This window comes from Pedobacter cryoconitis (genome assembly GCF_014200595.1).
GTDB classification, from domain to species: Bacteria; Bacteroidota; Bacteroidia; order Sphingobacteriales; family Sphingobacteriaceae; genus Pedobacter; species Pedobacter cryoconitis_C.
Genome location: NZ_JACHCG010000004.1, coordinates 461,372 through 519,042, shown reverse-complemented (window position 1 = coordinate 519,042; position 57,671 = coordinate 461,372). Strand labels below are relative to the sequence as shown.

The window sequence follows — 57,671 nt, the reverse complement described above, 5'->3', positions numbered from 1 at the left end:
CTGCTTCCCGCCAGTCATCAGTCCTATTTAAAACAGCACATTTATCAGCAGACCTTCTGGTTAGGTACTGATGGCTACGGAAGAGACTTACTGAGCCGCCTGATTCTGGGAATCCGTGTTTCTTTATCGGTAGGTTTATTGGCCGTACTGATCTCCATGAGTATCGGTTTAAGTTTAGGTGCAATGGCAGGTTATTTTGGAGGAATGACAGATTCAGTAATCAGCTGGCTGATGAATGTCATCTGGTCTTTACCTTCACTGTTACTGGTGATCGCGATTTCTTTTGCTTTAGGAAAGGGTTTCTGGCAGATATTTATCGCAGTTGGCTTATCTACGTGGGTAGATGTATCCAGGTTAGTCCGCGGGCAGGTGATGGCGCTGAAAGAAGCCGAGTTTGTAGAAGCAGCCAGAGCATTGGGTTTTCCAACTTTTCGTATCCTTACCCGTCATATTTTACCCAACATTGCCGGCCCTGTATTGGTTATCGCCTCCGCTAATTTTGCTTCAGCGATCTTACTGGAAACCGGTTTGAGTTTTCTAGGTTTTGGCGCACAGCCACCCATGGCTAGCTGGGGAGGAATGATCAAAGAAAACTATGGTTATATCGTAATGGATGCTGCTTACCTCGCAATTTTACCCGGAATGGCAATTATGCTTACCGTTTATGCCTTTAATCTGATGGCTATCGGATTAAGTGACGCTTTTAAAGTGAAATCTCCAGGTACACTGGTTTAAAAAATCCCTTAACTTTACGGGATGTTATTAAACTGTTTTCAACAAGAATTTTTAGAAGCAGGTTGCGATGAAGCCGGCAGAGGCTGTTTAGCCGGGCCTGTTTATGCAGCCGCTGTAATTTTACCACTGGATTTTGTTGCCGGAGAACTGAACGACTCGAAAAAGCTAACACATAAACAGCGCGTCGCTTTAAGAGCAATTATAGAAAAAGAAGCAATTGCATGGGCTGTCGGCGCTGTAGATAACCACGAAATTGACGAAATAAATATCCTGAATGCTTCATTTCTGGCCATGCACAGGGCAATTGAAAAGCTTACTGTTCAGCCTGGTTTTTTAAGTATCGACGGGAACCGTTTTAAAATTTATCCCGGTATCGCACATAGCTGTGTCATCAAAGGAGATGGTAAATATTTAAATATTGCTGCTGCCTCTATCCTGGCAAAAACACACCGGGACGAATACATGGATAATCTGGCAGATCAGTTTCCTGTTTATCAATGGAAGAAAAATAAAGGTTATCCGACTAAAGTTCACCGTTCTGCTGCCTTAATGCACGGACTAACTCCTTATCACCGTAAAACTTTTGCAATAAGTGATCCTGAAAGAATTCTCGTTATAGATAACGCGGGATAATTCGTATTTTCACTTATTGAAAACACTTATACTTAGCAACAGAGTCCCGTTTCCTCCAAACAGTGGTTATCCGATTGTAGTCTATAATACGATGAAAGGATTGCTCAATTTGGGGGTGGATATTACTTTGTTCAGTATCAACACCAATAAACACCGGGTAGATGTGGATGATATTTACGATCCGGTTTATGACCGGATCAAATTTCATTCTTTTGATCTCGATACAGAAGTTAATTTGTGGGGTGCGTTTTTCAACATCTTCTCCAACGAGTCTTACAACGTTTCCAGATTTTATGATGATGATGCGGCAAAGTTGCTGGAGAACATCCTCCGGGAAAATGAATTCGATATTATCCAGTTCGAGGGGTTATTTGTCGTGCCTTATCTGGAGGTGGTTAAAAGCTACAGTAAGGCTAAGCTGATTTACCGGGCACACAATATTGTCTTTGATGTATGGGAACGCCTGGCAACCTCCGAACGGTTTACCCCAAGACGTAAATACCTTCAGTTTTTAGCGCGCAGGCTGAAGATCTATGAGACCGAACAAATTAACCGCTTTCACCAGATCTTTGCGATCAGTAATCCGGACAGGCAGAGCATTCTTTCTTTTGGCTGCGAAATAGGGATTGAAGTATTCCCCGTAGCCCTGGATTTTGAGAAATATACCATTGACCTTTCCAAAACGAGTTTCCCTACTTTATTTCACCTGGGGGCAATGGACTGGCGGCCCAATAAAGAAGGGCTGGAATGGTTTATAGAAGAGATCTGGCCGGATATAGAAAAACTCAGCTCTGAACTCCGGTTTTATGTAGCAGGTAAAAGTATGCCACAGCATTTTTATGAGTATGACTCAGATAACCTGGTCGTAGAAGGGGAAGTTTTCGACGCTATTGAGTTTATGAATTCCAAAGCGATCATGATCGTACCTTTACTTTCAGGTAGCGGGATGCGGGTAAAGATTATCGAAGGGATGGCGATGAAGAAATGTATTATTGCCACCACCTACGCAGCAGAAGGACTGAACTGTGAAAACGGGAAGGATATCCTGATTGCGGACACTGCTGATGAGTTTTACCGCTGCATCCTGCAATGTATTACTCATCCGAACCGGTGGCGCGAAATCGGCGAGAATGCCCGCAGAACAGCCGAAAGAGATCATAACCTGGCTACTATTTCACAAAGGATGCTGAATGTCTATCAGCGGTTAGTAAATGCATAATTTTTATGTACTTTTGCCCTCAATTTTAAGAGCAATATCGCATGAATAATACCGCGTTAACAGAAAAACATATTTCATTAGGGGCCAAGATGGTTCCATTTGCAGGATACAATATGCCCGTTCAATACGAAGGCATTAATGCAGAACATGCTACAGTTAGAAAAGCCGTAGGCGTTTTTGACGTAAGCCACATGGGTGAATTCATCCTGAAGGGTGAAAATGCATTAGACCTGATTCAACGTGTAAGCAGCAATGATGCTTCAAAATTATATGATGGTAAAGTTCAGTATGCTTATCTTCCAAATGAAGATGGCGGTATTGTAGACGATTTATTGATCTACAGAATTGATGAAAAAACTTATATGCTGGTGGTTAACGCCTCGAACATAGAAAAAGACTGGAACTGGATTCAGAAATTCAATACACAAGGTGTAGAAATGCACAATATCTCTGATAAAACTTCTTTATTAGCAGTTCAGGGGCCTAAAGCAGCAGAAGCTTTACAAAGCTTAACTGATATTGACCTGGCTTCTATGGAATACTATACTTTCACTAAAGGCATGTTTGCTGGTGTAGATAACGTGATTGTTTCTGCAACTGGTTATACAGGTGCTGGTGGTTTTGAGTTGTATTGCGATAATGAGCATGCAGAGACTGTTTGGAATGCTGTTTTTGAAGCCGGTGCTGCTTTTAACATTAAGCCAATTGGTTTAGGTGCACGTGATACTTTACGTTTGGAAATGGGTTTCTGTTTATATGGAAACGACATCGATGATACAACTTCTCCAATTGAAGCTGGTTTAGGATGGGTGACTAAATTCACTAAAGCCTTCACCAACTCTGAAGCTTTACTTGCAGAGAAAGAAGCTGGTGTTAAACGTCGCCTGATAGGTTTTGAAATGATTGACCGTGGTATTCCCCGTCATGACTATGAAATCGTTGATGTAGAAGGAAACGTAATCGGAAAAGTAACTTCAGGTACACAGTCTCCATCGTTGCAAAAAGCAATCGGAATTGGTTATGTGGCTAAAGAACATGCTAAAGAAGGTAACGAGATCTATATCAGCATCCGTAATACTTCCATTAAAGCAAAAGTAGTAAAGTTCCCATTTTATAAATAAACTGCCGCCCTCCTTTACCATGCAAAGAAAGATAGAAGTCTGTTTGACACCTGCCCTTATTGATTTATACGCTATTGAAAATAGTATTGTCGTAGTCATTGATATTTTAAGAGCAACCTCTTCCATGGTTTATGGAATTGACAACGGTGCACAGGCAATTATCCCGGTAGCGCAGGTAGAAGAATGCATGAGTTATGCAGGTAAAGATTATTTGCTGGCAGCAGAGCGAAACGGGGAAGTAGTTGAAGGCTATGACTTCGGTAATTCCCCGTTTTCCTATACCGCTGAAAAAGTTGCGGGTAAAACTATTGTCCTGACGACCACCAATGGTACTAAGGCGCTTCATCTGGCCAGAAAACGTGCAAGTCAGGTGGTGATTGGTTCTTTTCTGAATTTAGAGGCATTATGTGAATGGCTTAAGACTCAGGAAAAAGATGTATTACTGCTGTGCGCAGGGTGGAAAGACCAGTTTAACCTGGAAGACACTATTTTTGCGGGCGCGGTAGTGAACCAGCTCCGCAGTGGATTTACGCATTATGACGATGCAAGTGTAGCCGCAGAAGATCTTTATCTGCTGGCTAAGGATGATTTAAGGGCTTATATCCATAAATCTTCTCACAGTCACCGAATGGTTGCACTGAATATTGAAGAAGATGTGAAATTCTGTTTGCAGACCAATATTTGCCAGGCAATTCCTGTACTGGAAGGTGACCAGCTGGTTGCTTTAAAAGCAGGTTTATAAGTCTTCGTCCGGCGTATTAATTTCTTTGATTAACTCTTTAAAAGCTTCATTGTGCTGAATGGTTTTTAGTGTTTCTTCATAAGCCAGCCAATAAATGGTTTCAGCTTTCTTCATGTCGAACGTACCGATTTCACCCATTCCTTTAGGCTCTATCAAGAGGTTACAGAAGGCAGATTTCTGTTCCATATCCTTATTGACAGACATTAATCCTGCTCTGGACATTAAAGCGGTAATATTGGTCATCACATTTACCGGCTTCAGGTGATTACAAGAAGACCCGATAATAAAATCGCAATTATTCAGCAAAGGCTCAATCGGAAAGTTATTCAGAATTCCACCATCTACATACATCTTTCCATCAATCATAATGGGTTTGAAGATTCCCGGAATACAAGAGGAAGCTTGTACAGCTTTAATTAAATGTCCTGCTGTAAAATAGACCAGTTTACCTTCACTAAAGTTCGTCGCGGCAATAGTTAGCGGGATATTCAGGTTCTCAATTTTATTATCCGGAAAATATTCCATCAGTAACTGCTCGGTATGTTCAATACTCACCAGCCCCAATGCACCTAGAGACGGTCTTACAAAACGCAGCAGCCTGGTTTTGATAAACAGGTCCAATGCATGTTCCGGATCAATTCCTGCGGCATAAAAAGCACCCACTATCGCACCTGCACTTGTTCCGCTGATATGACTAAAGGTCACTCCTGCATTCTTTAATGCTTTTAAAACACCAAGGTGAGCAATGCCCCTAATTCCGCCTCCCGATAAAACAAGTCCTACTTTCTTCCTCATAATCTTACATTTTGGGTTTATATTTTGCCCCATTTAATATCTTTTGCGGATCTGGCTCTTTCATCAGCTCCTGCAAAGTAACCTTTGGATTTTCAGCCATATATTTCCTGACCATCTGCCAGCCTATCCATACACCCAGTTTAGGAGCAGATTCATTTTTTACCCCTAAACCCGGAGTAAAAGGCGCTTCACTCACATACATCTGTATTTTCTGATTGTCTGTTTCAAACAATAGCTTATTTTCAATCAGGTATGCCCAGATATTTCCTTCAAAAGTTTTACACCATTCCAGCTGTTTTGCGGTATAGCCTATCTTAAGTGTATCCGGAGTTTTGTCATCCAGTACTTTATCCATAAAATAAAGAATCTTTCCGTTTTCGACCATTTTGGCCAACAGGGAATGGTCCTCATCTTTTTCAGGGAAGAGTTCTTCTCTGGCAAAAGTCTCCGTGATGCGGGGTACCACATAGTCAGGGGTGAACCGCCTTGATAAATATAAGGGTACACTTTTTACAATTGCCCTGTAAAATTTACTGTCTTTACCTAAAAACATATCCAGGCCTATGCCCATATATCCATCTCCAATGGGAGTTTGAACGGCGAAACCGGAAACGAAAGAAATGAACCGGGGGATCCTGGTTTTAGGATAGTAATATTTAATGTATTTGAAAGTCTGTGTCAAATCCTTCTCTATAGGTTTCATATCCCTGAACACGCTGTCTGCTTCCTGATTCAGGTCTGTATAAGCCTGATCTTTATACAACGTACTTAAGATTTCAGCATCGCTGTAACTTCTGTCACCGACCATTCTGTGGATATAATCGTCATAAAAGTAATTGTACTTTTTACGCAGTATTAAATCTGCTTCTGCCAGTTTTTTACTCTTTCCCGCATACAAATCCTGATCGAACCTTTCGACCTTAATATCAAGCTTTATATCATCCACATTAGGCTTCTCTGCCTGTTTACAGGAAAAAAATGTGACGACACACAGAAAAATTAGATAGATTTGGAGATGTTTAACGTTATAGTTCATTGGTAACAAATATAAACAGATCGGGGAGGAAACCAGCATAGGCCTGCTTCAAAAAAAGATTGAAACTACCTTTGCACTGCTCCAACACTTATTACAAACAAATATGATACAAATGAAACAAATATTGACTGGACTTTTACTGACATTTTTAACGACTACTGCTTTTGCACAACAAGGAGCTGATCCTTATTATGGTTTCAGACTAGGCTTAACAGCACATCCTACTTTTGGCTGGGCTAAACCTGAAAATGGTAAGGGCAATGGTTTCAGTATGGGTTTTTCTTATGGTTTACTGGCTGATCTGAATTTCGCAGAGAACTATAGTCTTTCCACAGGGTTGACGATTACAACCATCAATGGTAAAACGACCGAGATTAATCCAAGTCCTTATTATGATGCTGCGGCTTATCCGAATGCGACAGCTTACGATCTGAAGTACAAAATGCAGTACCTGGAGGTCCCTTTGACTTTAAAGTTGAAAACTGAAAAGATAGGAGATGTACGCTGGTATGGGCAATTCGGTCTTTCTAATGGTTTTAATATTGGTGCGAGACAGGATGTATCAGTTGCCGGAAAAACTATTGTACAGGATGATCACATCAAGAAGAATACAAACTTTTACCGTGCGGGGCTGATTGTTGGCGCCGGACTGGAATATGATGTTGCAAAAAATACAAGTGTAACTACAGGGTTAACATTAAATAATGGGTTTACCGATATTTCTTCTGCTGCGGGCAGAAGTGTACGTAACCATTATATGAGTTTAAATTTCGGGGTATTCTTTTAGCAGATTATGAAGATAGCATTGGCGCAGCTGAATTACCATATTGGTAATTTTGAGCTGAACACAAAAAAAATAATTGAACATATTCAATTGGCAAAGGCTGATGGGGCTGATCTGGTTGTATTCGCAGAGCTTGCTGTTTGTGGTTATCCTCCACGTGATTTCCTGGAATTTGAAGAGTTTATTTCTCTTTGCGAGGAAGCGGGGAAAGAGATTGCGGAACATTGTACAGGGATTGCTTGTATTGTCGGATTGCCGGTTAGAAATGAAGAAGTAGCAGGTAAAGATTTATACAATGCGGCTTATTTTATAGAAGAAAAACAAATTAAGTCTATTGCACGTAAGGCATTGTTGCCTAATTACGATGTTTTTGATGAATACCGTTATTTTGAGCCCGCTACCTCTTTTGAGTGTATTGATTTTAAAGGGGTTAAAATTGCATTAACGATTTGTGAAGATCTGTGGAATATCAATAATAATCCGCTGTATGTTTTTAATCCGATGGATGAACTGATTAAAGAGAATCCTGATGTGATGATTAATATTGCAGCTTCTCCGTTTTCTTATCAGCATGATGATGAACGCAGGGTTGTATTGGCAGACAATGCGAAGAAGTATAATTTGCCTTTGTTGTATGTGAACCAGGTTGGGGCGCAGACTGAGCTTATTTTTGATGGTGGTTCTATGGTCTTTGACCAGGATGGGAAGATGCTGGATGAAATGGATTATTTCAAGGAGCAGCTGAAGAGCTATACTTTTGCCGACGGAAAGATTGAAGGCAGTGTTATGGAGCATCAGCCAATGTCTGATATTGCCCAGATTCATGACGCGCTTGTGTTAGGGATCAAGGATTATTTTGTGAAGTCCGGGTTTTCTAAAGCGGTGTTAGGTTTATCTGGCGGAATTGATTCTGCTATTGTTTGTGCGCTGGCTTGCCGGGCGTTGGGTGCGGAGAATGTGATGGCGGTTTTGATGCCGAGCAAGTATTCTTCGGATCATTCTATTAAGGATGCGATGGATTTAGTAGATAATTTTGGGTGTATGCATGAGGTTATTTCTATTGCAGAGGCTGCGGATGCTTTTGACAGTATGATGGCGGGTGCTTTTAAAGGTTTGCCTTTTAATTTAACGGAAGAGAATATCCAGGCGAGAAGCAGGGGTATTGTAGTGATGGCGATGTCTAATAAGTTTGGCTATATTTTACTGAATACTTCGAATAAGAGTGAGTGTGCGGTAGGGTATGGTACTTTGTATGGCGATATGTGTGGTGCGATTGGGGTAATTGGTGATGTTTATAAGACTCAGATTTATGAGCTGGCTCATTATATCAATAAGGATGGGGAAGTGATTCCTGAAAATACGATCGTTAAGCCGCCTTCTGCGGAGTTAAGACCGGGTCAGAAGGATTCTGATTCATTGCCTGATTATGATACGCTGGATACGATCCTTTTTCAGTTTATTGAGTTGAAGAAGAGTTCGAAGGATATTATTGCGATGGGTTATGAGGAGGGGTTAGTGAGAAGGATTATTAAAATGGTCAATGGCGCGGAGTTCAAGAGATATCAGACGCCGCCGATTCTGAGGGTTTCTCCAAAGGCTTTTGGAAGCGGCCGCAGGATGCCAATTGTCGGGAAGTATTTAGCTTAGGGTTTTTTTGCTTAATTAGTGGCGGGTCATTTTAATGTTTTGTGATGAATAAATTATCCGGTGTTATTGTTGTTTTGTCCTTTTTGTGTGCAAAATCTATGGCTTTTGAGCCTAAAGATTCTGTACAAAGTATTGTTAGTCCGGTGAGGATTAATTTAATGCCGGGACAAAACAGGAAAACGCTTGGACGCAGGTTGTATCTTCCGATACGCTATATTGGTACAAATAAGGTAAAGCTTAAGGTTGTGTTTGATACAGGCTCTCAGGGGCTTATTCTGGATGCTAAGCGATTACTACCGGCTGCATTGGTGGCGGATACTGGAATTGTGATGGGGAATAAGGATTCTTTGGTTTTGAATGGAATCACTGTGACCCGGACTAAAACAAAATCCCGCTACGGTGGTACACGCTCTTATGCTGGTAATATCGCTTATGCCTCTATAGTGATAGGCGATAAGATGGGGCAGGTGAGGACAAAAAGAATGCCTTTTATTTTAGTTTATAATGGGGTTTATGACCTTACCGGAAAGCCCGCTCAGGTGGATCAGCATTGTGATGGAATTGCAGGAGTAAGTTCTGGTGGTGAAATGAAGGCGGGTTTAGTCATGAAACGGGAGAATGTAGTGAGCCCTTTCAATTATCTGAGTTTTGGAAACCGTGTAGAAGCGGGATTTATCCTTGCGCCACTTGACCGGGTAAAATGGGAGCGGGTTTCTTCTATGGAAGGAACATCAATAGTGCCTTTATTGACTATAGGAATAACTGAACAGGAAAAGGAAGGGTTTGTATTACATCGGCAGCAGACAATGAATGGCCGTTTTTATCCTTACGTAAAAGGGATTATTAGTTATAGTGGCCTGGTTATTTCGCCGTCTTACGTTTTATTTGATTCCGGGAATCCTGCTGGTGGGGTAATTTATGAGCCGGATGCGGCTAAAAAGGGAAAAATGAATGCTGGTATCGCTATCCGGTTTGTGAGTGATGAAGGTACTATTTATGACTATGCTGCTAACAATAGCAATTATAAAACGACACTCGATTCACGTAAAAGTAAATCGGTGTCTATTCTGGGGATAAGCTTCTTTTTAGAGAATTCGTTTATGCTGAATTATACCAGTCACACCATCGGTATCAAACCTGTTCCGCCTTTGTAACTATTGTGCTTTTTTCTTTCTGAAGTAAGTTTTGTACGGAATGAACAAGGCCAGTACAATACCAATCAGACTCAGGATCTGAGGGATGATATCTCCGCTTTTTACATAGAAGGTAAGCTGATCATTCAGGTTTACGTCCATTTTCAAGGCATCACGTGTCCACCATTTGGATTGTTTGACAATGTCTCCGCGTTGGTTGATAAAACCAGAGATTCCTGTATTGGCAGAGCGTACTACCCATCTGCGGGTTTCTATGGCACGAAGTTTAGCGTAAAGGAAATGCTGGTCTTTACCCGAAGTATTTCCCCACCAGCCATCGTTAGTGATGATGGCAATCAACTGGGCCCCATTTTTAACAGATTCTCCAATCCAGCTTCCCCATAACGATTCATAACAGATTACCGGAGCAACACCTACACCATTCTGAGAGTAAAAGACACCAGGGTTTTCCTGCCATCCCCAGCCGGAAACTGTTCCTCCAAGACCAGCAAATACCGGTGCAAGAAAGGATAGGGCTTTTGGGAAAGGCATTTTTTCTACGCCGGGTACCAGTTTGGATTTATGATAGAACTGAACATTTGCAGAGTTCTCCACCTGCATTGCAGAGTTAAAATTATCGTAATATTGATTGTCGTTCGGATCGAATTTAGCAGAAAGCGTGCTTTTATCATTGTAGAATTTAAGACTCTCTATACCTGTAATCAGCGTTCCGTTTTTGTATTTATTCAGGAAAGATTGTGCAGCCATGTACTCTGTAGTGCTGCGGATACGGTCTTCGTTCGCATAACTCGGGATAGCCGTTTCAGGCCATATAAAATACTCAGTATTGACCTGTGCTACAGAATCTGAAAGATGAACAAGGGTCTTTAATTGTTCGGCAGGGGTGATGCCCCCCATCTTTTCGTAAGGATCAATGTTTGGCTGTACCACAACGACATTGATAGGCAGGTTCTTTTCTTTATAACCGTAATATTTGATCAGGGAAATCCCGGCAGGTACGATCAGAAAGATCAGCCAGCCAAGTGCGGGTCTGATTTTAAGATAGCCAGTATTTGTTTTAAAGGCTTTGTAAGCTTCAAAAGCAAGGATATTACTAACCAGTATCCAGATTGATCCGCCGTATACGCCGGTAGTTTCATACCATTGTGCAAGCTGATGCATTCCGGCAAGGCCGTTACCCAATGTCATCCACGGGAAAGCAAGATCCCAGGTGGCATGTAAATATTCCATACCCACCCAAAAGCTGACCAAAGCCAGGTAGGCGATCCGCTGATTGCTCACCACGGTTCTGAAGCGGTAGTAAAGCCAAAAGGCAAAAGTCATCAGTAAAGCACCAAGTCCATAAGGGATCAGCGAGATCACTAAGGCGACTGCCGGATTGTTATAGGCAGTGATTGCGTTATATACCCAATAAATGCAAGCTGTATTCCAGACCAGGAAAGTTAAACCCGCAGTCAGGAAAACCTTTTTGCCTGTTTTTAGCGCTCTTTTGACAATGATCTGGTCGAGTGCGATAAAAAGAGGCACAAGACCCACAAATAATAAAGGAGCAGCAAAAGTATGCGGCGGCCATGCCAGCCATAATAAAAATGCGCTTAAAAGGGCAAGCAGGTAGGTTTGTATCGCTTTCATGGATTGGGTATGCGCTTAAAAAGTATCTAGTATATCGGCTTTTTTAGCCTCGTATTCAGCCTGGGTAATCAGTTGTTTGTCGTAAAGCGTCTTTAATTTTCTTAATTTCAAAGTCGTTTCATCTTCTGGTTCTTCTGCAATTACAGGGGCTACATAAACGTCCACGGGCTCTTCGGCAGGGATGTTTTCCTGAACAGGCAGGTCTGCAACCGGAGTAACAGGAGCTGCCGGAGCTGGCTGCTGTGCTCTTTTCTCTTCCAGTTCACTTTGTCTTTGTTGTTCTTTGAAAGCTTCCAGTTGCTCGTAAGCGGCCTGATATAATTTTCTGGCCTGTACTTTAGGGATGTATTCTGTAATGATGTTTTCTCCATGCTGCGGTACACAGATGAATTTAGAACCAAAGATTTCTTCTTTGAAAGAGATCTCTTTAATGCTTTTCCAGGAGATATCCTTGAAGTTCATCGTGATACCAAAGTTTGCCGGCTCACAATAAAAGATACGTTTATTGCTGACTACGATACAATCAGGAAGAAGATTTACTGCTGGTCTTTTTTGTACCGCAAGGTAAATCAATTCCTCATTAGTCGTTAGCATATCGTTCAGCTTGCCTAAAACTTTTTCAACAGCTTTAGGATCCTGCTCATCGCTCAAAAATCTATCTATTAAAATCATATTATTTTATTTTAAGCTCTTCAGGTTTAATCCTTTTCGTAAGAGCGCTTTTCCTTTTTAGTTTCTTCTTTACCAGCCACACAAATTACGAACTCACCTTTTAAAATATTGTTTTCAAAGTGTGATTTTATTTCTAACAGTGTACCTCTAACGGTTTCTTCATACATTTTAGTCAGCTCCCTGCTTACTGAGGCTTGTCTTTCTTCCCCAAAAAACTGGGCGAATTCCTCCAGTGTTTTTAATAAACGGTGCGGACTTTCATAAAGAACAATAGTTCGCTCTTCGTCAGCCAGCTTCTTTAAACGGGTTTGTCTGCCTTTTTTAACAGGTAGAAATCCTTCAAAGACAAATGAATCTGTAGGTAAACCAGAGTTGACCAGCGCAGGCACAAAAGCAGTTGCACCCGGTAAACATTCTACCGGTAAATCATTTTTTAACACTTCTCTGACCAGAAAGAACCCCGGATCGGAGATTGCAGGTGTTCCGGCATCCGAAATCAGCGCTACATTTTTACCTTCCTTCAGAAACTTAATAATTTCTGAAGTAGCCTTATGCTCATTGTGCTGGTGATGCGAATAAGCTTTTTTATCAATGCCGAAATGCTTCAATAAAGGTGCACTTGTACGGGTATCCTCAGCCAGGATAACATCTGCTTCCTTTAAAACGCGGACAGCCCTGAAAGTCATATCTTCCAGATTACCGATTGGTGTAGGAACCAGAAATAGTTTACCGCCCATAGTATTCTCCAAACTCTTGTTATATTTGTTAAAAAAATTAAATAATGCTGCAAGTTAACTATATCCGCGAAAATAGAGAGAAAGTTTTAGAACGCTTAGGCGTCCGTAATTTCAAACAACCTGAACTGGTTGATGAAATTATCAAATTAGATGAAGAACGCAGACAGACTCAAACTTCGCTGGATAACTTATCCGCAATCGCAAATGCCAATGCTAAACAGGTTGGTGAACTGATGCGAAGTGGTAAAAAAGAGGAAGCTGAAGCAATTAAAGCAGAGACTACTTCTAATAAAGAACATATCAAAACCCTTTCAGATCAATTGAATGTGGTAGAACAGCATTTATACAATGCATTAGTACAATTGCCTAACTTACCTGGTGAACTGGTTCCTGCGGGCGCTACACCAGAGGAGAATGAAGTGGTACTGACGCATGGTGCTCCTGCTGAACTGCATGGAAAAGCTTTGCCACACTGGGAGCTGACTACCAAATATGATATTATAGATTTTGAGCTGGGTACTAAAATTACCGGTGCAGGTTTTCCTGTATACAAAGGTAAAGGAGCCCGTTTACAACGTGCACTGATTAATTTCTTTCTGGACCGTGCTACAGAACAGGGGTATAGAGAAATGCAGGTGCCATTGATGATCAACGAAGCTTCGGGTTTCGGAACAGGCCAGTTGCCGGATAAAGAAGGACAAATGTATCATTCTACAGTAGATAACCTTTTTCTGATCCCTACTGCTGAAGTCCCTGTTACCAACCTTTATCGTGATGTGATTTTAAAAGAAGAAGAATTGCCAGTTAAAAATACAGCATATACGCCTTGTTTCCGTCGGGAGGCAGGATCATATGGCGCGCATGTACGTGGTTTAAACAGATTGCACCAATTTGATAAAGTAGAATTGGTACAGGTGGTACACCCGGATAAATCTTACGAAGTACTGGAAGAGATGAGCGCTTATGTACAGTCTTTACTGAAAGATTTAGGCTTACACTTCCGCGTATTGCGTTTATGCGGTGGCGATATGGGCTTTACCGCAGCTATGACCTATGACATGGAAGTATGGAGCGCTGCACAACAACGCTGGCTTGAAGTTTCTTCTGTTTCTAACTTTGAATCTTTCCAGACTAACCGTTTGAAATTAAGATTCAAAGGAAACGGTGGAAAAACGCAATTAGCGCATACGTTAAATGGTAGTGCTTTAGCTTTACCACGTATTGTAGCTGCTATCCTGGAAAACTATCAAACAGAAGATGGTATTATCATTCCAGAAGTTTTAGTGAAATACACAGGATTCGATCGTATAGATTAATCCTTTTAAAATCTGCCTATAAAAAAGCCGGTCAATCGGTTTTTTTATAGGCAGATTTTAAATTAGGTTGTCTTTTTATTAACTTAAGGGTTGTGAGAAAAAAAAATATTTGTATAATAATTTGACTATTAAGTATGTAATTTCAATATTTGAATTATTATACAGTAAATTATAGTTAAAAAACAAATCTGTTGACGCCTCTTAACTTCTTTGATAACCATCATCTCATTCCAGGATTCCCATTGCAAATTAATTTATTACCTGTTTATGGGCATTATCAAAATTAAACTAACTGTAATTTTGTGCTGACGTTTAAATGGCAGTCAATATCAGGATAATCTCCTTTCTCTTAACATACAATATATAGCTATTCCTTGATTCATGGTATACTTATACTGTTGCAGTTAAAGAAATATCATTTAATTACAACACAATTTTTTACGAAAAATAAATGAAAATTCTTTCTATATATACTTTATTGGTATTCTCCTTTATAAGTATAGTCAAGTCACAAGAAAAAAGTTATTTAGAGGAATCTAAACCTTTATCTCCGACAGCTTACCAATTTTTGAAGTATACGGCTCTGCCTGTTAGTGAATACTCAGGAATACCGAAGATTTCTGTTCCGATCTACGAAATAAATGTAGATGGGGTAAAAGTACCGGTAACTTTGAATTATCATGCTTCGGGGATCACAGTGAACGAAGAGTCGACTTCCGTTGGGTTAGGCTGGAACCTTCAATTTGGAAGCGTTGTGCAAATTATCAATAGTGAAAATGATCTGAACCCTAAAAAGAAAAAAGTTTTACTAGATTATATTGGTTCTTCTATACCCTCTGCATTGCCCTTGAGACATCCTTTTCCGAACGAATATGTTAATGATATAAGCTATTTGACTGTTGGAAGTGTCAGACCAGATTATACATTTCCAATTGCCACCGGGCCTTACTTTCCTATCAATGGCGAATACGGTGTTGATAGAACTGATTTATTAACAAGTCCGGATTCCGATTTTGAACCAGATATTTTTAAAGCTAATTTCTTTGGGTATTCAGTTAATTTTATAAAAGATTTTACAGCAAGCGGGCGTATAGTTGTTCTTAATAAAGCAGGATATAGCGTTAAGTATCTGAATGATGATTCCTGGTGTATTACTGTCCCTTCAGGAGTTCAGTATTTCTTTGCCTTAAAAAATATAGCTAGTAGCACTATATCTTCAAGTACAAAAAATTCAATCTTTTCTAACCCTTCATATGCAGTTAATCCTGAATCTACAGTAATCTGGAGTTTAACGAAAATTATAACTGCCAATAAAAAAGAAATCAACTTCAATTATCTGAAGACAGATGCTTTTGAACATATTCCTGGATTTTCGCAAACATGGAAAAAGGCAAAGATAAATTCACAAACGAGTTTAACATATGGAAATCAGATTTCTGCTTTCTGGTATAATGTCTTAGCTACTGATGCAGGAGCCAATTTAACTACTAATATTTTTACTCAAAAAGAGTCGCACATTATACCATCTTCTATTACTTTCCCATTGGGTAGAATAGATTTCTATAATTCTGATCGTGAAGATGTTGTAGGAGGTAAAAAGATTGATAGTATTAGATTAAGTAGCGATGAGTCACTTAAGGTTTATAAGTTGAAATATTCTTACTTAAATTCATCGGATCAAGGTGGTAACGAGTTTGCTTATGATAAGAATGTTTTTGGCAATACAGCCTCATTAAGACTTAAACTGGATTCCTTTACTGATAATACAGGGGGGATATATCAGTTTAATTATGATCCCATCCTTCTTCCAAATAAAACTTCTTATGCTCAGGATCAATGGGGATATTACAATGGAAGTTTAAATAATACCTCTTTAATCCCTAATCCAGTTCAATATAGAAAACCTGAACTTGGCGATAACGGGAATAACCATTCTGCTAACGAATCATTTGCGAAAGCATCATCGTTGAAGCAAATAATATATCCTACTGGTGGGTCTATAAATTTTGATTTTGAATTGAACTCATTTGATAATAATTGGGTTCCTGATTACACGACTAGCGATAATACCATTTCGCACGGTAACGGTTTGCGCATTAAATCAATATCCTGGAAACAGCCTGATAATACGATTTCAAAAACTCAAAAATTCGAATATTCTGGGGGTAAAACAATTCTTCCAATAAATTTATATAGAAATTACGAATATGCAAGCGGTACTGGGAGGTATGTAGATAAAGGTCCAAATCCATATTTTGAAACATACACTTATTTTGTCGAAGAATTTAATGCTAACGGATACTATAGTCCAAGTTCTTTAGCTACGATTAATGGAGTAGGATATGATCAGGTTTCTAGTAAATATTTGGATCAAACAGGTAATTCATTAGGAACGACGATAACCTCATTTAATAATAATGTTACTATCCTGCCTAATAACAGTGTGCAATTTATGGCTAAAACCAATATAAGCGTTCCTGGAAGAGAAAATATGGAAGTCCCTAAAAACAGTACAGTCAAGTCAGTTCAATACCTGGATAAGCAAGGTAAGCTGAAGAAGAAATTAACAATGGAATATACTAATTATAAGTCACGGTTATTTTATGGCGCCAGAATTCAGGGCTATGGAAACTACATCTATGTTCTTAATCCTTTTACTGCTGAATCAAAGTGGTCATCTCAGCTTCAACGTATGGTTGCAGAATATCCTATTTATGACTTTGAGTCTTTACAAAATAGTGTAACAGATGTAGAATATTACAATACAAATGATAGTTTAGTCACACGTACAGATATGTTGTATAATGATAATAGATTGTTAAACAGAACTGTTAAAAGTGGCTATAACTACAAAGAAGAATCACGGGTAAGTTATCCATCTTATACTGGTACAAGTGGCGCGGACACCGTACAAACTGCTATGCTGACAGACAATTTTTTATCAGTCGTTACAGCCAGGGCAAGGGGCGTATATACTACGCTGCATCCAGGGGCGACAACAACAGGGGGAGAGAATCTTTATAGAAGCTTTGCTAAGGTAGATGGTAAATTTCTTCCGAAAAAGGATATTGAATATAGCGGCCTTGAATCTTATCTTAATCCATCCGTTACTACTTATGATATTTATGATAATCAAGCTAATGTCTTACAATTGGCAGATAAAACTGGAGTAACCAGTCTTAAATGGGGTTATGATTCTCAATACCTGATCGCTGAAATAAAAAATGCAAAAAGTTCCTCTTTGACAAAAGCCGATGCTACAAATCAAGGAGCCATATCATTTAATAGCAGTAATAAAACTTCAAGTGTTGTTTTTATCGTAAGTAGAGCTGGTGTCGTAGTTCTAAATCCAAATTATTTAGGCGATCCAGGACAATCATATTCTCTAAGCTATTCATTATCTAATGGAAGCAAAGGTGATATATGCGTTGTTCGCTCTTCGAATATGTCATCAGTTAATTGCTCTTCAACCAGTCCGAATGTTAATATAAATGTGCTTCCAGGTACTTATACGCTAACAATTACATTAAACAAGTCAACAAACCCTAATCCTTATGGCGGACTCGGTTTTACTTATCCGTCTTTCGTCATGCAATCAAGTAATACGGAAGAATTCTTTGTTGAAAATTTTGAAGAGAATCAGATAATAGGTACGGTAAGTGGAAATGCGCATACAGGCAAAAGATATTATAATGGTAATTATACAACCAATTTTACAAAACCTAATGGTAGAGAGTATACTATTCAGTGGTGGAGTTTATCAGGTTCAGTATGGGTCTATAATTCCAAACCTTTTATTACAAATATTTCCTTGACTGGTCCGGTTGATGATGTACGTATTTTTCCTTCTGAGGCTCAAATTAAAACTTATACCTACAAGCCATTAGTTGGCATGACAAGTATGATAGATTCGAGAGGTCAGACTACCTATTATGAATATGATAATACCCAGCGTTTGAAAAATATAAAGGATCAAAAAGGAAACATTATTAAAAGTACTATCTATCACTATAAAGATTAATGCCTCATGTTAAAATATATATATCATCCTCTGTCATTTTTGTGCCTTTTATTCTTTGGTACTGGAATAGCAGATGCCCAACAAAATATTACTTATAATGTGTATAGTGGTCAGAATGAAATCACAGCAACAGGCAGCATTACATTGAGGTCTGGCTTTCATATTCCTCAGCCTGTACCAGGAAAAAGTGTTCGGATTTATACTACAGCCGGCTTTGGAAATTGTACGCCCTTAGTAGTTATTCCAAGTTCAAATCAGAATTACGTGAGTACTCGTATATTTAAATTGCCAGGGGTTAATAATGATAATCTGGATGTGCAGAGAAATGTTTGTGAAGTTAATCAGACTGTACAATATTTTGACGGGCTAGGGCGACTGTCACAAGCGGTTAGTGTGCAGGGAAGCAGTAATCTGAGGGATGTTGTCCAGCCTGCTTTTTACGATGCTTTTGATCGTGAAAACAAAAAATATCTGCCTTATACAATTGCCAATAATAATGGAGGATATAGAAGTGAGGCATTAACTGAGCAAACTGCTTTTTATATAAATCCAGCTGGGGCATCAGCTCCAAACGTTGTCGCAATACCAAATGCTGCTTTCTCAGAAACGCGCTTTGACAATTCGCCACTAAACAGAGTTGAAGAACAGGGGGCAACAGGTGTATCATGGCAACCAGGTAATGGACATACGATTCGGCTAAGCTACAACACAAATAATATTGATACTGCTTATACTAAATCGGGTTTTGCAGTGAGATTATACGAGGTCAAGTGGAATGCTAATGGATTTAATCGGACATTGTTAAACTCTGGCTTTTATCATGCGAATGAATTGTCTCTTACTATTAATAAGAATGAAAATTGGACAAGCAGGGATGATAAGGCTGGTACAACAGAAGAATATAAAGATAGGAAAGGTAGAATAGTACTTAAGCGCTCATTTAATAGAACAGATGCGGATTTAATAGAGACTCTTTCTACTTATTATGTATATGATAACCAGGGGAGACTTTGTTTTGTATTACCTCCGGGAGCAAACCCTGATTTGGGAAGTATTAGTCAGACAACTTTAGAAAATTTTTGTTATCAGTACCGCTATGATGGTCGTCTGCGATTGATAGAAAGATGGTTGCCAGGTGCTACAGAATGGAATAGTATAGTTTATAATACCAGAGATGAAGTTGTGCTTTCTCAAGATGCAAATCAAAAAGTAAAAGGTCAATGGGTATACAATAAATATGATGGAATTGGAAGATTAGTAATTACTGGTCTTTATAATAATAAACTTAGTCGTGATTCTTTACAAAAAATTGCAGATGCAAAAACAATTTTTTCTGAGACCAGAACTGGTAAAACCGATTATACTAATTTATCCTTCCCTCAGACAGATACAGAGGTTTATACTTCTAATTACTATGACGACTACAACTTTCCAGGAGGAGATACTTATTTTTATAAAGGGGCAAGTATAATGACCAGAGGACTGCTGACAGGTAGTAAAGTGAAAGTGTTGGGTGGAAGTCAGCCAGTGCTTTTGTCTTTGTTTTTTTACGATGATGATGGACACAAGGTAAAAAGCTTTAGTCAGCATAATCTTGGTGGATCAGCGGATACAAGTAACTATGATGAGGTATTAAGTACTTATAGTTTTATAGGTACATTGTTAGCTAATAAAAGAATACATCATGCAGGGGGTGTATTGACTACTATAGCTAATCGTTATGTTTATGATCATATGAATAGGAATCTGGCCACTATGGAATCGATCAATCAGGGCAGCGAAATAGTCTTAAGTAAAATGGATTACAATGAGGCAGGACAGATGGTTCGAAAATCATTGCATAGTACTGATAATGGAAGTAGCTATTTGCAGAGTAACAATTACACATATAATGAACGTGGTTGGTTGAAATCGAATAATTCTCCTCTATTTAGTTTTGAGTTAAAATATCAGGATGGTGATAATCCACAATGGAATGGTAATATCTCCAATCAATATTGGGGTAACAATGGTACTAACACGAATAACTTTAGTTATACATATGATAAACTGAATAGGCTATTAAGTGGAATAAGTAAAGAGGGGGGGATGAGTGAGCTATTGAATTATGATTTGATGGGTAACATTAACACATTGAGTAGAGATGGTGGAATTAAAGGTATCTATAATTATACAGGTAATAAATTGATGAATATATCTAAAGGACCATTAGCTACCGGAGATTATAGTTATGATGCGAATGGAAATACCACTACTGATGGTAGAAGTGGAGTCACATTAGCTTACAATGTGTTAAATTTGCCAATAACTGCTACAAAATCGGGTCTGAATTTATCTTATATTTATGACGCAACCGGAAACAAGTTAAAGAAAATTACTACTGGAACAACTCGTGACTATATCAATGGTATAGAATACAATGGTTCAGCAATTGAATTGATTCATACGGATGAAGGAGTTGCCAGAAGGAATGGATCAGGTTATAGCTATGAATACAATTTAACAGATCATTTAGGTAATGTTAGATACAGTTTTTATAAAAATCCGGTTACTGGAAAGACTGATAGGATACAGAGTGATGATTATTATCCTTTTGGATTGCGGAAGTCATCTGGAGCCACAATATCTTTAATTAATAAGTACTTATATAATAGTAAAGAGTTACAGGATGAGTTAGGGCAATATGATTATGGTGCTCGTTTCTATGATCCGGTTATTGGACGATGGAATGTGATTGATCAACTTGCTGAAAAACATCATGAAACGAATCCATATAATTATGTGTTAAATAACCCAATGTCTTATATCGATCCATTAGGTCTGGATACAAGTAAAGCGGGGAGTGTGGCACCTATAAAACCATTAGATATAGTCATAGGCGACAATGGCCAGGAAATAGTTAATGCATTACCTGAAATTCAGGTTGCTGCAAATAAAAAAGACGAATCTATAACTGATGGAAACGGACGTATAAAATATAAAGACGGATTGATTGAAAATTTTGAATACACAGGTGGTGGAGCTGGAAAATATGCAGTTTTTACTGATGTAAGTGGCGATAAGATATATTTCCCAGGTGTAAATATTAGTGCAACTTTAGTGGGCGATGGTGCGGGGGTCACGTTCCCAACTGGAGACATATTTATGAGTGTGAAAGATAATGGTTTAGAAGATTTACAACATGAGTATGGACATTTTTTAGATTATAAATATGCGAATAACTCAAATTATAATGCAGGTGTTATGGCAATAAGCTTTTTATCAACATTTCGGGCAAAAGCGTATGAAATTCTTAATAAAAAAGGCGGAGAGCATAAACGCTCTCTAACAGAAGTGCGGGCTAATATATTATCTTCTGGTTTTTTTGGGCCAAAATCGCCAATTGCTACAAGTAAATACTATCCTAAAAAATAATTATATAATGAAAAATTTAATTAAAGTACTGTTATTAACAGTCTGTTCTTTCTGTTTTTTTGGATGTTTTCCGCATTGGCAGTCTGAAGTCGTTGTAATTAAGAATGATTTGAGCTCAACGATTCTTATTGGTAAACAACCAGATGAGTATATGACAGATAGTATAGTTTTTAATAAAGAGTTTAGTACTAATCTTATTGCAGCTTTTACAGATCAGGTGATAGCTTTACCTGATATGACGTTTAAAAATGCTTTAGATTCTGAAATGGTTTATTTATATGTTTTTAATCTTGATACACTCAACAAATTGATACAAGAAAAAAAAGTCAAGGGTATTTTAGATAAATCATTATTAAAGAAGGTTAAAATTCAATTGAATTTAATAAAAGAACCTTTGGATACGATAGTTATTAATAACATGTATACGAAATAGCCTGTGTATTAATAGTAGTATGATTATGATTCCAGGTTCTATGATCCGGTTATTGGACGATGAAATGTGATTGACCAACTTGCTGAAAAACATCATGAAACGAATCCATATAATTACGTGCTAAATAATCCAACGTCTTATATCGAACCGGTTTTATGAAGTCAAAAATATAATTTGTTAATCTATATTTGAGTATGAAATTCACGCTTTCTCTGATCTTACTAACCTTTGCTTTATTTGCCCGTGGCCAATCCGGTAAATATGAGCTGGTGATCAGCCATGCCGAAGTATTAGACGTTAGATCGGGAAAGATATTAGATGATCAGACGCTGCTGATTAAAGACGGGAAAATTGTGAACATGATTAACTCTTCGAAGAAAATCACCGGGAAAAAGAACATTGATGCCCGCGGCCGGTTAGTTACTCCTGGTTTCATCGATACACATATACATCCAACAGATGTTTTTGGAGATTACGAAAATGCCCCCGAATTTCTGGCTCAGGACTCACTGGAATACCTTCACCGTAAACTATCAGACGCCTATTTGCCTTATGGTACAACCACGGCCTTGATATTAGGACAACCTGAAAAATGGCTGACCCCAATTCTTGACTGGCAGAAACATCCCGCCCCTCCATACACTGACTTTTACACGAGTGGGGCTGCTTTAATCTCCGACGAAGAACGAACTCCCTATATTGGGCATGTAGAACTGGAAAATCCGGAGAAAGCTAAAGCTAAAATACTCGAATATTACCGGCTGGGAATTAAACATATCAAATTGTACTACCGGATCAGAAGACCTGAAGCCGAGGCTGTTTTAAAGATTGCTGATAGTCTTGGAATGATAACTTATGGTCATATCGGCGATTTCGGTACCCGTCACCTGCACATTGGAGAGGCTTTAAAAATGGGTCTGATCAACTACGAACACCTGGTGACGCTTGGGGCCGGTATTCTGACAGAAAAAGAATACAGGCAGTTTGAAACAGAATTTGCCTCGAACTATGGCACCACAGACACAGAGTCCAGAGTCCTGGAAATGTTCATGGAAGCATTCAGCTATATAGACCAGCATGAAAAACATAAAATGGAAGCATTAATAGATAGTCTTGCAAGCCGCAATGCTACTTTTTCAACGACCATACAAAGAATGTACGAACAGTTTCAGCCTACTTACTTTACACAACCTGCCGATAAGCTGCTGACCGCAGTACAGCTTAAGCGATGCAAAGAAAACTTTGCTGTTTTAATGAAATATGCAAAATTAATGAGTGATAAAGGCATTAAACTGCGTATTGGCACAGATGGTATTAACGGAGGAAAATCACTGATCTCTGAACTTATTATTATGACGGAATATGGGTTTTCAGTAGCTGATGTTTTTAAAATAGCAACTTACAACGGGGCAGAGGCCATTGGAATTGCAGACAGGGCAGGTACTATTGAAAAAGGCAAACAAGCAGATTTGATTATCTGGGATAAAAGCCCGTTTGAAGATCCCGCAAATTTCAGCGCAACAAGAACAATTATAAAAAGTGGTGTGGAATATAAAAACTAATCATCAAAAAATAAAAAAGCGGATGTCTCCTAAAGAAACACCCGCTTTTTTATTTGAGTTAACCCCGGTTTGATTATAAAATCAGGATTAATAATAAGATAATGATAATAATTGCACCAACAGAAAGATAAACACCTCCACCAATAGCACGGGCTTCTTTTTTCATCGTTCTTAACTCTTTGCGCAATTCTTTTTTCTCAGCTCTTGACAAATTAGACTTGTCCATAGCTTTAATTTCTTCCACACGGTTAGTGATTCTTTCTAACTGAACTTTTTGCTCAGTAGTCATTTCAACTTTGTCCTTAACTGTGGCAGCAGAGACTGTGTTAACACTTAATCCTACAATGAAGATTAACAAGAATGAGTAGATTAATTTTTTCATGGTTATAATTTAAATTGTGTAGTTATTGACAGACTCAACTTATAACAAAAAACCTACCAAATTGTTGGTAGGTTTCCCGTGTATCCCTGAATAGATGATTATTAATGTATTATCTAATCGACAATAATCAAAAAACAATAAATAGGTAGTCAGATTTTAATCTACTGTATACAGTAATAGTCACTATTTAATTTCAAAAACTGTATTCATTACATAGCTTAGTTTAATTTTCTTGAAGTCGATTTCCGGTGCAGGACCGCCAGCGTCTTCAGCCATAGCAGACTTCATCATCATCATTCCGCTTGCACGGTAAACAGGGAAGTTCTCATTACCTTGTTCCTGGATATCAATTACGCTACCCAATTGATTACCTAAAGCCTCAACCAGGTAAGTCGCTTTTGTTTTAGCAGCCTGTAACGCTTTAATTTTTAAATCTTTCTTTAAAGCTTCAATTTTAGAATAATCATAACTATCAATATTAGTATAGGCTACTCCCTTAGGATCTACCGAACCAATAATTTCATTCCATTTGTTCAGATCAGTAACCTTCAAACGATATTGTTTGCTTACTAAGAAATCAGGGTTTTTCTTTTTCTCTGGTGCAGTATTGAAACTTGATAAGCTATTGATCATTAAATTCTCCTTAGGAATACCAGCAGCCTGAATAGCTTTATATAACTGATTCTCTAAATCCGTAATCTCCACTTTTTTCTTGCTGTTACCATCTTTCAGATACTCTTTCAGCGAAATGCTTAAATAAATAATATCCGGGGTAACTTCCGTTTCAGCTGTTCCGCTAACGGTGATCTTTTTGCGTAAATCTACTTGTTGAGCCATAGCACTAACACTGATTAAAGTAACAAAGGCAAAGACGAATAACTTTCTCATAATAATTTTCAATTTGTGTGTATTTACAGATTAGATGTAAAAACCATGCCGATTCCATAACAATAATGGAAGAATTTTAATTTCCTGCAAATTAAGAATATTCTCTCAGCCAGCCTTTATTTATTTTGTTCATAAAAATCCACTGAAAATCAGGCCTGTTATATCAGCTATCCAGTCTATACAGTCATCTAATCTTTCTTTCTTTTTTTTCTTCTCTCTATTTCTCCTAACCAGCCACCAAACAAAATACCTTTTCAACCTGATTCCATCCCCCTCCACAAATCCCTTGAAACAAAAAAAAGGCTTTCCCCTTAGAGAAAGCCTTTCCATTAGTTTAAAAGTCTTTAATCTTCAACGACCTCATTATTCGGCCCGATCTCTTCCTTCACCTCTTCCTTAAAATATTTTTTCTGGAAGATCAGGATAGCGATCACCCCAACAGATATGGCAGCATCTGCAACATTGAACACCGGTCTGAAGAAAATGTAGTCTTCTCCGCCCCATACAGGCACCCATTTAGGGAAGATGCCTTCCAGTATCGGAAAGTAAAACATATCCACTACGCGGCCGTGAAACAGCGTAGAATAACCATATATCTTACCATAAGCTACAGAGTCAATTATATTACCCAATGCACCTGCAAAAATCAGGGCCACATTCAGGACAAGACCTCTGTGGTACTTATGTTTCACCAGGTAATACAAACCATAGCCAATTGCCGCTACCGCAGCAATTCTGAATAATGATAAAGCCAGTTTACCGAATTCACCACCAAACTCCATTCCGAAGGCCATTCCATTGTTCTCCGTAAAATGTATAATGAACCAGTTGCCAATAATTTTGAACTCCTGACCCACATACATATTAGTTTTAATCCAGGTCTTCAACACCTGATCCACTAAAAGGACCAGGAAGATAACCAGCAAAGGTTTAGAATAGCCTTTCATTATGCTTGCTTCAATTTGGCTTCCATGCTTAAAGTTGCATGAGGTACAGCACGTAAACGTTCTTTTTGGATCAATTTACCAGTTTCGCGGCAAATACCATAAGTTTTGTTCTCAATACGTACCAAAGCAGCTTCTAAATTCTCAATGAATTTTTTCTGACGTGCAGCTAATTGATTTAATTGCTCTTTCTCCAATGTGGCCGAACCATCTTCCAAAGTCTTGTAAGTACCAGAAGTATCTTCTGTACCATTAGAGTTCGGACTGCTCAAAGAATTCGTTAAGTTGAGAAATTCCTCTCTCGCCATACGCAGTTTATCCTGGATTAGTTCTTTAAATTCTTGTAGCTCGTTATCTGAGTAACGGGTTTTTGTAGGTTTTTCCATGTTAATTATTGTTTTGCAATCGAAATCAGTAATTCAACTTCATCAATTACGATTGTGTTTCCTTTATCTAAATTAGTTATCAAATTAATATCATCCGCTAATGTTTCAGCGCAAATGTATGCTTTATTCTGTGCTACCGCTGCGGCGATCAAATTATCGTTTTGTAAACTCACCGTAATGCGATCAGTCACCTCGAAATTAAGCTCTTTTCTTAAATTCTGGATTCTGTTGATCAATTCACGCGATAAACCTTCCTCCTTCAATACCTCGGTGACCGTAACATCCAAAGCAACCGTAAGGTTTCCGATATTTGTTACCTGCCATCCAGGGATATCTTCAGCAATGATTTCCACATCTTCCAGCAAAATTACATAACTGGTCTCCGGTACAAGATAAGAACCTTCAGCTTCAAATTTGCTTAAATCTTCAGCACTCATGTTACTAATTGTTTCCGCTACCGATTTCATGTCTTTGCCAACCTTTGGCCCAAGTGCTTTGAAATTAGGCTTGATCTTTTTCTTGATGAAACCAGCAGTGTCAGTGATGTATTCAATATCCTTGATATTAGTCTCAGATAAGATGATTTCTTTCACCAGTTCTACCTTCTCCTGGAAAGTTTTGTCCAGTACAGGCAATAGGATTTTAGCCAGCGGCTGACGCACATTAATACTTGATTTTTTCCTTAACGAAAGCGCCATGGAAGAAATATTCTGTGCCAGCTCCATACGCTCATTCAATTCTGTGTCAATCAGTGAAGTATCACCTTCTTTCCACAAGCTCAAATGCACCGACTGTTCAGCAGTCTTTTTATTAACTGATAAGTTCTGGTATAACCAATCCGCGAAGAAAGGTGCAACCGGAGACATTAACTGAGATACACTCATCAAACAAGTATACAAAGTCTCGTACGCAGCCTTTTTATCCGCAGTCATTTCACCCTTCCAGAAGCGGCGGCGCGATAAACGGATATACCAGTTACTTAAATGCTCATCTACAAAAGTCTGAATAGCTCTCGCTGCTTTAGTAGGCTCATAAGTATTATAACTCTCATCCACCTCGTTGATCAGGTTCTGTAACAGCGATAAAATCCATCTGTCTAATTCAGAACGATCTTTTACAGGGGTCTCGTTATTTTCATCAATCTCAAACTGATCAATATTCGCATATAAAGCGAAAAAAGCATAAGTATTGTATAGCGTTCCAAAGAACTTGCGTCTTACCTCATCCAAACCTTCAGTACTGAACTTCAGGTTATCCCATGGAGAAGCATTACTGATCATATACCACCTGGTTGCATCAGCACTGTAAGTATCAATTGTATGGAAGGGATCAACTCCATTGCCTAAGCGTTTAGACATTTTGTTGCCGTTTTTATCCAGTACCAATCCGTTGGAAACCACGTTTTTATAAGCAATGCCTTTATTGCCGATACGCTCATTTACCGCTTTGATTTCCTCACTTGTTTCGCTCAGCATCACAGCAATCGCATGTAAAGTAAAAAACCATCCACGAGTCTGATCCACACCCTCAGCGATAAAATCTGCCGGATAAGCATTCTCAAACTCTTCCTGATTTTCAAAAGGATAATGCCATTGCGCATAAGGCATTGCGCCACTATCAAACCATACATCGATCAGATCCAGTTCACGGGTCATTTTTTCTCCTTTTGAAGAAGTCAGGATCACATCATCCACAAAAGGACGGTGCATATCTTTCAATTCAAAAGCAGCCTCCATAAAACCAGCTTCCACAGATTTTTTGATCTCTGCATTCAGTTCAGCAATAGAGCCTATACATTTTTCTTCCGTACCATCCTGAGTTCTCCAGATTGGTAAAGGAGTTCCCCAATAACGGGAGCGTGATAAATTCCAGTCTACCAGGTTTTCCAGCCAGTTACCAAAACGGCCTGTTCCGGTAGCTTCCGGTTTCCAGTTGATTGTTTTGTTCAGCGCCACCATCTTATCTTTTACAGCAGTAGTTTTGATAAACCAGCTGTCCAGCGGATAGTATAAAATAGGTTTATCAGTTCTCCAGCAATGCGGATAACTGTGTTCGTATTTTTTAACATCAAACGCTTTATTCTCTTCTTTCAGCTTAATAGCGATCAGCACGTCCGTAGGCTTGAAATCAGGTGCTTTACGTTCTTCATCACTATAATATTCTTCTTTCACATAGTAGCCAGCAAAATCAGTAACCTCATCTACGAATTTACCTTGTTTGTTGACTAGCGGAAGTTCATTGCCCTGTTCATCTTTCACCATGACATATGGCATGTCGTTTTCTTTTACAACACGAAAATCGTCCGCTCCGAATACCGCTGCAAGATGCACGATACCTGTACCATCTTCTGTAGTTACATAGTCAGCAGGGATCACGCGGAAAGCTTTGGCTTCTAATTCAGCGTTGGTTACATAAGGCATTAACTGGTGATAAACCAGTCCAACCAGATCTTTACCTGTAAACTCAGCTGTGATTGTCCACGGGATCAGTTTATCGCCGCCTTTATAGTCTTCAAAAGAAATATCTTTTGCGTCAGCTTTAAAGTGTTTCCCGACTAAATCCTTAGCTAATATTACACTTACCGGTAAGAAAGTATATTGATTTAAAGTTTTAACTTTTACATAATTGATCTTTGCGCCAACTGCCAGTGCACCGTTAGACGGTAAAGTCCATGGCGTAGTTGTCCAGGCGATAAAAGAAGTATCTTCTGTATCATTTTCAAATATGGAAGATATCGCTGCGTGCTGCTGTTCTCTTTTGATAGCGAACTGCGCAGTGATCGAGGTATCTTTCAGCATTTTGTATGTACCAGGCTGGTTCAGCTCATGAGAACTTAAACCTGTTCCCGCAGCTGGAGAGTAAGGCTGTACAGTATATCCTTTGTATAAAAGCCCTTTTTCATGAAAGGTTTTAAGTATCCACCAAAGAGATTCAATGTATTCGTTTTCGTAAGTGATATAAGGTTTTTCCAGATCCACCCAATACCCCATTTTTTCCGTAAGGTCATTCCAGATATCGGTATAACGCATTACTTCTTCACGGCAGGCTGCATTGTATTCTTCCACTGTAATTTTAATTCCGATATCTACTTTTGTGATACCCAGTTTCTTCTCTACAGCAAGCTCAATAGGCAAACCATGCGTATCCCAGCCACCTTTACGTTTTACCTGGAAGCCTTTAAGAGTTTTATAACGACAGAAAATATCTTTAATAGCACGAGCCATGACGTGGTGAATACCAGGCATGCCGTTAGCTGAAGGCGGGCCTTCATAAAAAGTAAATGGGTTAGCTTTTGAGCGGGTAGAAATACTTTTTTCAAATATATTTTCTTCCTTCCAAAACCGTAATATCTCTTCGCCTATCTTAGGTAGTTCTAATTGTTTAAATTCCCTATACATCAATCCAGTATCTTAAAAAAATGAGGATGCAAAGTTAAGTATTAAGAATTAAAAAAAGGTAGCTATTCAGGAAATACATTGATCTTCAAAAACTTAAATTGGTTTGGTTTTTGATGCTTGTATTTTAAAACGATTTTAATTCAGAGGATAAAAATATATCAGACGGATTTTCAGCGTAGAAATCATATCAATTAACAACAACAATCTCAGCGGTCATGATTAAAGTAATGAAACTTCAGAAGGCGGTAATCGCCTTGATCCTAGCTATAATTGCCCTTGTCGCTTACCTGTTTCTCGGTGCGAATGAGGTAGAATGGAGTAAATATGTATTGGAAGTTTCGGGATTATTCCTGATGCTGAGTGCACTTCTTTTTCTTTATCCAATACTTTTTGCAAGAAAAGATAAAGAGGGGTGTGTAGAATTAGATCCGGAAGCACCGGTGGAAGCGGCAGAACCAGTGAAAGATTAGGAATTTAAATTTTACTACTATATAAAAAAGCGGCTGTATCTTTTACGATACAGCCGCTTTTTATGTTAAATTGAATCCTTACTTACCTGTAAACAATTTCATGATCTTTTTAAAAATCTCATTGTTCGGATAAGTACCCGTGAAATCTCCTGAATGCGGGCCATAAGCATAAACAGGCACCATGATATTCGTATGGTCATTCGTACTAAACTCTCCCTGAATCCTGCCTTCCGCTGCCGAAGCATCCAGTAAAGTCAAACCTCCCGTTTCATGATCCGCGGTAATTAAAACCAGGGTTTCTCCATCCTGATCAGCAAAACGTAAAGCCTCAGCTACGGTTTTATCAAAATCATGCAGTTCAGTCACCACATATTTTAAATCATTGACATGACCTCCATAATCAATCTGAGCACCCTCAGTCATTATAAAGAAGCCTTTTTTATTAGCTGATAATAATTTGATAGTTTGTTTTAAAGACTGCGCCAGCATATCTCCTCTGCCATCCTTTACCGGACGCGTTGCAGAATCGGGTAATAAAACCAATTGCTTACCACTGCTTTTCTGTTTGAAGTCTGCTACCGATTTACTCAAAGTATAACCTTTAGCTTCCAGTTTTTTCATTAAACCAGTATCGGGATTTTGCAGAAAGCTCTTTTGATTAGAACCTACTAAAATATCTACATGACTATCCAGAAAATCCTTTGCTATGGCTTCACTATACGAACGGTCTAACTGATGTGCATAAAACACAGCAGGAGTAGCATCCGTAATATCACCAACACTGATAATTCCGCTTTTTATACCATAACCAGCTAAAGTATCTGCCAGATTCGTACGTTTCTTATCATCAGGTCCCATGCCTATATAGCGGTTATTTGTTTTCTCGCCCATAGCAATAGCCGATCCGCCAGCCGCAGAATCTGTATTTCCAGAATTAGAAGCCGCAGTCTGAGAGAAACCACTATTGCGGATCATCGTGATATTCAGGTTACCATGATTCGCAATCCATCCCGCATGGATTTGAGCCAGGCCCATTCCATCGCCAATCAGCAAAATCACGTTTTTTACCTTTTTGGCCGGGCCATCAGATTGATAAGTTGGCTGATAAACAGGATAAGCAACCGGATTAGTATAAGTCAGTTTATCTTTCCGTAAATAGAAATCACGCAGCTTCTCAGGCGCATCCGTATTAATCCAGTCTACTCCGAATTTCTCCAGCTCCAGCCAGGTATTCGGACTATCCTGTGTTGCCCAGAAGCGGAAAGGTTTCTTTTGCTGATGTGCCGCATTAATTACCTTTAAAAGCTTATCCTGATCAATTTTTGTCGGTGTTCCTTTGCCATTCCAGACCGTGTAATTCTTTAGATCATCGCTGATCATTGCTACACGCTCCAACTGCTCTTGTGTATAAACCGTAGCCGGGCGGCCGTCAAAAGAAATTAAAGCAGGATAATTCTTAAAGTTTTCAGGGGCTGGCATATCTCCGCTGACCACAATACTTACCGCGTCCGGATTAACTGGCTTGTTTACCATGTCCTGAAAAGGTTTAAGCTCTTTCAGCAGCTGCGGTAAAACATGCTGGTAATCTTCTTTAATATCAATCACCAATTGCAATTTTAACTGATGATTCGCATAAGGATGATTTCCGTTTTCCTGATACAACCGGTATAAAGGCTCCAGGTATTGTTTCAAAAGTGTTGCCCCTGGTTTGATTTCCTTTAACTCATGAGCGACAAACAGCTGGCCATCCTTCAGAAAAACATCAGCTTCAATAGAGCCCATCCCTGCGTAATAAGCACGCAGTAATGGGATGTTTTGTTTGTAATCATTGTGGCTGTGACCTGAATTAGCTGATAACGGTGTCTGTGCAACGGCCGCCAATGAAAATAAGGTAAATACAGTAGCGCAAAATAGGTTTTTCATGTGTTTAAATTTATTTACCAGCCAGCGTTTTGTTTAATTACGCCGCCACTGTTATCAATTTCTTTTTGTGGAACAGCCCATACATCATGTACCTGAGGATTGAATTTTCTTGCAGGCCATACTGTTGCCCCGCTGAATCCATGAGCTGGTTGTGCATAAGCAGCCTCAGCATCACCCCAGCGCACCATATCGCGATGTCTGTCTGCCCATTCTCCGGCCAGTTCATTACGGCGTTCTCTTTTCAGATCTGCCAGTGTCATTCCGCTTGCAGCTGCAAGTTTTGCCCTTACCCTGATTCTGTTCAATTCTGTATCACCGGCACCAGCACCCCGCTGCATAATTGCCGCTTCTGCTTTGATCAATAATACTTCTGCAAAACGCAATAACGGAAGGTTTAAATCTGTTGTCGGATGGTCACCGTTTGGACTGATATGTTTGCCTACCGGATCTGCAAAACTGAATGGGTCCATGTATTTTCTGAACTGGAAGCCAGATAAACTATTCACAGAAGCATAAACATTGTCTGCCCCAAAAAACATAAAATGATCTCCCGGTTTTAAGATCGTTGCCTCACGGCGGATATCACCTGGCTGGTAAGAATCATATAATTCTTTGGTTGGAACGTAATAGCCCCAGCCATTGTATTTTCCCCAGCCTTTATTTTCAAGCATCACGCCAGGCAGAATACTTCCCCAGCCAGCAGCACCAGAAGGAGTAGAAACAGCTGACCAGATATATTCAGGTCCCCAGTTATTTGATGCTTTAAATACATCTGCAAAATTTGGCATTAAGTCACGTTTACCGAAATTGATGACAGAGTCGGCATATTTTTCTGCATTAGGATAATCCTTTTTAAATAAGAAGGCTTTGGACAATACTGCCCATGCAGCCACTTTATGCGGACGGCCATAATCTGCGGCACCCAGCTGATCAAAGTAGGGAAGATAATTTGCTGCCTGTTGTAATTCACTAATCAGGTAATCATAGTTCAAATTTACATTAGCTGCTCTTGGTGTTGGGTTCGGATCATCCATATTTGCCCTGGTTACAATAGGTACCCCGGCTTTAGCATTACCATAATTGGAAGCTAACTGGAAATACATATAACCACTTGTAAAATACGCTTCGCCGATCAATCTCTTTTTCAAAGCAGCATCCATCTCAATTGAAGGCACATAACGAATCACATCATTTGCTCTTTTAATTGTTGCATATCTCATTTTCCATTGTCCTTCGGTATAATCCCCACCAATATAAGCAGAGTTGAAGTCTCTTACGTTATCACCCTGTGCTTTTACACGTCCGGTAATCATGTCATCACTGGCGTTGATAAACCAGAAGAAACCACGGCCATAAAAGTTTTCATCGTCATAAAGGTCATACATCGCATTGGCACCTTTCACCGCATCCGTACTGGTTTTCCAGAAATTTCCTTTCGAAGGAGCACCTTCAGGGGTAATATCTAATTGTTTTTTACAAGAGCTGATCGTAACCATGGTTAAGCCAGCTATTAATATGTGGAGTAAATTCTTTTTCATTTTTGTTGATTAATACGTGTTAAAAATTCAGACTTGCACCAAACAGGAATGTTCTTGCTTGTGGGTAACGGCCTACATCTACACCATACTGATCCATTCCTACTTCGGGATCAAAACCAGAATATTTAGTAATCGTAAACAGGTTATTAGAAGTCACGTAAAGACGCAGATTACTTATTTTAGCTGCTTTTAAAAGGGTTTTTGGGAAAGTATACCCTATAGTTGCACTCTTTAATCTTAAATAAGAACCGCTTTCCAGATAAAAATCTGATGTGGTAGAGAAGTTCCCATTCGCATCACTTGCCGATATACGGGGAAGGCTGCTTCCTGTATTGGTTGGGCTCCAGGCATCTAATACACCTTTCAGTAAGTTGTAGTTCTGACCACTTCCTGCATTCAGTCCTGTATATTTTAAGGCATTAAATAACTTGTTGCCTTTTACACCTTGTGCAAATAAGTTCAGGTCAAATCCTTTGTAGCTTGCATTGAAGCTGAAACCATAAGAGAAATCGGGATAAGCACTGCCTCTGAATACCCGGTCATTGTTGTCAATTTTACCATCGTTATTGCTATCTACGAAACGGAAATCCCCAGCTTTAGCGTTGGGCTGAATCATATTTCCACTCGCATTTTTATAGTTTTTAGCTTCTGCGTCCGACTGGAAAATCCCTGCTGTCTGTACCACATAGTAAGAATATAAAGGCTGTCCAACTTGTAAAAGAACAGGAGTCAGTGTACCGCGTACATTAAAATCTACCGCCTGACTTGTTAAACCTGCTGGTAAAGAAACCAGTTTGTTATTCATTTTAGTGAAGGTAGCATTGATGCTGTACTGGAATGCTGCTTCCGGCTTGTTATTGTAGTTCAGTCCAACCTCAATTCCTTTATCTCTGGATAAACCACCATTTTTCCATTGTCCGTCTACACCTGTAGTTCCGGATAAGGGCTGATAAATCAACATGTCTTTCGTATCCTTAATGAAATAATCAGCAACCAGGTTTAACCTATTTTTAAAGATACCGAAGTCAAGACCGATATTGGTTTGTTTAGATTTTGCCCAGGTTAAGTCAGGATTAGACAATACATTTTCATAATAACCTAAAAGCTGCGCTGGGTTCTGACCCATGTAGATGGTAGTTTTAGAAAGGGTAGGGTTCACCGCCTGGCTGGTTACACTGGCCAGGTTACCCAAAAGACCATAACTACCTCTGATTTTTAAATTACTGATCCAATCCACTTTATTCAGGAAGTCTTCTCTGTTAATTACCCATCCTGCGGATGCAGAGTAGTAATTAGCAAAACGATTTTGTGGTGCAACCAAAGAAGTTCCATCTCTTCTTCCGATCAAAGAAAGCAGGTATTTGCTTTTGTAATCATAATTTGCACGGGCAAAGAATGAGGTTAATGTTTCGCTGGATACATTACTTTCAGGTAAGAAAGGTTTAGTCGCATTCACCATGTAACGGTACTTTGGAGATTCGTCATCAAAGCCCTGTGCAAAAACAGACAGGTATTCAGAATGCGTGTTTTGGTAAGAGAAACCACCAATCACGTTCAGGTGATGAGAACCGAAATACTTATCGTAAGTTAATACCTGTTCTGCTAACAGATCATTGCTGGTGTTGGAAGTTTGTGTCAGCTGATTAAAGTCAAAAATCTTACCAATCTCAGGAACTTTGGTCTGGAAGGTTTTAGAGTCATTAATCCTTTTAGTGAAAGATAAATTAGAACGGAACTTAAGCCCTTTTGCTAAATCAAGTTCTGCATAAGGATTCGCTACGATGGTATTAACCGGGTTGTTGACGTCTAGTCGTTTTAAATAGGCTACAGGGTTGATAATATCTCCGTAAGCACCCGCATAAGCTAAAGGTAAACCTGAAAATCCGCCTGTTGCAGTGTATGGCGCAACGTTTGAAGGATAAAATATAGCTGAAATTATTGTTCCTGTATAGGCGCTTTTTGTATTTGCTCCGTTAATGTTAGGTGCATTTGAGTTCGACCCGTTTCCATTGGTATAATCGTAGAATAAATTCTCTCCAACTTTCATCCACGAATTGATCCGGTGTTCAGAGTTAATCCTGAAGTTATAACGGTTTCCATAAGTGTTCAATAGCGTACCTTCTGCTTTACGGTAATTGAAACTCAGGTAAAAGCTCGACTTGTCGTTTCCACCAGTGATACCCATGTTGTAGTCCTGGATCAATCCTGTTCTGAAAATTTCATCTACCCAGTCTGCACGGGTAATTTGTCCATCAGGATATTTTACTGCATCAAAAGCATCTTTTCTTGGAATACCTGCATTATCGGCAGCCAGGTTTGAAACATCGGCAAACTCTTTTGCGTTTAATGATTTCAACTTTTTCCAGGCAGTTTGTGTACCTACTTTAGCATCAAAAGTGATATTCAATTTCTGGTTAGCTCCTTTTTTAGTCGTGATCAGGATAACTCCTCCCGAAGCTCTTGCACCATAAATTGCTGCTGCTCCATCTTTTAGTACGGAAATAGATTCGATATCGTTTGGGTTCAGGACTGGTGTACCATAGAATAATGAACCGTCAATTACATATAAAGGGTTTTCTCCATTGATACCACCCTGTCCACGGATATTTACTTTGGCGGTGGCAGTAGGGTCCCCACTTTCACTCACTACAACCACACCCGGAGCCTTTCCTTGTAAAATACTTCCGATATCGTTTACTGATCTTGAATTTAGTTTATCCAGTGATACTTCTGCTACTGCACCAGAAACAGTGATTTTCTTTTGTGTACCATAGCCGACTACTACAACTTCATTTAACTGTGAATTGTCTTCTGTTAAAATAATGTTGATCATGCCTTTTCCTTCGATTTTCACTTGTTGTGTTTTATAACCAATCATCGAAAAAATCAGCGTAGTTTCTTCAGGTGCGGGAATACTGAATTTTCCATCAGCATTTGTGGTGGTTCCTAAAGTTGTGCCTGATACTTTGACCGACACGCCCGGCATAGCCAGGCCAGTGGAGTCTTTTACTGTTCCGGAAACTGTCCGGTCTGCTTTTTTTACAGGTGCTGGTATTTTTTTAAGGATTACATAGTCTCCTTTTTCCAGGCATTCAAAACCTAGTTTATGTAAGACTATCTCTACTTTCTCCTGCTTGAAAGTTTCGTTTACTGCTTGTTTGTTGATCGACAACTGATTTTGATTGTAAACAAAATGAAGGCCTGTTTTTGCTTCTATTTCTTTTAGAATAGCTTGCTGTGATTTGTCTTTGGTAATCGTAAGCGATACCAGGGCACGATCTAATTTCTGAGCCATAGTGACGGAAGCGAAGATTGTTCCGCAGAATGTGCAAATGACCGTGAAAATTAATAAAGAATACTTCATGGCTTTATAAAGGGCTGTTAACCTCTTATAGGAGGGTGTTTTCATACTGTTAATTGATTAGCGCGTTAATTGAATGATTAATTTGAGGGGGACTGTATTGAACATTGCCGTTAAATAGGTTTGTATCAGTGTTTCATTGTTTATGGATTTTAAATGATTGATGATCTGGATTGCTGTCATATTTAAGATTGTACAGGCTGCAAATGATGTTCAGGATCTCTTCTGGTTTTTGCTTGCTATGGAATGTTGCCGTACAGCCGAGATTTCCTAAGGAAGCTGGGTTCAGTTCAATTTTTATGGAGTAGATATATTCTAGTTTTTGCAGCGCCTGACGCAGGTTTATGCCTTCAAATACGATCCTGGTATCTGGAACTGGTGTCTGGCTGATGATCGCTGTTTCTTTGTTTTTATCGTAAGTGATTTGCTGACCTTTGATCAGTGTGCCAAATACCTGGCTTTTATTCCCCACAGCTACTTTACCAGTGCTTACGGAAACATTCAGGGCATTGGAGGCTTTAAATGCGCGGATTGTAAAGGATGTACCGAGTACTTTTGTATAAAGTTTTCCGGGTAACTGAACGTTAAAAGGACGTTTCTCATCGTGAGTGATTTTGAAAAATGCTTCTCCTTCTTCTAAAGTAATCTCTCTGAAAGAGGCGGCAAATTTTGCAGGGTAGGATAGTCTGCTGGATGGGCTCAGCGCAACCTCTGAACCGTCTGCTAAGGTGATCGTCTTTTTCTCGTTTACTTTTGTACTGGCAATGCGCAGAGTTGGATTTGTTTTTTGTTGTGAATGGGGTACGGTTTTCCACCAGGCCAATCCAATGCTGCAAACCAGTAGGAGTGATGCGGCAATTTGAAGGAAAGTGTTGCTGCGGATGAAGGCTGTTTTTGCTTCAGGCTTTTGCTGCATGTGCTGTTGCAGGGTAATGCGCATACGGCGTTCTATAACAGCTTTCTGGTTTTGACTTAGTGTTTTGTTTTTTTCCTCATAGGAATTGTACCAGTTTTCAACCTGTTCAATTTCTTTGGGGGTAGCTTTAGCATCTAAATATTTTTTCAGCAGATCTTCTGCAAGCTTTTTGTCTTCCATCTACCAACTAGTCAGTTTAAGTGGTCAGTGGTACCGGGAGATGGTGTTAAGGTTAGGTTACGTTTTTGTTAAAAGAAGAACAGGGTCAGATAGGCGAGTCTTTTTCTGATAATTTTTAGTGCTGCGGTGAGTTGGTTTTTAACGGTCTGTATGGAGAGGTTAAGTTCTGCGGAGATCTCATTATTTGATTTTTCCTGTTTTCTGCTCATGGAAAAGATCTGGCGCATACGTTCTGGTAGTTCGGCGATTGCCTGGTCAAGTTCTTTGTGAATTTCTTTGACTGCCAGTTCGTTAGCGGGGTGAAGGGGAGAGGTATTGCCGATCAGGGCGTAAAGATCTTCGGTGTATTTTTCTTTGGTCAGGTTCGCCTTGAAGTAGTTGATGACACGGTATTTTACGGAGGTTAAAAGGTAAGAGGAAAGGGTTTCTCTGATTTCCAGGGTTTCACGTTTTTCCCACAAGGAGATGAAGATATCCTGGGTGATGTCTTGTGCAATGTCTTCTGTACCAATACGTTTGTAGGCGGCATCGAATACTTGCTCCCAGTGTTTTTTGTAAATGGTTTCCATTGCGGTTTGATCGCCTTGTTTTAAGGAAGTCATCAGATCCATTGATTGGGTTTTTTCGCAAAGATATTCCAGGGGTGTTGTCTTAATGTTACGTTAAAAACAAGCATAATATATTTTTTGCCGGCGTTCCCGAACAAGATCAAAAATACACTATGCTTGTTTTTAAGGTGCGTGAAGGGTGTGTGGTTGCGGGTGGTGGAGATAGAGATTGTTACTTGTTAAAGGAAAAGAGGATTTTTATTGTCAGATGGAAAAGAGTTTTTGACGAACCCTATAACAGACAACTTTAACTTTTATTTGATAAATTTGATCTTATAAACAATCAGATATGTTCGCTAAAGAAGTTTACGAGGAAAGAAGAAATAAGCTTAAATCAGAGATAGGGGAAGGAATTATCCTTTTGCCTGGGAATGGTGAAAGTGGGATGAATTTCAGAGATAATACTTATCATTTTCGTCAGGATAGCTGTTTCCTCTATTTTACCGGGATCAGCAGACCGGATTTGTGTTTGATCATTGATATTGATAACGACCAGGAGATTTTATTCGGGGATGAACTTACGGTGGATGATATCGTATGGACGGGTGCACTGGAAACTATAGAAGCTCAGGCGGAAAAGGCGGGCATTGCTTTTACGAGAAAGAAAACTGAAGTTATTAACGCGCTGGCTGGTAACAGGAAAGTTCATTTTCTTCCGGTTTACAGAGCGGAAACTTCTTTGAAATTGATGGATTGGGGATTAACCGGAGAGGCTTCGGTACCGTTAATTAAAGCCATTGTAGCGCAACGCTCCATTAAAAGTGAACAGGAGATACAGGAAATAGAAAAAGCAATTACGATCAGTACTTTGATGCAGTTGAAGGCACAGGAGATTGCACGTCCCGGGGTTACTGAAAATGCAGTTGCTGCACAGTTACAGGCGGTCGCTATTGCCAATGGCGGGCAGCTTTCTTTTCCAAGCATCCTTACGGTAAATGGTGAAATTCTGCATAACCATGCAAGTAATACTGTTTTGAAAGATGGACAAATGGTTTTGTGTGATTGCGGGGCAGAGAATGAGCTGTTTTATGCAGGAGATTTAACACGCACTTTTCCGGTAGGTAAATCTTTCAGCTCTTTGCAGCAGGATGTTTACAATATTGTTTTAAATGCACAGTTGAAAGCTATTGAAGCGCTTCAGCCTGGTGTGCTTTATAAAGATGTGCATTTATTGGCAAGTGCACATTTAGTACGCGGACTTATTGATTTAGGTTTGATGAAGGGTGATCCTGAACAAGCTGTTGCTGAAGGGGCACACACTTTGTTTTTTCAATGTGGCCTGGGCCATATGATGGGACTTGATGTACATGATATGGAGAACCTGGGAGAAGAGTATATAGGCTACACAGCTGAATTGAAAAAGAGTAAAGAATTCGGGTTGAAGTCGCTGCGTTTAGGTAAAGCCCTTGAACCTGGTTTTGTCGTGACCGTTGAACCAGGATTATATTTTATACCGGTATTAATAGATTCGTGGGCTGCTGAAAATAAGCATGCTCAATTTATTAATTATGAAAAAGTGAAGCAGTTCAGGGATTTTGGCGGAATAAGGATTGAGGATGATTTCCTGATTACAACAATGGGAAGCCGTCTTTTAGGCCCCCCGCTGATCAAAACTGTGGAAGATTTGCACGCTAACCGATAGGAGTCAGGATGGCGGTATATCCGCCGCCCGCTGCCATATCGATATGTAGAATTTCTCCACGAGTTACCTCTTTACTGATGAGCTGATAGTCGGCAGCATGTTTGCCAACGTTAATTCCATCCTGGAGGATTTCAATTTTATACTTTTTACCATCCAGGAAAGTCAGGGGGATATCAAATCCCCTTGCGTCCCAGTTGGTCATCCCTCCGATATACCAATTGTTCCCATTTTTACGGGCTACAACTGCATACTCCGCTATTTTACCTTTAAGCGCAATGGTCTTATCCCAAACTGTAGGGAAACGGGCAATATAATGGGTGTAAACCGGCTCTCTTAAATAATTGGAGGGATTGTCACAAAGCATTTGCAGCGGACTGTCATACAAAACATACATCGAGGTTTGATGCGCTCTGGTTCCTCTGCTCATCGGGGAAGTCATACTGACATGAAATTCATCTTTATTGGAGTTCAGCATCGCCCCTGGCGTATAATCCATTGGCCCTGCCACCATTCTTGTAAAAGGCAGTGTTGTATTATGAACTGGTGTAATGGTTTCTTCCCATTTGTTATTTTCCATGCCTTTGACCCCCTCATAATTAATCACGTTAGGATATTCCCTGTTAAGTCCCACTGGTTTATAAGCGCCGTGCAGGTCTAAAAGTAAATTTCGCTTCGCTGTTTCTTGAGCTGCCCTTTCGTAAAAATTAACCATGTACTGGTCGGCTCTCGCCATAAAATCTACTTTTACTCCTTTAACTCCCCATTTTACATACTGATCCAGAATGGTCTCCATTTGCTGATCAAGTGGTTTCCATAATGCCCATAAAATCACTCCTACTTTTTTAGCAGCAGCATATTTAACCAGACCTTCAATATCAAGTTGCGGGTTTGGAGCAAGCAGATCGGTCGTTGCTTTTGACCAGCCTTCATCTAGAATAATATATTCCAGACCATAGGCTGAAGCAAAGTCTACGTAATATTTATAGGTTTCGGTATTAATGCCCGCTTTGAAGTTTACACCATAAATATTGTTGTCATTCCACCAGTCCCAGGATACTTTGCCCGGTTTGATCCAATCTGTATGAGCCAGTACATTCGGCCTGGCAAGTTTGAAGACCATTTCATTTTCCAGTAACTCCTTGTCTGAAGAAGTGATGATGATTGTCCTCCAGGGGAAAGTTCTGTTTCCGGTTGTTTTTGCATGATAGTCTGCTTTTTTGACAATGATTTCTGCGCGATCAGAGTTTGGCTTTGGGGTGGCTTCCAGAATAACCTTAGGGAAACGGCCAGTTAAGGTTTGAGTACCTGTTCCATATAAAAACAGGTTGGGATAGTCATGTAGATCAGCTTCTGTAATTACCATTTTAGTCCCTGCCGGGGTAGCGACATACAAGGGCAGATAACCATATTGTTCAGCGGGGACTTCCTGAAGTTTTGCAGGTTTAAAATCACCTTCATAATGGGATTGTAATTCTGGATTATTCTCTTTAGGAAGATAGATCTGGCAGTTTTCCTGGAAGTTGAAAGCTACTTCTTCATAGTTGACCTCGATCGGCTGCGGCCCGAGTTCAGTTACAAAACGATAGGCAACACCGTCGTTATAAGCTCTGAATTCAATGGCATAGTTCCCTTTCATCTGGAGTTTTAGTTCATTATAAACTTCTGGAATCAGCTTGTTGCGCACAGGTATGATAGAGACAATCGTTTGATTCACAGATTTACTGACGGCTTTAGAGACAACGGGTGTAATGCCTGGATTCCTGCCATCTTTTAAAACCATACTCATGGCGCTGGGTTTAAGCAGTAGTTCCTGATCTTTGGCAACTGACCACGAAATGTTTTTACCAACGGAAATATGAATAGTGATTTTTTTATCCGGCGAGCTTAAAATGTAGTCTTTTGAGAATGCAGCTGTCTGAAAGAGCAGCAAAAAACATAATAATTGAATTATTCTTGACATAGTAAAGGTTGTTGTTGAGTTGCGTAAATAGTTAGGTTTTTCAGCGATATTACTAAAACATATTAGCTTATTGTGCTGATAATTAGATAAATATAATTATTTATTCGAATGGACGAAATGTTTTAAAATGCAGGGGTGAAGCTCCTGTTTGCTGCTGATATTAAGCTGGATATAAAAGAATATCTGTCTATTGATTTGTTCAAAGCAATCTCCTAACTTAGATTTGCTTAAACGTTTTATCTATTAAGACATTCAGGCAGATTTTATCAAAAAATAACCAAATATTTAAACAACAATTAATCATCTACCAAATTAATTAGTATGAACAAAAAATTCAATGCAATCTTAAAGAAGACTGCAATTACTTCGGTAAGTCTTGTCCTTTTAATGGCTACAGCATGTAAAAAGGACCAACAAGTAAATCCAGATCAGAATCTTTCTTCCAATCAAACGAATGCCATTGGTCAGGCCGGGCCTCTTGGGGTTTGTTATGTGGAAGTGAACAGCAATGATATGCTGGAGGTTGGTAAGTATAAGCTGGCGAATGGCAAACAGTTATTTGATATCGGAATAATTTTCGCTGCCAATATTAATTATAACACCACGACACAAAAAGCGGAGTTATTTTTTAACCCGCAAGTTACGAGTGTATTGAATAACAGGGCTACTAAAATTAAGCCACTGCAAGATAAAGGCATCAAGGTAATGCTTTCTGTTTTAGGTAATCACCAGGGAGCTGGTTTTGCTAACTTCCCTAATCAGGCGGCAGCACAGGCCTTTGCACAACAATTGAGCAATGCTGTTACAACCTATGGTTTGGATGGAATTGACTTTGATGATGAATACTCAGAATATGGTAACAACGGAACGGGACAACCAAATTCAAGTTCATTTGTATACCTGGTTACTGCACTTCGCCAGTTAATGCCAAATAAAATTATATCATTTTATAACATTGGCCCTTCAGCTTCAAACTTATCTTATAATGGGGTAACTGTAGGTTCTAAAGTAAACTATGCATGGAACCCATATTACAGTACTTATTCTGTTCCTAATATTCCAGGTTTGACTAAAAGTCAGTTAGGCCCTGCGGCGACTGATATCCAGGCAACCAGTGTAACTACTGCAACAACGAATGCAACCAGAACTGTGAACGAAGGTTATGGTGTTTATCTGTACTATAATCTGACAGGAACTAATAAAAGCACTTACTTATCAAGTATATCAAAAGCACTATACGGTGGACAGGCTACAACCTATACTCCATAGTATTCCTACTAACACACACCAAGAATGATAAAGGGGGGCGCAAAAAAGCGCTCCTTTTTTTTATCGGTATTCTGTAAAAAAAGCATTTGTTTAAAACAAATCGGGCATAGTGATCGTAGTAAAAGTATCACAATAAATACTTAAAAATGGATTCGAATCTTAACATTGAAGAATTAGCAATTAATACTGTACGTACCTTATCAATTGATGCTGTACAGAAAGCGAACTCCGGACACCCGGGGATGCCTATGGGTGCTGCACCAATGGGTCATGTATTGTATGCGCATTATATGAAGTATAATCCTAAAAACCCGGATTGGGCTAACAGGGACAGGTTTATTTTATCAGCAGGTCATGGCTGTATGTTACAATATAGTTTGTTGCACCTCACTGGTTTTAATGTAACTATTGATGATCTTAAAAATTTCCGCCAGCTGAACAGTAAAACTGCTGGTCACCCTGAATATGGTTTAATTGACGGTGTTGATGTAACTACCGGGCCATTGGGACAAGGGTTTGCAAATGGTGTAGGTTTCGCAATTGCACAAAAACATCTTGCAGCAAGGTTCAACAGACCAGGATTTGATTTATTTGACTATAAAATTTACGCAATCTGTAGTGATGGCGATATGATGGAAGGCGTAACTTCTGAGGCTGCCTCATTAGCAGGCCACCTGGAACTAGGCAATCTGATCTACTTATATGATGATAACCATATCTCTATCGAAGGAGATACTGATATTGCATTCACAGAAGATGTTACTAAACGTTTTGAAGCTTATAACTGGCATGTACAAGAAATAAGTGACGGAAATGATATTACTGCAATTATTAATGCGGTAAGGAATGCCAAAGCAGAAATTCATCGCCCATCTTTAATTAAAGTGCGTACGCAAATTGCTTATGGTAGTCCAAATAAAGCAAATACTTCGGGCTCTCATGGATCTCCGCTAGGTGCTGATGAGATTAAGCTGGTTAAAGAATTCTTTGGCTTTGATCCTGAAAAATCATTCTTTGTTCCGGCAGAAGTTGATGAGTTTTATCAGGCTGCGGGTAAAAAAGGAACAGAGGCTAATGAAAAGTGGGATGAGTTATTCGCTCAATATAAAGTGGCGCATCCTGAATTAGCGGAAGCTTACGAACAAGCATTTAAGGGTGAATTACCAAAAGACTGGAAAAAGTCTCTGCCTGTATTCGCTCCTTCAAAAGATAAAATGGCAACCCGTCAGGCTTCAGGAAAAGTCTTGAATGCAATTGCTGCCAGCTTACCTGGATTAATAGGAGGGTCGGCAGATTTGGCGCCTTCTACAGATACAAATCTTAAAGAATATACTTCTTTTACACCGGAAGACCGTACCGGACGTAATTTCCATTTTGGTATACGCGAGCATGCAATGGGTTCTGCTTTAGTAGGGATGGCCTTAACCAGAGGTGTGATTCCTTTTGGGGCAACATTTCTGATGTTCTCGGAGTATATGCGTCCGCCAATTCGTTTAGCGGCCATCATGAAAATCAGGCCTATTTTTGTATATACACATGATAGTATTGGTTTGGGAGAAGATGGAACTACGCACCAGCCAGTGGAACAGCTGATCTCGCTGCGGTCTATACCGAACATCACCTTAATTCGTCCGGCAGATGCAAATGAAACAGCTCAGGCATGGAGAGTAGCTCTTGAACATAAAGATGGACCGGTAGCATTAGTCTTTACCAGACAAGGTTTGCCAGTATTGGATCAGGAGAAATATGGTAAAGCAGAAAATCTTGAAAAAGGAGCTTATATCCTTTCTGAAGCGGAAGGTACAGCAGAGCTGATTCTGATTGCAACAGGTTCTGAAGTTGCTTTGATTCTGGATGCACAGGCAAAATTAAAAGAAGAAGGAATTGCGGCGCGCGTAGTAAGTATGCCATCCTGGGAGCTTTTTGAAAAGCAAGATGCTGCGTATCAGGAGAAAGTTTTTCCAAAGGCAATCCGTAAACGTTTAGCCGTAGAAACCGGTTCTCCACTGGGCTGGCATAAATATGTAACTGACGAAGGGGATATCATTGCGATGCATACTTTTGGAGAATCTGCTCCGGCAGAAGAGCTTTATAAAGTATTCGGTTTTACAATTGATAATGTAGTAGCGAAAGCAAAAGCGCTATTAGGCAAGTAACCATAAGAAATAAAAATCAGAAGCCCTTCAGCGTAAAGTTGAGGGGCTTTATTTTAAAAGCCATTTTGCAAAATGGACAAGAAGCAGGAACATGTTCATTTTTTCAAGAAATGTGAACATGAAAGGAAGAAGCTTACTTATCCCACCATACTCTGGACGTCAATAAATCACCTCCTGGTAATCTGCTAACCGCAGCTTTATAATTATCTGTATTATTTAATACTTCTGTCGATAGGTAAATCAATCTTCTTGGAATCGTCGCATTTGTCACATTCCCCGGATAGTTAACGGGAACAAGTACTGGATAACCCGACCTTTTCCAATTCAACCAGCTCTCAATAAAATTAAAACATGTACCTGTATTCACCCAATACTGTGTATTAATCATTTCAAAAGCATGCTCCTGACTTGATTCATCGAGCGGATGTTTTGCCACATAATCACTAATTACCCCATCCGGTATCGCCGCCAATTGATCCAGCTGTGCCATTGCCTGTAAACCACCTCTTAAACCATTCGCATAATGTTCGGCCGCAGTACCGGGGATGTTCCAGCCTCTAACCTTTGCCTCAGCCTTTAATAACTCAATATCCGCATAAGTCATGACGAAATTAGGCCCTCCGAGCTTTAAGTAAACCGCAGTCCGGGGCCTTGAATACCTTCCAAGCGGCGCAAAATCAGCGCCCGTTCCAGTTCCGCCCGGATATCCTGCATACTTGCTGATATCAAATGTCCCACCAGATAAATCATAACCATTAGGCAGACCTATTTGTACAGCTGTATCAGTATTCCCTGAAAGATTTTCATTGATATTATTTGCTAAACCATTTTGCGGAACCTCAGCAATAACTCCCAATCTTGGGTCATTGTTTTTTCTTAATGCATCGATCAGCGTTTTGCTCCAGCGGACCTCTCTGTAATCAGATACTGTTCGCAAAGCCAGTGATGTACCATTCTGACCATCCAGATTTGACTCATCTGTGATTACTATCGCATTATCATTATTATCAGAAAATGTTCCGGCTGCTGCTGCTTTCTCTACCCATGGTTTTGCCTGATCAGGTGCAATCTTTGTTAAACGCATGGCTACTCTTAACATCAGCGAATAGCCAAACTTCTTCCATTTGGTAATATCTCCCTTATAAAACAAATCTGCGGTCGGTTTCGGTTTTGCAGGATCTAATCCGTTAATTGCTTTATCCAGATCGGTCAGCATAGCCTTATAAATATCTTCCTGCCTATCATATACCGGGTATTTAATTCCTTCCCTTGCCTTTGAAGCCTCAGAATAGGGTACATCGCCATAAGTATCAGTAATCCGCTGTAAAATCAGGACAAACATGATATCGCCGATATTAATCAGGTTTGAATAAGCAGCGGGATCTTTCTGCTGGGCAAGGCGCTGCATTTCTCTGATCGTAGAGGCATCCGCATAACCTTCCTCAAATATTCTGCCCTGGTAATCTGTAAAACTACCCGCATTCACATACTTATCTCCATTGTTATAATAAAGATAAGTAGAAGCCAGCAGCTGCATCATTGTACTTTGATAAAGCAATTGATAGTATCCCTTATTAGAGGATTTGAACTGCGCAGTAGAAAGCAATTCATTTGGATCATACTGGTCACCAGGCGATTTTGTCGGGTCAGTATTGATCTTATCCAATTGTGCTTTACTACAACCGAGCTGGATGATGACTAAAAAACTAAGCAGGAGAATACAGTATTTCTTCATGGTTTTTTTCCTTGTTGAAATTTGAAATTGACATTGATACCAAAAGTCCGGATAGCGGGAAAAGAAGCTCCCTCAATACCAGCATAGTTCAGGCTGGAAGAGAACTCAGACTCAGGGTCGATATTTTTGGTATACTTGACCAGTGTAAATAAATTTCTGGCTACTAAATCAATAGAAATCGCACTGAAAGGTGTTCTTCTCAAACTATTCGAAGGAATGGTATAGCCCAGAGTAACCTGTCTGACCTTAATGAAACTACCATTCAAAACAGATAATGTGGAGATATTGGTCGCCAGCTGCGGATAATAATTATATGCAGGTACATTAGTCGTATTGACTGTACCATCAGGATGTACGCCAGGCGCTACGATACCAGTTTCTCTTCCTTCCAGCGTTGCTTTATTCAAGCCAAACACATAAGAATAATTTTCTGTCGCAGACAAGATCTTATTCCCATATTTGAAATCAATGAGCATGGAGAAGTTGAAATTCTTATAGTAAATATTGTTGCTGAAACCGCCGTAAACATCGGGCAGGGTACTTCCCATTGGTTTTAATTCTCCACGAACTGGTATACCATCCGAACCAATAATCATATTCCCCTTGGCATCGCGCTGATAATCATAAGCCATAATCTGTGTAACCGGTTTTCCAACAACCAAAGCTGTATAAGCATTTAAAGGTCTGTAAGTACCAGCTAAAGCATATTTACTTGACCCATCAATCGATAATAAACGGTTATTTATGTGGCTGACATTAAAACCTGTTCTCCACTTGAAATTCTTGTGATCAATAACTATCCCCTGTAAAAGTATTTCGATCCCGGTATTGCGGGTCGTTCCTAAATTAACATAAGCAGAAGTAAAACCTGAGGTTACCGATTGTTTAGCATTGACAATCTCGTTGCTTGTGATCCGGTGGAAATAATTGAAATCGAAGAACAAGCGGTTATTGAGCATTTTTAAGTTAATCCCGGTTTCAAACTCATTTAAGGTAAAGGGGCGGAGATTATAATTGGGCAGGTCTCTGGAGAAATTACCCAATGGAACTCCATTCACATCACTGCTGGATGAATAATAAGTCTGTGTAGTATAAGGTTGTATAGGTTCTCCGCTGGTTTTTGCAAAACTTGCTCTTAACTTCCCATAGTTCAGTCCTTTTAATTTCAACAGATCAGAGAAAACGAAACTTGCTGAAACACCAGGGACAAATATACCTCGGTTGTTGCGGGGGAGGGTAGAGTAAACATCATATCTGCCTGTTGCAGATAGATTCAGGTAGTTTTTATAATTTAAATCAGCTGTATAGTAAGCTGATTCCGTAACTATTTTAGCATAAGAATTATTGTTGATGACCGTAATGAGATTGGAAGCGGTATACAGATAAGGAATGATAAATCTTGAGCCCATTAAACCTGCGGATTCGACCTCTCTTTTTCGGAAATTGGTTCCTGCAGAAACATCGAGGTTAAGATCCTGACTCAGATTTCTGTTCGCTGCCAGCAAAAAGTCACTGTTTAATTCAGAAATACTGGATTTTTTCAGGGTATTTATTCCTCCTTCTCCATTCACAGAAAAGGCGGCGCCTGTCGGGATAACACTCAGGATATCATCATTACTTTGATCATAACCGAGTCTGGCTTGCAGGTAAATCCAGTCGCTGAATTTGTATTTGGCAGAGGCGGAAGAGATAAAGCGGTTACGGCTTGAATAATCTGACTGTCTATTGAGGATGAAATAGGGATTGGTTTTGTATTCATCGTCATTCCATGGGGTTTCAGCACCAGTTTTTAAGTTATATCCGGGTGATAATGTGGCCTGATTTATATTTGTGGCCAGTGCGGCAATTCCATAATTCGCATTCAATGGCCCGTCACTCAGATAAGATCTGTTTTTATTATACTCCCGGATATAATTTCCGTTAAAAGTGATACTTAATTGTTTAGTCAGGTCATGTGTAGTATAAAGATTGACCGTTTTCCTGTCTAAACTACCATTTTTGATAATTGATTGTTGATTAAGATTGGAAGCTGACAAGTGAACAGAACCGTTCTGGCCGCCATGGCTTATCGAAATGGTATTGGTAAAAGCCGGAGCTGTGCGATAGAACTTTTGAATATTATCTTTTACTGCGGAATAGGGATGAATATTGCCATCAAACTGAATTGTTGGCTGGCCATCCAGTTTTTCTCCCCAGCTGTACAAACCGGAGGCAACAGCAGCAGCAACGGTTTGGGGACGTTTGTTTTGTGTACCCTGTCCATATACATACTGGAAATCAGTATTGTTAATTGCTTTATCAAAAGATAGGTTGGTGTTATACTCTATGGCTATGCCTGAGTTTTTCCGGGCGCTTTTAATCGTAATCAGGATCACACCATTTGCTGCACGCGCTCCATAAAGTGCAGAAGCTGCCGAACCTTTTAAAACGGTAATCGTTTCCACGTCATCCGGGTTGATATTACTGATCCCATCTCCATAATCCGGCCCTCCATATTCATTGGCACTACCGCGTTGTGTATTGTCAATAGGCACTCCGTTCACCACAAATAATGGAGATCCGGCAGTCATACTTGCTGCCCCGCGGAGTAATATTCTGGCAGATGAGCCTGGCCCGCCATTTACACCGCTGATATTCAGACCAGCCACTTGTCCTTCCAGCGCATTGACAATATTTGATTCTCTTGCTTTTGTTAAAGAATATCCATTAATAGCAGAGATGGCATAACCGATTTTCCGCTCTTCTTTTGGGATATTCAGGGCAGTAATCATGACCTCATCCAGATCGTTCTGCAAAGGGCGCATAGAAATTTGCACTGAGGTCTGTTCTTTGAGGGGAAACTCCCGGTACTGGTAACCAACCTGGCTGAGTAAAAGCACTGAATTTGGGGGAGTAAGGATTGAAAATTCACCCTTCTGGTCTGTTTTAGTACTGAGCTGGGTGCCTTTAACTTTAACCGAAGTTCTGGCAATGGGAGCAGAATTTTCATCTATTACTCTTCCTTTGATTAAGATATTGGTCTTGATTTCGGCCAATGGTCTGATTGCAATCAGGTTATTTTCCAGTAATTTGTAGGTAAAGTCAGAGCCTTTTAAGAGTTGATTAAGCACGGCAAATATTTCTTTATTGCGAACTTTCAGTGTGATTTTCTGAGTTGGGAGCTGCGCTTCGCTATAAATAAAATGATAAGGAGTTTGATTTTGTATGGCATCAAATACCTGTTCAAAACCGGCAGATTTTAATTTTAATGTTACCTTAACTTGTGAATAGGCATTCAGGGTAACCTGTAGCGCAAAAAAAATCAGCAGTTTTACTACGGTCTTCATCTATAACATTTACGCATCTGTTAGCTATAACGCTTTAGCGATATTACTTCACAGGGTAAAGATAGATAGTTTTTCCTTCTATTTTATATTCGAACGGGGCAATGAACTGTAACGCTTTTAAGGCCTCGGCTAAATTTTCTTTCTCAAATTCTCCGGTAAACTTATAGTCTTTCAATTTATCGGATTTAAAAACAAAGTCTACCCCATACCATCTTGATAAACGCAGGCTCAGCAGGGAGAAAGTCTCATTTCTGAAAAGGAGTTTGTTGTTCATCCAGGAGGTCTCCAGAATCGCATCTTTATCGTCCTTGTAATAGGTCATCGGTGTGATACTGTAAATGTCTTCATTCAAGCTTCCGGCACCTGACTCAGCAGCATGTTTTAAAGTGAATTTCTCCGCAGGGCTTAACAGAATATGCTTTTCAGGTCTTTTGTTAAGTGTGATTTCTACTTTTCCTCTAAGCAATGTAGTCTCTGTTGCACTTTCATCAGGATAAGACCTCACATCAAAAGCGGTACCCAGTACTTTGATACTGATATTTTTTGTATGTACGATGAATGGATGCTGATGATCTTTGGCAACATCGAAAAATGCTTCCCCGGTTAAATAGACTTCTCTGGTCTGACCATTAAAAGATGCAGGATACTTAATTTCACTCGCGGCGTTCAAAGTAACCTTACTGCCATCGGCAAGTAGAACCGTAGAAGTTTGTCTGCCGGGGGTATATGATTTCTTCCAGGCCATGGTTGCAGGAAGATTAGCTGCATCTTTTGCCTTGAAAAACTGGTAAGCGAAAAAAGTACAAAGGCCAAAAATAAAAATAGCTGCAATACGGTACCACTGCTGAAATGAGCGTTTAACGGGTGCCGGTGTGAAAATCGGTTTAGGGTTTGACCCAACAACATTAATCCGTTCTTTGATCTGCTGAAATACAATATCTATATTCTCATAGGGCTGTTCTTTCCGTTGAAAATAGGCACTTAAAGATTCATATTCACGCCTGTAATCTTCGTTTGCTGCAAGCATTTCCATAAAACCCTGATCATCATCGGCGGAGATCTCACCCGATAATTTTTCGCTAAGTAATTCAGTGAATTTCTGATCAGTCATTGGACGTTATTTATGCTTTGTATATAGTAGTACCCTTTTTTGTTAAAATTGCTTACAAGAAATGAAAAATATGTAAAAAAAATATTAAAGCTGTTAAATTGACAGCATTATCGTCCGGCTTATATTTTGTATAAATATGGTGATAAGCCTTAAGACTTACTCTTAATTTATCTATTGCCCTGAATAATTGTGTTTGTACTGTTCTTGGTGAAATCTCCAGAATTTCCGCGACCTCTTTATATTTCATCCCGTTTTCTTTAATCAGCTTAAAGATGATCCTGGCCTGCTGCGGAAGCTTGTCAATTGCCTGGTCTAATTTATGATGCAATTCTTTATTTTCCAATTGTTTTTCAGGATCGGTATTGTCCATCAACCGGAATTCATTGGCAGGTTCAATTTCTACTAAATGGACATTGGCGTTTTTCTTAATATACTTCAGGGACTGGTTCCTGACTGCTGTAAAAAGATAAGTTTCAAGATTGAGAATAACTGTTTCTGCTTTCCTGTTTTCCCAGCATTTAACAAGGATATCAGAGATAATCTCTTCGGCTACTTCTTTTCTGCCTACATAATAGATGCAGAATTTGATCAGCTTGTTAAATAAAAGATAATATAAAACTTCAAAAGCTTTAACATCATCCTCCACGCAAACCTTTGTCCATAAAGGAGATAAATCAGGTTTCAAAGCCTTCAATAGTTTATTGATTAATAGAATAGTTATAAGAAGGGGCAAGTTAAATAATAAAAACAATTTTCTTGTAGGCAATTCCCGTTAAAAAGGGGTCTCTACCTTAACGCGTATTTTTTTTAGAAGAATACCGGGTTTGTCGTCACGGATTTTTGAAGACAAAAGAGCTAACCAAAATATTTAACTGTAATCAGCAAAAATGAAAAAAACATTACAATTGACTTGTTTACTACTTTACGCTTCGTCGCATGCTTTTGCAACGGTAAAGTCAGATCATCCTAAACTATTAACTCCTTTAATGAACATTCCAGGTTTCTCTGCTGCCGATGAGGTGAAGGGAACAGTGCGCGATGCCACAGGAACAACTTTACCGGGGGTATCAGTTCAGGTTAAAGGAACTAAGCTGGTTACGCAAACCAATGCGTCCGGACAATATGGTATAACTGCTAAAGCAGGTGATATCATCGTTTTCTCTTATATAGGCTATGATAAACAAGAAGTCACGGTTGGCACTCAGGCAACTGTTGATATCGTGTTGAAATCCAGTGCCCAGGAATTGAATACAGTAGTGGTAACAGCTTTAGGGGTTAAGAAATCGGAGAAATCACTTACTTATGCTACTCAGCAGATCTCTAATAAAGATTTGACAACGGTGAAAAGTGATAACTTAATGAATTCACTAAACGGAAAAATTGCTGGTGTGGCAATTTCGCCAAGTGCTTCTGGTGTGGGTGGTTCTGCAAAAGTAATTTTGCGTGGAAACAGATCAATCGCTGGAAACAATCAACCTTTATATGTGATTGATGGTGTACCAATGTCTAATGGTTCCAACAGCAACAGTCAGCCAACGAATACGATGGGTGGAAATACCAACGTAGATGGTGGTGACGGAATCTCCAATCTGAATCCTGACGATATTGAGAGCATGAGTGTACTGAAAGGTGCTTCTGCTTCTGCTTTATACGGAAGTGATGCAGCAAATGGTGTAATTGTGATTACGACTAAAAAAGGAAAAGCTGGAAAAGCAATTATCAATTACTCCAGCTCTTTACAAGTAGACAATGCTGCCTTCAAGCCAGAGTTTCAAAATAACTATGGACAGACTTCAGCAGGATCAACTGATAGTTATGGCCCGAAGATTTCTAATGGAGGTCAGGATAACCTGAAACAGTTTTTTCAGACGGGAACAAACTTCACGAATTCGATCAACTTATCAGGAGGAACTGAAAATGCGCAGACGTATGTATCTTATGCAAATACAGCTGCCAGAGGAATTGAGCCTGGAAATAAGTTAAGCAGACATAACTTTAATATGCGCGAAACAGCACGTTTCCTGGATAATAAACTGACTGTTGATGGAAATATCAATTATATCGCACAAAAAATTGATAACACTCCTGGACTGGGATTATATTTCAATCCGCTTACGGGTTTATACCTTTTCCCAAGAGGAAATGATATCACTCCTTATAAAAATCAATACGAACTTGGTGACCAGCAAGGTTACAACAGACAGAATTGGTTTGTGATGAAGAATGATGTTCAGCAAAATCCATGGTGGATCACTAACCGTAACTTAAACTTCAGTAACAGAAACCGTATATTATTAAACGGTAGTGTTAAATATGATGTGAACAACTGGTTAAGTTTACAAGTAAGAGGAAACTTAGACAGGACTGCTGATAGTTACGAACAGGATCTTTACTCAGGTACAACTGGCGTTCTTTCTAAAGAGAATGGACAAATGATTTTGAATAACCAGACTGTAGAACAAAAATATGGTGATTTCCTGGCTACTTTCACAGCGCCTAAAATGGGTGACTTCAAGCTGGACGGAATTTTGGGTACAAGTATTAAAGACATTCGTACAACCGGTGTTACTATCGGAGCTGGACAAGGTTTAAATACACCAAACTTGTTTATCACACAAAATACGGTGTTGAATTCAACAGTGAGTAATGCAAAAACTTTGCCTGCAAATGATAACCAATTACAATCTATCTTCGGTAATGCCAACCTTTCTTATAAGGATTGGGCATTTTTAACGGTAACAGGTAGAAATGACTGGTCTTCGAACCTTGCATTTACACCAAACGGATCTTATTTCTACCCATCTGTTGGTCTTACGTTTATTTTAAACCAGATGTTCCACCTGCCAGATGTAATTTCTTATGCTAAAGTAAGAGGTAGTTATGCAGAGGTTGGTAACAGTGTTCCACAATATGTGACTAACCCGGTTAATTACACTGATGACAGTGGTTCGATTGTAGTGAGTACAGTAGCACCTTTCCCAAAATTAAAACCTGAAAAGACTAAATCATGGGAATTTGGTACTGATATGAGATTTTTCGAGAATAAATTAAGCTTAAGCTTCAGTTATTACAAGTCAAATACTTACAACCAGTTTATCCAGATTGCACCTTCAGTAGCTACTGGTTATTCTATTGGTTATGTCAATGCGGGTAACGTACAGAATACAGGTTTTGAGTTTATGTTAGGTTATAATGCGATTAAAACCTCTGATTTTGAATGGAGTACATCTTTCAACGGTTCGAGAAATAAAAACGTAATTATAGATGTGGATTCTAAAGATGGAATCAATGAGTTTATCATGACCGGAAATTATAACAATGGTTATGAGTCTCACATTACTACTGGCGGATCTTACGGTGATATTTATGGAAAAACATTGAAACGTGATGCTCAGGGACGTATTTTGATTGGTTCGAACGGTACACCGATCACCAATGGCGATTTTAGTTATGTAGGTAACTCTAACCCTAAATTCCAATTGGGATGGAGCAACAACTTTAACTACAAAAATTTCAGTCTGAGTCTTCTTGTTGATGGAAAATTCGGTGGCCAGGTGATGTCGATCACTCAGGCAATGCTGGATGAATACGGTGTTTCAAAAGTAAGTGGCGAAGCGCGTGACCGTGGTTTTGTTTCGATCAATGGTGTTGATCCAAATGGAAAAGCAGTTACTCAGATCGATCCTCAGGTATGGTACAAAACTATTGGTGGAAGAAATGGGGTAACAGGTGAATATATGTACAGCGCTACAGTAGTACGTTTACGTGAGGCATCTTTAGGTTATACCTTCCCGATTAAAGACAAGTTTGTTAAAAACTTAAAATTGGCAGTAACAGGAAGAAACCTATTGTATTTCTACAAAAAGGCTCCATATGATCCTGAACTTACGCTTTCTACCGGAAACGGACTTTCAGGTGTTGATGTATTTAATCAGCCTGCTATCCGCAGTCTTGGTTTTAACCTTAATGTTACTTTCTAAGAACCTTTATTAAAATTTAAACAAATGAACACGAGTCATAAATTAATAAATAACAACAGCCTGACTAAAGTTGTCCGTTCTGGTGCGGTCATTTTATCCGGGTTACTATTGCTTACTGCGGTAGGCTGTAAAAAGAATTTTGAAAAAGATGCAACTGACGGGACAGGTATTCCTGACAGTGAAATCAAATTGCCTACTTTACTTCCGCCATTACAATCTTCTATCTTTAGAAACTACCAGATTGCACAGAATTTAAGTGCAGACGGTTTCTCTGGTTACATGATGTCTCCAACCCCTTTTATGGCGAATTACGACCTGAACTATTCTCCGTTCGATGGTTGGGATAAAGCAGGCTTTAATGACCAGTATACTTATGTAATGGCGCCTGTTAATAAAATGGCAAGATTAGGATTAAGAACTGCTAACCCCGATTTATGGGCTATTGCCTTAATTATCAAGGTAGAAGCAATGCACAGGGTTACTGATAAATTTGGCCCGATCCCATACAGTGCTGTTGGTAAAACATTAACCAATACGCCTTATGACAGTCAGCAGAGCGTATATAATCAGTTCTTCAATGAACTGGATACTGCGGTTAATAACCTGCAAACTTTTCAGGCTGCAAATCCAGGTGCAAAACCTTTTACAGCTTATGACAGGATTTATAACGGAGATTATTCGAAATGGATCAAGTTTGCCAACTCTTTGAGATTGCGTTTAGCGATGCATATTGTGAAAGCAGATCCTGCAACTGCGAAGTTACAGGCTGAGAAAGCAATGAGTGCTGCGGGTGGTTTATTAACAGATGCTGCTGACAATGCAGCTATTGCAGTTGCTCCGGGTTCAGTAAATGATCTTTTTCAATTGACAAATGATTATAGTGACAACCGTTTAGGTGCAACACTTGCTACTTATCTTGTGGGCTATAATGATCCAAGGTTGAAATCTTATGCAACCCCGGCAACGGATCCTGCTTTTGCTGGCCAGTATGTTGGAATCAGAATAGGTTCTAATATCCCTTCTAAAAGTGCTTATGTTACTTATGCAAGTTTGAACGTAGTTAAAACATTTACAAATACAGCTCCTCAGCAAATCATGACAGCTGCTGAGATCTGGTTCTTAAAAGCAGAAGCTGGATTAAGAGGCTGGGCTAATGCAGGAGATCCAAAAACAAACTATGAAAAAGGTATTACGGTATCTATGTCACAGTGGGGAGTTACGGATGCAACTGCCTATATCAATGATGCAACCAGTAAACAAGCTGATTATGTAGATCCAAAAAATAATGTGAATAACATTAAGGCAGTTTCTACGATGACCATTAAGTGGGATGATGCTGCTGCTAATGAAGTGAAATTAGAACGCATCATGACTCAGAAATGGCTGGCTGTTTTTCCTGAAGGACAAGAAGCATGGACAGAATTCCGTCGTACAGGTTATCCAAAGTTATTCCCTGTAGTTAACAATACAAGTAACGGGCTGATTGATACACAAATTCAGATCCGCCGTTTACCTTATCCTTCGAATGAGAAAACTTCCAATGGTGTGGAGCTTGCAAAAGCTGTACAATCAATCGGTGGGCAGGATAATGGTGGTGTGAGAGTATGGTGGGATTTAGCGAAAGGTAATTTCTAACACAATAAAATTACAAACACCGGCCTTTTTATCGTCTGTTACAGGCATAGAAAGGCCGGTGTTTTTTTATTTTTACAAATTATATGAGTAAAATGAGTAGAAAAAAAACAGGTCTGATCTTTATTTGCAGTTTCATTTTTAGTCTTAATCTGAGCGCGCAGAATAAATTAAGTCAGTACGTAAATCCGATCATTGGTTCGGATGCACACG

41 protein-coding genes (2 of these 41 running past the window's edge) are annotated in these 57,671 nt (G+C 39.4%); 21 read left to right on the top strand and 20 right to left on the bottom strand.

Features of this window, described 5'->3' with window-relative positions; translation table 11 throughout:
- The 5 genes in view from HDE70_RS21985 to HDE70_RS21965 are tightly spaced (at most 41 nt apart) and all read left to right on the top strand, a layout consistent with a single transcriptional unit that may run on beyond the window.
- Window positions 1-735, top strand: partial view of an ABC transporter permease gene (locus tag HDE70_RS21985; protein WP_183891839.1) — the 3' portion only. 375 nt of this gene lie to the left of the window's left edge; only the last 735 of its 1,110 coding nucleotides appear in the window; its start codon lies off the left edge, out of view; its stop codon occupies window positions 733-735.
- A gap of 21 nt (window positions 736-756) precedes the next feature.
- Window positions 757-1,368, top strand: coding sequence for a ribonuclease HII (locus HDE70_RS21980; RefSeq protein WP_183866071.1), 612 nt, complete (start codon window positions 757-759; stop codon window positions 1,366-1,368).
- Between the two features lie 16 nt (window positions 1,369-1,384).
- The gene (locus HDE70_RS21975; RefSeq protein WP_183866070.1) at window positions 1,385-2,587 is read left to right on the top strand and encodes a glycosyltransferase family 4 protein; all 1,203 of its coding nucleotides are present in this window, start codon (window positions 1,385-1,387) and stop codon (window positions 2,585-2,587) included.
- Between the two features lie 41 nt (window positions 2,588-2,628).
- Complete coding sequence (gcvT, locus tag HDE70_RS21970) at window positions 2,629-3,708, top strand: glycine cleavage system aminomethyltransferase GcvT (protein WP_183866069.1); 1,080 nt, start codon at window positions 2,629-2,631, stop codon at window positions 3,706-3,708.
- Between the two features lie 19 nt (window positions 3,709-3,727).
- The gene (locus tag HDE70_RS21965) at window positions 3,728-4,450 is read left to right on the top strand and encodes a 2-phosphosulfolactate phosphatase (RefSeq protein WP_183891838.1); all 723 of its coding nucleotides are present in this window, start codon (window positions 3,728-3,730) and stop codon (window positions 4,448-4,450) included.
- Here the strand turns inward: HDE70_RS21965 and HDE70_RS21960 are convergent.
- Both HDE70_RS21960 and gldB read right to left on the bottom strand, forming a co-directional pair.
- Window positions 4,445-5,245 carry a patatin-like phospholipase family protein gene (locus tag HDE70_RS21960; RefSeq protein WP_183866067.1) on the bottom strand — a complete coding sequence of 267 codons (801 nt, stop codon included), beginning with the start codon at window positions 5,243-5,245 and terminating at the stop codon, window positions 4,445-4,447. The genes HDE70_RS21965 and HDE70_RS21960 overlap by 6 nt on opposite strands.
- A gap of 4 nt (window positions 5,246-5,249) precedes the next feature.
- Window positions 5,250-6,281 (bottom strand): gliding motility lipoprotein GldB, encoded by a 1,032-nt coding sequence (gene gldB / locus HDE70_RS21955; protein ID WP_183866066.1) that lies wholly within the window; start codon window positions 6,279-6,281, stop codon window positions 5,250-5,252.
- 112 nt (window positions 6,282-6,393) lie between these two features.
- Between gldB and HDE70_RS21950 the strand changes: the two genes are divergently transcribed.
- The 3 genes from HDE70_RS21950 to HDE70_RS21940 are packed head-to-tail and all read left to right on the top strand — an operon-like array spanning window position 6,394 to window position 9,866.
- Window positions 6,394-7,068 carry a porin family protein gene (locus HDE70_RS21950; RefSeq protein WP_183866065.1) on the top strand — a complete coding sequence of 225 codons (675 nt, stop codon included), beginning with the start codon at window positions 6,394-6,396 and terminating at the stop codon, window positions 7,066-7,068.
- 6 nt (window positions 7,069-7,074) lie between these two features.
- Entirely contained in the window at window positions 7,075-8,712 is a 1,638-nt protein-coding gene (locus HDE70_RS21945) for an NAD+ synthase (protein ID WP_183891837.1), read from the top strand.
- A gap of 44 nt (window positions 8,713-8,756) precedes the next feature.
- On the top strand, window positions 8,757-9,866 hold the full coding sequence (locus HDE70_RS21940; protein WP_183891836.1) for a hypothetical protein: 1,110 nt from the start codon (window positions 8,757-8,759) through the stop codon (window positions 9,864-9,866).
- On the opposite strand, the gene lnt is transcribed toward HDE70_RS21940, so the two are convergent.
- From lnt to rsmI, 3 genes are read right to left on the bottom strand one after another with little or no spacing between them, the layout of a single operon-like run.
- Window positions 9,867-11,498: an apolipoprotein N-acyltransferase gene (lnt, locus tag HDE70_RS21935; RefSeq protein ID WP_183891835.1), complete on the bottom strand. Its 1,632-nt coding sequence runs from the start codon at window positions 11,496-11,498 to the stop codon at window positions 9,867-9,869.
- A 15-nt stretch (window positions 11,499-11,513) separates the two neighbouring features.
- Window positions 11,514-12,170: a PH domain-containing protein gene (locus HDE70_RS21930; RefSeq protein WP_183891834.1), complete on the bottom strand. Its 657-nt coding sequence runs from the start codon at window positions 12,168-12,170 to the stop codon at window positions 11,514-11,516.
- Between the two features lie 26 nt (window positions 12,171-12,196).
- Window positions 12,197-12,907, bottom strand: coding sequence for a 16S rRNA (cytidine(1402)-2'-O)-methyltransferase (rsmI, locus tag HDE70_RS21925; protein WP_183891888.1), 711 nt, complete (start codon window positions 12,905-12,907; stop codon window positions 12,197-12,199).
- A gap of 44 nt (window positions 12,908-12,951) precedes the next feature.
- Between rsmI and serS the strand changes: the two genes are divergently transcribed.
- The 5 genes from serS (at window position 12,952) to HDE70_RS21900 (ending at window position 23,653) form a co-directional block, all read left to right on the top strand.
- Window positions 12,952-14,223, top strand: coding sequence for a serine--tRNA ligase (serS, locus tag HDE70_RS21920; protein WP_183866060.1), 1,272 nt, complete (start codon window positions 12,952-12,954; stop codon window positions 14,221-14,223).
- 451 nt (window positions 14,224-14,674) lie between these two features.
- The gene (locus HDE70_RS21915) at window positions 14,675-18,244 is read left to right on the top strand and encodes a hypothetical protein (protein WP_183891833.1); all 3,570 of its coding nucleotides are present in this window, start codon (window positions 14,675-14,677) and stop codon (window positions 18,242-18,244) included.
- Between the two features lie 6 nt (window positions 18,245-18,250).
- Window positions 18,251-21,658: a DUF6443 domain-containing protein gene (locus HDE70_RS21910; protein WP_183891832.1), complete on the top strand. Its 3,408-nt coding sequence runs from the start codon at window positions 18,251-18,253 to the stop codon at window positions 21,656-21,658.
- A 7-nt stretch (window positions 21,659-21,665) separates the two neighbouring features.
- The gene (locus HDE70_RS21905; RefSeq protein WP_183891831.1) at window positions 21,666-22,091 is read left to right on the top strand and encodes a hypothetical protein; all 426 of its coding nucleotides are present in this window, start codon (window positions 21,666-21,668) and stop codon (window positions 22,089-22,091) included.
- Window positions 22,092-22,285: 194 nt separating this feature from the next.
- Window positions 22,286-23,653, top strand: coding sequence for an amidohydrolase family protein (locus HDE70_RS21900; protein ID WP_183891830.1), 1,368 nt, complete (start codon window positions 22,286-22,288; stop codon window positions 23,651-23,653).
- A 73-nt stretch (window positions 23,654-23,726) separates the two neighbouring features.
- Here HDE70_RS21900 and HDE70_RS21895 read toward each other — a convergent pair whose 3' ends face one another.
- The 5 genes from HDE70_RS21895 to ileS all read right to left on the bottom strand — a co-directional run bounded on the left by HDE70_RS21895 (window position 23,727) and on the right by ileS (window position 29,651).
- Window positions 23,727-24,035: a hypothetical protein gene (locus HDE70_RS21895; protein ID WP_183866058.1), complete on the bottom strand. Its 309-nt coding sequence runs from the start codon at window positions 24,033-24,035 to the stop codon at window positions 23,727-23,729.
- Window positions 24,036-24,218: 183 nt separating this feature from the next.
- Entirely contained in the window at window positions 24,219-24,923 is a 705-nt protein-coding gene (locus HDE70_RS21890; RefSeq protein ID WP_183866057.1) for an SIMPL domain-containing protein, read from the bottom strand.
- A 344-nt stretch (window positions 24,924-25,267) separates the two neighbouring features.
- Window positions 25,268-25,870, bottom strand: a complete 603-nt coding sequence (locus HDE70_RS21885; protein ID WP_183866056.1) for a lipoprotein signal peptidase — start codon at window positions 25,868-25,870, stop codon at window positions 25,268-25,270.
- The gene (locus HDE70_RS21880) at window positions 25,870-26,253 is read right to left on the bottom strand and encodes a TraR/DksA family transcriptional regulator (protein WP_041885291.1); all 384 of its coding nucleotides are present in this window, start codon (window positions 26,251-26,253) and stop codon (window positions 25,870-25,872) included. Before HDE70_RS21880 ends, HDE70_RS21885 begins: the two co-directional genes overlap by 1 nt.
- 5 nt (window positions 26,254-26,258) lie before the next feature.
- Window positions 26,259-29,651 carry an isoleucine--tRNA ligase gene (ileS, locus tag HDE70_RS21875; protein WP_183891829.1) on the bottom strand — a complete coding sequence of 1,131 codons (3,393 nt, stop codon included), beginning with the start codon at window positions 29,649-29,651 and terminating at the stop codon, window positions 26,259-26,261.
- Window positions 29,652-29,878: 227 nt separating this feature from the next.
- Between ileS and HDE70_RS21870 the strand changes: the two genes are divergently transcribed.
- The gene (locus HDE70_RS21870; protein WP_260161802.1) at window positions 29,879-30,121 is read left to right on the top strand and encodes an isoleucyl-tRNA synthetase; all 243 of its coding nucleotides are present in this window, start codon (window positions 29,879-29,881) and stop codon (window positions 30,119-30,121) included.
- Window positions 30,122-30,199: 78 nt separating this feature from the next.
- Here HDE70_RS21870 and HDE70_RS21865 read toward each other — a convergent pair whose 3' ends face one another.
- The 5 genes from HDE70_RS21865 to HDE70_RS21845 all read right to left on the bottom strand — a co-directional run bounded on the left by HDE70_RS21865 (window position 30,200) and on the right by HDE70_RS21845 (window position 38,650).
- Entirely contained in the window at window positions 30,200-32,044 is a 1,845-nt protein-coding gene (locus HDE70_RS21865) for an alkaline phosphatase (protein ID WP_260161801.1), read from the bottom strand.
- Window positions 32,045-32,058: 14 nt separating this feature from the next.
- The gene (locus HDE70_RS21860; RefSeq protein ID WP_183891828.1) at window positions 32,059-33,582 is read right to left on the bottom strand and encodes a RagB/SusD family nutrient uptake outer membrane protein; all 1,524 of its coding nucleotides are present in this window, start codon (window positions 33,580-33,582) and stop codon (window positions 32,059-32,061) included.
- Window positions 33,583-33,601: 19 nt separating this feature from the next.
- The gene (locus HDE70_RS21855) at window positions 33,602-36,991 is read right to left on the bottom strand and encodes a SusC/RagA family TonB-linked outer membrane protein (protein ID WP_260161798.1); all 3,390 of its coding nucleotides are present in this window, start codon (window positions 36,989-36,991) and stop codon (window positions 33,602-33,604) included.
- Window positions 36,992-37,079: 88 nt separating this feature from the next.
- Complete coding sequence (locus HDE70_RS21850) at window positions 37,080-38,039, bottom strand: FecR family protein (protein WP_183866052.1); 960 nt, start codon at window positions 38,037-38,039, stop codon at window positions 37,080-37,082.
- A 68-nt stretch (window positions 38,040-38,107) separates the two neighbouring features.
- Complete coding sequence (locus tag HDE70_RS21845) at window positions 38,108-38,650, bottom strand: RNA polymerase sigma-70 factor (protein WP_183891827.1); 543 nt, start codon at window positions 38,648-38,650, stop codon at window positions 38,108-38,110.
- A gap of 110 nt (window positions 38,651-38,760) precedes the next feature.
- Here HDE70_RS21845 and HDE70_RS21840 point away from each other — a divergent pair, with 110 nt between their 5' ends.
- Together HDE70_RS21840 and HDE70_RS21835 are read left to right on the top strand one after the other, a co-directional pair.
- Window positions 38,761-38,898, top strand: coding sequence for a hypothetical protein (locus HDE70_RS21840; RefSeq protein ID WP_183866050.1), 138 nt, complete (start codon window positions 38,761-38,763; stop codon window positions 38,896-38,898).
- A 38-nt stretch (window positions 38,899-38,936) separates the two neighbouring features.
- On the top strand, window positions 38,937-40,289 hold the full coding sequence (locus HDE70_RS21835; protein WP_183891826.1) for an aminopeptidase P family protein: 1,353 nt from the start codon (window positions 38,937-38,939) through the stop codon (window positions 40,287-40,289).
- On the opposite strand, the gene HDE70_RS21830 is transcribed toward HDE70_RS21835, so the two are convergent.
- Window positions 40,279-42,249 carry a glycoside hydrolase family 97 protein gene (locus HDE70_RS21830; protein ID WP_183891825.1) on the bottom strand — a complete coding sequence of 657 codons (1,971 nt, stop codon included), beginning with the start codon at window positions 42,247-42,249 and terminating at the stop codon, window positions 40,279-40,281. The two genes, HDE70_RS21835 and HDE70_RS21830, sit on opposite strands and share 11 nt — an antisense overlap.
- Window positions 42,250-42,570: 321 nt before the next feature.
- Between HDE70_RS21830 and HDE70_RS21825 the strand changes: the two genes are divergently transcribed.
- Together HDE70_RS21825 and tkt are read left to right on the top strand one after the other, a co-directional pair.
- The gene (locus HDE70_RS21825; RefSeq protein WP_183866047.1) at window positions 42,571-43,518 is read left to right on the top strand and encodes an endo-beta-N-acetylglucosaminidase H; all 948 of its coding nucleotides are present in this window, start codon (window positions 42,571-42,573) and stop codon (window positions 43,516-43,518) included.
- A gap of 146 nt (window positions 43,519-43,664) precedes the next feature.
- Window positions 43,665-45,674, top strand: coding sequence for a transketolase (gene tkt / locus HDE70_RS21820; RefSeq protein WP_183866046.1), 2,010 nt, complete (start codon window positions 43,665-43,667; stop codon window positions 45,672-45,674).
- A 133-nt stretch (window positions 45,675-45,807) separates the two neighbouring features.
- Here the strand turns inward: tkt and HDE70_RS21815 are convergent, their stop codons facing one another.
- From HDE70_RS21815 to HDE70_RS21800, 4 genes are read right to left on the bottom strand one after another with little or no spacing between them, the layout of a single operon-like run.
- On the bottom strand, window positions 45,808-47,409 hold the full coding sequence (locus tag HDE70_RS21815) for a SusD/RagB family nutrient-binding outer membrane lipoprotein (protein WP_183891824.1): 1,602 nt from the start codon (window positions 47,407-47,409) through the stop codon (window positions 45,808-45,810).
- Entirely contained in the window at window positions 47,406-50,735 is a 3,330-nt protein-coding gene (locus tag HDE70_RS21810) for a SusC/RagA family TonB-linked outer membrane protein (RefSeq protein ID WP_183891823.1), read from the bottom strand. Before HDE70_RS21810 ends, HDE70_RS21815 begins: the two co-directional genes overlap by 4 nt.
- Window positions 50,736-50,778: 43 nt before the next feature.
- Window positions 50,779-51,846, bottom strand: a complete 1,068-nt coding sequence (locus HDE70_RS21805) for a FecR family protein (RefSeq protein WP_183866043.1) — start codon at window positions 51,844-51,846, stop codon at window positions 50,779-50,781.
- Between the two features lie 52 nt (window positions 51,847-51,898).
- A complete protein-coding gene (locus HDE70_RS21800) occupies window positions 51,899-52,531 on the bottom strand; it encodes an RNA polymerase sigma-70 factor (protein ID WP_183866042.1) in 633 nt (210 codons plus the stop codon).
- 202 nt (window positions 52,532-52,733) lie between these two features.
- Between HDE70_RS21800 and HDE70_RS21795 the strand changes: the two genes are divergently transcribed.
- The 3 genes from HDE70_RS21795 to HDE70_RS21785 all read left to right on the top strand — a co-directional run.
- On the top strand, window positions 52,734-55,826 hold the full coding sequence (locus HDE70_RS21795) for a SusC/RagA family TonB-linked outer membrane protein (RefSeq protein WP_183891822.1): 3,093 nt from the start codon (window positions 52,734-52,736) through the stop codon (window positions 55,824-55,826).
- A 24-nt stretch (window positions 55,827-55,850) separates the two neighbouring features.
- The gene (locus tag HDE70_RS21790) at window positions 55,851-57,461 is read left to right on the top strand and encodes a SusD/RagB family nutrient-binding outer membrane lipoprotein (protein WP_183866040.1); all 1,611 of its coding nucleotides are present in this window, start codon (window positions 55,851-55,853) and stop codon (window positions 57,459-57,461) included.
- A 92-nt stretch (window positions 57,462-57,553) separates the two neighbouring features.
- Window positions 57,554-57,671: the start of a GH92 family glycosyl hydrolase gene (locus tag HDE70_RS21785; RefSeq protein WP_221270561.1), read on the top strand. It continues 2,138 nt past the right edge of the window; only the first 118 of its 2,256 coding nucleotides appear in the window; its start codon is at window positions 57,554-57,556; its stop codon lies beyond the right edge, outside the window.

Excerpts from the sequence above, each read along its gene's own strand:
- HDE70_RS21980 (WP_183866071.1), top strand. The coding sequence starts at position 757 with ATGTTATTAAACTGTTTTCAACAAGAATTTTTAGAAGCAGGTTGCGAT.
- gcvT (WP_183866069.1), top strand. The coding sequence starts at position 2,629 with ATGAATAATACCGCGTTAACAGAAAAACATATTTCATTAGGGGCCAAG.
- HDE70_RS21965 (WP_183891838.1), top strand. The coding sequence starts at position 3,728 with ATGCAAAGAAAGATAGAAGTCTGTTTGACACCTGCCCTTATTGATTTA.
- HDE70_RS21960 (WP_183866067.1), bottom strand. The coding sequence starts at position 5,245 with ATGAGGAAGAAAGTAGGACTTGTTTTATCGGGAGGCGGAATTAGGGGC.
- gldB (WP_183866066.1), bottom strand. The coding sequence starts at position 6,281 with ATGAACTATAACGTTAAACATCTCCAAATCTATCTAATTTTTCTGTGT.
- HDE70_RS21950 (WP_183866065.1), top strand. The coding sequence starts at position 6,394 with ATGAAACAAATATTGACTGGACTTTTACTGACATTTTTAACGACTACT.
- HDE70_RS21945 (WP_183891837.1), top strand. The coding sequence starts at position 7,075 with ATGAAGATAGCATTGGCGCAGCTGAATTACCATATTGGTAATTTTGAG.
- HDE70_RS21940 (WP_183891836.1), top strand. The coding sequence starts at position 8,757 with ATGAATAAATTATCCGGTGTTATTGTTGTTTTGTCCTTTTTGTGTGCA.
- lnt (WP_183891835.1), bottom strand. The coding sequence starts at position 11,498 with ATGAAAGCGATACAAACCTACCTGCTTGCCCTTTTAAGCGCATTTTTA.
- HDE70_RS21930 (WP_183891834.1), bottom strand. The coding sequence starts at position 12,170 with ATGATTTTAATAGATAGATTTTTGAGCGATGAGCAGGATCCTAAAGCT.
- rsmI (WP_183891888.1), bottom strand. The coding sequence starts at position 12,907 with ATGGGCGGTAAACTATTTCTGGTTCCTACACCAATCGGTAATCTGGAA.
- serS (WP_183866060.1), top strand. The coding sequence starts at position 12,952 with ATGCTGCAAGTTAACTATATCCGCGAAAATAGAGAGAAAGTTTTAGAA.
- HDE70_RS21915 (WP_183891833.1), top strand. The coding sequence starts at position 14,675 with ATGAAAATTCTTTCTATATATACTTTATTGGTATTCTCCTTTATAAGT.
- HDE70_RS21910 (WP_183891832.1), top strand. The coding sequence starts at position 18,251 with ATGTTAAAATATATATATCATCCTCTGTCATTTTTGTGCCTTTTATTC.
- HDE70_RS21905 (WP_183891831.1), top strand. The coding sequence starts at position 21,666 with ATGAAAAATTTAATTAAAGTACTGTTATTAACAGTCTGTTCTTTCTGT.
- HDE70_RS21900 (WP_183891830.1), top strand. The coding sequence starts at position 22,286 with ATGAAATTCACGCTTTCTCTGATCTTACTAACCTTTGCTTTATTTGCC.
- HDE70_RS21895 (WP_183866058.1), bottom strand. The coding sequence starts at position 24,035 with ATGAAAAAATTAATCTACTCATTCTTGTTAATCTTCATTGTAGGATTA.
- HDE70_RS21890 (WP_183866057.1), bottom strand. The coding sequence starts at position 24,923 with ATGAGAAAGTTATTCGTCTTTGCCTTTGTTACTTTAATCAGTGTTAGT.
- HDE70_RS21885 (WP_183866056.1), bottom strand. The coding sequence starts at position 25,870 with ATGAAAGGCTATTCTAAACCTTTGCTGGTTATCTTCCTGGTCCTTTTA.
- HDE70_RS21880 (WP_041885291.1), bottom strand. The coding sequence starts at position 26,253 with ATGGAAAAACCTACAAAAACCCGTTACTCAGATAACGAGCTACAAGAA.
- ileS (WP_183891829.1), bottom strand. The coding sequence starts at position 29,651 with ATGTATAGGGAATTTAAACAATTAGAACTACCTAAGATAGGCGAAGAG.
- HDE70_RS21870 (WP_260161802.1), top strand. The coding sequence starts at position 29,879 with ATGAAACTTCAGAAGGCGGTAATCGCCTTGATCCTAGCTATAATTGCC.
- HDE70_RS21865 (WP_260161801.1), bottom strand. The coding sequence starts at position 32,044 with ATGAAAAACCTATTTTGCGCTACTGTATTTACCTTATTTTCATTGGCG.
- HDE70_RS21860 (WP_183891828.1), bottom strand. The coding sequence starts at position 33,582 with ATGAAAAAGAATTTACTCCACATATTAATAGCTGGCTTAACCATGGTT.
- HDE70_RS21855 (WP_260161798.1), bottom strand. The coding sequence starts at position 36,991 with ATGAAAACACCCTCCTATAAGAGGTTAACAGCCCTTTATAAAGCCATG.
- HDE70_RS21850 (WP_183866052.1), bottom strand. The coding sequence starts at position 38,039 with ATGGAAGACAAAAAGCTTGCAGAAGATCTGCTGAAAAAATATTTAGAT.
- HDE70_RS21845 (WP_183891827.1), bottom strand. The coding sequence starts at position 38,650 with ATGGATCTGATGACTTCCTTAAAACAAGGCGATCAAACCGCAATGGAA.
- HDE70_RS21840 (WP_183866050.1), top strand. The coding sequence starts at position 38,761 with ATGCTTGTTTTTAAGGTGCGTGAAGGGTGTGTGGTTGCGGGTGGTGGA.
- HDE70_RS21835 (WP_183891826.1), top strand. The coding sequence starts at position 38,937 with ATGTTCGCTAAAGAAGTTTACGAGGAAAGAAGAAATAAGCTTAAATCA.
- HDE70_RS21830 (WP_183891825.1), bottom strand. The coding sequence starts at position 42,249 with ATGTCAAGAATAATTCAATTATTATGTTTTTTGCTGCTCTTTCAGACA.
- HDE70_RS21825 (WP_183866047.1), top strand. The coding sequence starts at position 42,571 with ATGAACAAAAAATTCAATGCAATCTTAAAGAAGACTGCAATTACTTCG.
- tkt (WP_183866046.1), top strand. The coding sequence starts at position 43,665 with ATGGATTCGAATCTTAACATTGAAGAATTAGCAATTAATACTGTACGT.
- HDE70_RS21815 (WP_183891824.1), bottom strand. The coding sequence starts at position 47,409 with ATGAAGAAATACTGTATTCTCCTGCTTAGTTTTTTAGTCATCATCCAG.
- HDE70_RS21810 (WP_183891823.1), bottom strand. The coding sequence starts at position 50,735 with ATGAAGACCGTAGTAAAACTGCTGATTTTTTTTGCGCTACAGGTTACC.
- HDE70_RS21805 (WP_183866043.1), bottom strand. The coding sequence starts at position 51,846 with ATGACTGATCAGAAATTCACTGAATTACTTAGCGAAAAATTATCGGGT.
- HDE70_RS21795 (WP_183891822.1), top strand. The coding sequence starts at position 52,734 with ATGAAAAAAACATTACAATTGACTTGTTTACTACTTTACGCTTCGTCG.
- HDE70_RS21790 (WP_183866040.1), top strand. The coding sequence starts at position 55,851 with ATGAACACGAGTCATAAATTAATAAATAACAACAGCCTGACTAAAGTT.